The organism is Kitasatospora sp. NPDC051705, assembly GCF_044453265.1.
GTDB lineage: Bacteria > Actinomycetota > Actinomycetes > Streptomycetales > Streptomycetaceae > Kitasatospora.
Genome location: NZ_JBITCO010000008.1, coordinates 218,900 through 274,343 on the forward strand (window position 1 = coordinate 218,900; position 55,444 = coordinate 274,343).

Here is a 55,444-nt window from a genome sequence, read left to right on the forward strand (position 1 = left end):
CCTTGGATTTGTCGAACATCCAGAAGTCCTGAGCGGATTGGAGGGGGTTCTCCTTGTCGGTGACGTCAAGGATTCGAATGTCTTCGCCGGCTCTGAGGTGATGCCGGTAGTAGTACTCGAATTCAAACCGAAGATAGTCGGAGAGTGGGCGTTTGACGATGTGGACGCGGCCGACGCGCTTACCTGCAGCCGTCCACTCTGCCACCTCATCCATCCACCCTGACTGGTAGTCGTCGGGAGAGTTTTCGCCGGACAGGAACCGGGAGAGTTTCTCGGCTTCCTGCGGCATGGTGTACGTGGGAAGCGTTTCGAGCCGCCACGCTTCCGACTGCATGGAATCGAAGCACTGGTTCCAGGTGTCACCAGCCAAGAGCACGAAATGCCTCCCTCAGGACACTCTCCGAAATCTCAACGAGGCCCTCCCCGTTGGGCGGGGTGAAGGCGAGAGAAAGGTCGCCCTGGATCACGAACGACCCCGTATCCGTCTGGTAGACGTTGGGGCAGTCCTTCTCTCCGCACTCGCCGCTTCCGTTGCCCGTGAGGCGGGTGAGAGCTGCGCGTCCAGACATGTCAAGCCTCCCTTTTTCGAGCCGGTTTGACTAACCGGTAGCCACGCTAGAGGCATGGAGGCGGGCCGTCCACGCATCGGCGTGACTATGCACGTCATTGACTAAGGATCTTGGTTTGGCATCTGTGGGACGTGCACGTTGCCGTGCGACTGTGTGCGGTCCCACGCGGGCAGGTCTGACCTCCCCGCCCAGCGTGAACGCTGGGCGGGGAGGGACTTCAAGGCAGGTGGGTGGTGACGCCAAGCTCCTCCCTCACTGGCTGCCGTGACGCTCCCACCAGTCGGCGAACGGCTCGGCTTGGCGCAGAGCTGTGTCTCGCCAGTGGATCCACTGCTTCACGTCAGGTTCCTCGTCTGCCCCGATGAACCTGCCCTCGCCGTCGTAGGCCATGGAAAATGCTGTCGACTCGTCGAACATCCAGAAGTCGGGGCAACCGTCGATGGGGTTCGACCTCCCTGTGACGTCCAGGATGAAGAACTCCTCGCCAGCGGCGGCGTTCGCTCGGTACCCCCAGCCCAGTTCGAACTGGAGGTACGGTGTGAGTGGCCGGGTCAGTGCGTGGACTCGGTACATCCGGCGGCCGGCGTCAGTGTTCCTCCTGACCTTCGCCAGCCATTCGCTGTTGTAGCCGGAGGGCTGAGGCTCCCCAGCGAGGAATGCCCGATAGGCATCGACGTTGCCGGAGTTGCCGTAGTCGTCCAGGGTCTCCAGTCGAAATGCCTCCTGTTGGAAGCTTTCGAAGAGTGCGCCGAAGGCGTCACGAGAGATGGTCATGATCAACCCTTCTTGGTGGCTCAGTGGGTCGCCGTGTAGTCCCCGAAGGGGACGGCGTGGGTGAGGGCGATGTCTCGATACCGCTGGTACTCGGGAAGGCGGTCGGCGGGGAGGAGTTCGGCGCCGGTGAACGTGCCGGTGTCGGTGTAGTGCATCCGGTAGACCCGGGTGTCGTCGAACAGCCAGAAGTCGTGGTCGGGGAGGCCGGACACCTGCTGGTGGCCGTGTCGATGATGCCGATCGACTCGCCGGCCTTGAGGTTTCCGGGGTAGGCCGCCAGCTCGTACCGGAGGTAGTCCGACAGGGGAGACCGGAGGACGTGCACCCGGGCCACCCGCTTGCCCAGATCCGTCATCGAGCGGACCCACGGGTTGTCGGCACAGTCGGGCGGCAGCCCTTTGCCCGCGAGGAAGTCGGCGAACTCCTCGCGTTCTTCGTCCACGTCGTAGACGGCCAGTGTTTCGAGCCGGAAGGCCGTTCGTTCGAAGGTCTCGAAGAGGAGGCCGAAGTCTTGACCCTTGAGCACGGAAGTGAACCTCCAGAGGGGGCGACTCGTCGATGCGCAGCCTGTCCCGCTCGAAGCTGCGGGGTCAAGGACGCGGATTTGCGAGGGACGTAAGGCCGTTCGACCACCCCGGGCTGGTGTGAGCACCAGCCCGGGGCGGCCGAGTTCAGGGGTGGTGGGTGGTGATGGTGATGGGGTGGGCGGTCCAGCGGGTCAGCTCGCCGACGTAGAGGGTGGTGCTCCACCGGCCGCCGCGGGCGAGGCAGTAGGCGACGCCCTCGCCGCCGCCCGGGCCGATGCAGAGCCGGACGAAGTCCCGGTGGGCCTCGCGGACGGGCAGCTTGCGCACCCGCTCCCACAGCACGGGCAGTGCGTGGTCGAGGCTCGGGAAGACGGTGGGCAGCATGATGCCGACGATTCCGGCCCGGACAGCACTCATGCGGCGGCCTGCTCGGGGGAGATCTGGCACCAGACGACCTTGCCGATCCCGCCCCGGCGCGGGCAGCAGCCCCAGCTCTGCGCCAACTCGTGGACGAGGAGCAGGCCGCGGCCGGCCTCCTCGGAGTCGGCCGCCTCGCGGAGTTCCGGCTTCTCGCTGTCGGCGTCATGCACCTCGATGCGGAGGAGGCCGTCGGCAAGCGTGAAGCGGACCTGGATCAGGCGGTCGCGCGGCGTGCGGGCGTGCTGGACGGCGTTGGTGACCAGCTCGCTGACCAGCAACTCCCCGGTGGGGAGCAGGCGTTCGCCGCAGGGGTGGGGGAGCAGGAACTCGCGGAGCTCCTGCCGGGCGGCTCGGGGAGACGTGCGGTGCCGGGGCAGCCAGCAGGTCTGCTCGGCGGGGGAGAGGGGAGCGGCTTCAGGCATGGCGGGGCCACCTCTGGAGTGTGCAGGTGAGAGCGGCTGAAGGGGGCATGGGGATGCCCGGGATGAGTCCGCGGCGGTCACTCTGGGTGGCATGGCGGACTACAGCAAGTAGCATGCGGTGGAAATGAGTCAATGCGCAACTTGCCCGATGGAAATTTTCCAAGATCTTTTTCCGGGGCGTATGATCTGGGCCTAACCGGTGTGATGGAGCATCAGATGAGCCAAGCGCGACCCACAGTGCGCCGCAGGCGATTGGCGGCTGCTTTGGTCAGGCTGCGAGAGGAAGCCGGCAAGTCGCCCGAAGCGGCGGCGGAGCGTATCGGTTGTCACCGTTCGAAGATCAGCCGGATAGAGAACGCGCGGCTGGGCATCTCGCTCGGCGAGCTGCGAGATCTGCTGACCTTCTACGGTGTGGAAGACCACGGCCGTGTCGAGGAGTTGGTCGCTCTTGCTCGTCGGGGCCGAGAGCCCGGGTGGGTGCAGCGGGCGAGCTTGGCTCGGCCGTCCTACTCGGACTTCATCGATTACGAGGAGACGGCTGACTACATCAGGTCGTTCGAGAACATGCTGATCTCTGGCCTGCTGCAGACTCCCGACTACGCTCGCGCGGTGATGCAGGCCAAACCGTCCGGGCTGGCCGCCGAACAAGTGGATGCCTTGGTGACTGCTCGGATGGAGCGACAGGAGGTGCTCACCAGGCCGAACCCGCCGCGCTTGTGCGTGATCGAGGGCGAATCGGCGTTGCGCGTTCAGGTGGGTGGCGCGAAGGTGATGGCTGGGCAACTCGACAAGCTGGTCGAGATGGCTGGGCATCCCTATGTGGAGCTCCAGGTCTTGCCGGACCGCGCCGGTGCCCATGCTGGTTTGATGGGCTCATTCGTGATGTTCAGTTTCCCGTCTCCCGACTACTCGGACGTAGTCTGCGTCGAGCACCGGACAGGGACGCTCTACATGGAGACGCCAGCCGAGATCGATGAGTACACATTGATCTTCGACTCGCTCCGCTCAATCGCCTTGAGTCCGGCTGACAGTCTCGACATGATCGCTCGGGTACGACAGGGGTTCTGAACTCCGGGCAAGAGATGGGTGAGTTATGACCGGCGAGTGGCACAAGAGCACCTACAGCGGGCAGGGCGGGAACTGCATCGAGGCACAGGCCAGGTCGATGACGACAGCGGTCCGGGACTCCAAGGACCCTGGCGGTCCCGTGCTGCTGTTTCCGGCTGAGGCCTGGGCCTCGTTCCTCGTGGGGGTCAAGTCCGGGGAGTTCTCGGCCGACTGATCCAACACGGAGGTGCCCCGCACGGGCTGTGGCCGTGCGGGGCACCTCTCCGTCCGTCTACCGGGCTACTTCCTAGAAGTCGTCGTCGAAGGAGACCGAGCCCTCGACGGCGACCTGGTACGCCGACACCCGGCGCTCGAAGAAGTTGGTCAGCTCCTGGACGTTCTGCAGCTCCATGAAGCCGAACGGGTTGCTGGACCCGTAGCGGATCGGGAGCCCGAGACGGGCGAGGCGCTGGTCCGCCACCGCCTGCAGGTACTCGCGCATCGAGGCGGTGTTCATGCCGGGCAGGCCGTCACCGCACAGGTCCTGGGCGAACTGGAGCTCGGCCTCGACGGCCTCCTCCAGCATCTCCGTGACCTGCTTCGCCATCTGCTCGTCGAAGAGGTCCGGCTCCTCCTCGCGCACGGTGTCCACCACCGAGAACGCGAAGTCCATGTGCATGGACTCGTCGCGGAACACCCAGTTGGTACCCGTCGCGAGACCGTGCAGCAGACCCCGGCTCCGGAACCAGTACACGTAGGCGAACGCGCCGTAGAAGAACAGCCCCTCGACACACGCCGCGAAGCAGATCAGGTTGAGCAGGAACGCCCGCCTGTCCTCCTTGCTCTGCAGCGAGTCGATGTGGTCGACCGCGTTCATGTACTTGAAGCAGAACTGGGCCTTCTGGTGGATGGAGGGGATGTTCTCCACCGCGGCGAAGGCCGCGTTGCGGTCCTCCGGGTCCGGAAGGTAGGTGTCCAGCAGCGTCAGGTAGAACTGGACGTGCACGGCCTCCTCGAACAGCTGACGGCTCAGGTAGAGCCGCGCCTCGGGGGAGTTGATGTGCTTGTACAGGCTCAGCACGACGTTGTTCGCGACGATCGAGTCACCGGTCGCGAAGAAGGCGACCAGCCGGCCGATCATGTGCCGCTCGCCCTCGCTCAGCTTGGCGAGGTCGGCGACGTCGGAGTGCAGGTCCACCTCCTCGACCGTCCAGGTGTTCTTGATCGCGTCCCGGTACCGGTCGTAGAACGACGGGTAGCGCATCGGGCGCAGGGTCAGCTCGAACCCGGGGTCGAGCAGCATCTTCTCGCGGTCGTCGGACATCACTGGCAGGCCTCGCAGGACTCGGGGTTCTCCAGGGAGCAGGCCAGCGCGGCCTCCTCCTCCGGGGTGAGGGTCGGCGTGTTCACCGGGACGGGCGCGGCGGCACGGGCGGTGCCGGAGGCGGCCTGGGCGATCCGGGTGGCCGGGCGCGAGCGCAGGTAGTAGGTGGTCTTCAGACCGACCTTCCACGCGTACGCGTACATCGAGCTGAGCTTGCCGATGGTCGGCGCGGCCATGAACAGGTTCAGCGACTGGCTCTGGTCGAGGTACGGCATGCGGGCCGCGGCCAGGTCGATCAGCGCGCGCTGCGGCAGCTCCCACGCGGTGCGGTACAGCGACCGCACCTCGGCGGGCAGCCAGCCGAGCTCCTGGACGGAGCCGTTGGCGTCGCGCAGGGCGTCGCGGGTCGTCTGGTCCCAGACGCCGAGCTCCTTGAGCTCGCGCACCAGGTACGGGTTGACCTGCAGGAACTCGCCGCTGAGCGTCTCGCGCTTGAACAGGTTGGACACCTGCGGCTCGATGCACTCGTACACGCCGGCGATCGAGGCGATGGTCGCGGTCGGGGCGATGGCCAGCAGCAGCGAGTTGCGCAGGCCGGTCTCGGCGATCCGGGCGCGCAGCGCGCTCCAGCGGTCGGCCCAGTGCGGCTGCACGTCGAAGTGGTCGATGTGCAGCTCGCCGCGGGCGGCGCGGGTCTCGCCGTACGCCTCGTGGCGGCCGAGCTGCTCGGCCAGGTCGGCGGAGCGCTCGTAGGCGGTGAGCATGATGCGCTCGGCGATCAGCGTGGACAGCCGCGCCGCCTCGGCCGAGTCGAAGTCGATCCGCAGCTTGAAGAAGACGTCCTGCAGGCCCATCACGCCGAGGCCGACCGGCCGCCAGCGGGAGTTGGAGGTGCCGGCCTCGACGGTCGGGTAGAAGTTGATGTCCACCACGCGGTCGAGGAAGGTGACGGCGGTGCGCACGGTGGCGTCCAGCCGCTCCCAGTCCATCGCGCCGAGCAGGTCCTCCGCCGACGCGCCCTCGGCGACGTGCGCGCCGAGGTTGACCGAGCCGAGGTTGCAGACGGCGGTCTCGGAGTCGTCCGTGACCTCCAGGATCTCGGTGCACAGGTTGGAGGAGTGCACCGTGCGGCCGGGCAGCGCGGTCTGGTTGGCGGCGCGGTTGGAGGCGTCCTTGAAGGTCATCCAGCCGTTGCCGGTCTGCGCCAGGGTGCGCATCATCCGGGCGTACAGGGTCTGCGCGGGGATGGTGCGCACGGCCTTGCCGGCCTGCTCGGCCTTGCGGTAGGCCTCGTCGAAGTCGGAGCCCCACAGGTCGACCAGCTCGGGGACGTCGGCGGGGGAGAACAGCGACCAGTCCTGGTTGGCGTTCACGCGGCGCATGAACTCGTCCGGGATCCAGTGCGCCAGGTTGAGGTTGTGGGTGCGGCGCGCCTCCTCGCCGGTGTTGTCGCGCAGCTCGAGGAACTCCTCGATGTCGGCGTGCCAGGTCTCCAGGTAGACGCAGGCGGCGCCCTTGCGACGGCCGCCCTGGTTGACCGCGGCGACGGAGGAGTCGAGGGTGCGCAGGAACGGGACGATGCCGTTGGACTTGCCGTTGGTGCCGCGGATCAGGCTGCCGCGGGAGCGGATGCGCGAGTACGACAGGCCGATGCCGCCGGCGTGCTTGGAGAGGCGGGCGATCTGCGCGTAGCGGCTGTAGATCGAGTCCAGGTTGTCCAGCGGCGAGTCGAGCAGGTAGCAGCTCGACATCTGCGGGTGGCGGGTGCCGGAGTTGAACAGGGTCGGCGAGGAGGTCAGGTACTCCAGCCGGCTCATCAGGCGGTACAGCTCGGCCACCTCGCGCACGGACTGCTCGGTGTCGCCGACCGCCAGGCCACAGGCGACGCGGAGCAGGAAGTGCTGCGGGGTCTCGACGACCTTGCGGGTGATCGGGTGGCGCAGCAGGTAGCGGGACTGCACGGTGCGCAGGCCGAAGTACTCGAAGCGGTCGTCGCCCTGTCGGTCGATCAGCGCGTCGAGCGCGGCGGCGTGCTTGGCGACGAAGGCGGCGGTGGCGTCGCCGATCAGGCCCTCGGCGTGGCCGACGGCGATCGAGGCGGCGAACGAGGTCGCGCCCTGGCTGTCGGCCTCGTCGACGATCTCCAGTGCGAGCAGGCGGGCGGCCAGCTTCGAGTACTGGGGGTCCTCGGCGATCATCGACGCGGCGGCGTCCACGGCCAGCCCGCGCAGCTCGGCGAAGTCCGAGCCGGCGTGGCGGCCGCGCAGCGCGGCGGCGGCGACATGGCCGGGGTCCACCTGGGGGAGATCGACACTACGGTCGGTGAGCAGCCGCAGCAGCGCGCCGCCGGGGTCGGAGACCGTCGGGGCGGCGGGGGCGGAACCGGAGCCCTGGGTGGGCAGGGTGGCTGAGGCAGCGGTGGTCAAGGCGCTCTCTCCTGGCGGCGATCGGCGGCGGTGATCGGGTCCGGGCCGAACGGGGCAGGGGAGCACGGCGCGTACGCAGGAGTGCGTCGCGCGACGGTGGCGTCCCCGGCCCGCCCGCGAGGCCCGGAAGGTACTGCTCGTGCTGGCGCGGCCTCTGCGGGAGGGCCGTGGCGCACGCCGTCGGCAGGTACTCGGACTCGCGGGCGCGGCTTGTCGAGCCGCCCGCACACCGCTGCGGGGCAGTCCCGGACTCGCACCGGGTTCCCCTGCTTTGACAGCAGGAGTGAGCATACATCTAGTGGCGGCTGACTGCGGCGGCACCATATGTTGTGGCCGACGTGTCGTGGGCCACGGTGGGCCCGGCGGCCGTTCAGTGCTTCAGATAGACCTTGTAGGTGCTCGAATCGCCCGTCGGAGAGGTGAACTGGGCGATCAACCGGTAGTGCCCGCCGCTCGCCAGCGCCGTCGCCAGGACGCGGTCCGTGGCGGCCGGGGCGGTGCTGTCCAGGACCACGACGGTGAAGTAGCCGTCCTTGATCGCGGCGGCGCTGCCCTCGTCGCCGTGATGCTCGACACCCGCCGCGTCCCGGTAGTCCGTCCCGGAGCGGGCCGACGTCCACTGCTCGGGCCGGCTGACGGCGCCGAGGTAGTACTCGGGCAGCCCGTCGACCTCGGTCAGGTAGTGGCCCTGCGGCGTGGCGTGCACCCGCAGGACGGCGAGCAGCCGGCCGGAGTCGGGCCCGTTCTGGTAACGCAGCGCTGACTGCTCCAGACCGAGCGCGAGCAGGGCGACCCAGACCAGGATGCCCAGCTGCGGGTGGCGGAAGTGCGCGCCGACCAGCCGGGTGAGGCCGACCCCGGCGAGCGGGGCGGCGAGCAGCATCCCGAAGCCCAGGTGCCGGAACAGCGCCCCCGAGGTGCCCAGCGCCAGGTGGACCGCCGGGACCAGCAGGGCGGTGCAGGTCAGGGCGGTGCCCAGCAGGGCGCGCTGGGCGCGGGTGGTGGTGACGCCGTCGTTCTCCGGCGACTCGAGCAGCTGCTCGCGGCGGGCGTACGCGATCGTGCCGGCCACCGCGAGGACGGTGAACAGGCCGCCCCACTGGACGGTGTTCAGCAGGATCTCGCCGCCCGGACGGGAACCCTGCCCGTGGGCCGGGGACCACCCGGCGACCTTGCCGAGCAGTCCGAACGGCAGCAGGGCGCCCACCGTGCCGGCGGCGAGCAGCAGGGACCGCAGGGCGGCCGGGCCGAGCCGTCGCCGCGGCCAGGTGGTGGCCGCCGCCAGCGCGACCAGCGCGGGCAGCGTGAACACCGCGGAGTACGCGACGGCGCAGGCCAGGGCGGCGACCGGCGCGGCGAGCAGGACGAGGGCCACCGGGCGGCGCGCGGTGAACACCGTGACCCAGGCCGCCAGGGCGACCAGCAGGACGGCGAGCGCCTCGGGCGCGGCGTAGAAGCCGACGACGACGGTCGACTGCACCACCGCGTAGCCGGCGATCGAGCAGATCGCCACCCGCTCGTTGAAGAGCCGGCGGGTCAGCGAGTACAGCAGCACCGTGGTGAGCAGGGCGAAGCAGAGGCTGAGCACCCGGGCGCCGAAGATGCCGTTGGCGTCGGCGGCGGCGCCGGCCAACGGCAGGTACAGCTGGGGCGTGCCGGGTATTCGCTCGGCCAGGTGGGTGGTCACGGGGGTGCCGTGCAGCAGGTGGTCGAGCTGCTGGCGGCCGGCCACCATGGCGGCGGCCTCGTCGGGGTGCGCGGCGGCGAGCAGGCGCAGCGAGAGCAGGGCCTGGATGACGAGGACGGCGGCGAGCACGCCGCGGGCGATCCAGCGGCGCCGGGGGCTGGGGGCCGGGTCCCAGCCGATCGCGGGGACCTGCGGGATGGTGTACGGCGCCAGCTCGACGGCCTGGTCGTCCACCGGGCCGGGGGCGCCGGTCGGGGCCACCTGCGGCGGCGCGTCGGACGCATCGGGTCCCGGAACATCGGGCCCGGGAACGTCGGGTGCCGGAACGTCGGGCCCGGGAAGGTCGGGCCCGGGAACGTCGGGTGCCGGAACGTCGGGCCCGGGAAGGTCGGGCCCGGGAACGGCCGGCCCGGACGGATCGGTCCCCGGGCCGCCGGTCCCGGAAACCCCGGGCCCGGGGACGCCGGACGCAGGGACCCCGGACGCAGGAACGCCGGGCCCGGCACCGTCGCCTCCCGCCGCACCCGGCCCGGGCGAGCGGTCGGCGCGGCGGAACAGGTCGGTCCCGGCCGCGGGCGCCGAGGGGGCGGCGTCCGCCGTGGTCGGCGGGTGCCCGCCGCCGTCACGGGTGTCCGCGTCGAGGGCGGCCCGTGCGGCCCGCAGGGCGTGGGCGGCCCGGGCGGCGCGCGCGGCCCGTGCGGCGGCCGGGGCGGGTACGGCCTCGTCCGGCACCGGTACGGGCAGGTGTGCGGGCACCGGCGCCTGTGCGGGCCCGGCGGCCGCGTCGTCCGGGGCGGGGGCGAACTCTGACTCTGCGCTCATCATGGGTTCCGGATGTCGAAGCCGAAGCGGGGGTCGGACACGCGCCGCCTGAAGGCCGCGAGGGTCTCCGGGACGGCCTCGACGCGCCAGTCGGCCCGTTTGACGATGTTGAACCAGACGAAGCCGAGGATGTCGTCGTGCGCCGCGACCCCGGAGAACAGCTGGTCGATGTCCGCGAGCTGGCGTTTGCCCTGTTCCGAGGCGGTCTCGCAGATGAAGAACGGCTTCTGGCTGAAGCCGCGGATCTCGGCCATGGTCGGCCCGTACAGGAGGTCGAAGTTCTTCGGCCCGGTGCGGGTGAAGTACCCGGTCATGCCGGCCCAGTCGACGTAGGCGTCGCCCGGGTAGTAGGGCGCGAGCCGGGTGTTGGGCGCCGGGTCGGTGATGTTCGGGTTCCAGACCCAGATGACGTTGGTCGCCCCGGCCCGGTCGAAGAGGTCGTGCACGTGCCGCCAGGCGGCCACGAACTCCTGGGCGCTGGCGGCCTGCCGGCCCCACGGGTACCAGTTGCCGTTCATCTCGTGCGCGATGCTGATCGCGATCGGCTGGTCGAGCTTGGCCACGGACTTGGCGACGCCCCGGACGTAGTCGTCGGTGTCGCCGGCGGCGATCGAGGCCAGCGAGTGGTTGTACGGCTCCCAGGCCATGTACGGCAGGGCCCCGGCCGCGTAGATGCGCTTGGCGCCCTGGGTGTCGAAGCCGCCCTCCCAGTGGGCGTAGAACTCCAGGACGTTGGGCTGCTTGCCGATCGTGGAGGTGTAGACGGGCAGCGCGTCCATCGTCTCGGGGACGCCGGGCAGTGCGGCGCCGAGGTACTTGTGGTCCGGCTTGAGCAGCGGTGTGACGTCGTACGGCACGCCGGCCGGGACGGCCTTCGGCTTGGCGGCGGCGCTCGGGGTGCCGGTGGCCGTGCCGGGGGCACCCGTGGCGCCCGGGGTGGCGGGGGCGGCGGCCGCGGGCTGGTCGGGCTCGACGGCCTCCTGCATCGCGAAGCCGGGGTCCTCGGGGCCGCAGGCGGCGGTGGCGAGCAGCAGCGCGCCGGCGAGCAGGGCGAGTGCCGGCCGCCGGCGGTACCGGTCCGGCCGCCGGGGGTGGCCGGGCCGTCGGGGGTGGGCGGGCATGGTGATCACACGGCTTCCGTCGGTCGCGGCTGGACGAGGACCCGGCCGACGATGGTGGCGTAGAACAGACCGGACGCGAGGACGAGCGTGAAGTTCAGCGGGCCCATCGTGAGCATCCGCCAGATGCCGAGGCCCACCCAGAGGACGGCCGTCCCGCCGCTCCAGACGATCATGCCGATCCAGAAGCGGCGGGTCTTGTTCCGCTTGGCGCCGGTGGAGCCGGTCGGCTGCCAGGCCATCCGGTTGCGCCGCAGGATGTCCCAGATGGCGAAGACGTGCGCCCAGCCGTACATCATCCGGGCGGCCCAGGCCTCCAGCCGGTACGGGTTGCGGTGCCAGAGCGGGAAGACGACCGTCGCGTAGAGCAGGCCGGGCAGCACCAGCAGGGTGTTCTGCCAGCGGATCAGGTCGGGTCTCGCCAGCAGCAGCACGATCGGGATGAGCGGGGAGACCAGGGTGAACAGTGCCGTGTGGATGTAGTAGAAGAACCCGGACAGGTAGCAGGCCCGGGTGACCGGCCGCAGTCTGGTCGTCCAGAACTTGCGGCTGCCCAGCAGGCTCATCGACCCGGTGCACCAGCGGTACTGCTGGTTGAAGAAGCCGCCGACGTTGTCCGGGCAGACGCCGGTCGCCAGGGCGACGGGCACGTACTGCAGGTCCCAGCCGAGCCGGCGCAGGTCGAAGCCGGTGTGCACGTCCTCGGAGTGCCCGATCAGCGTGGTGCCGCCGTTCTCCTCCAGGGCGGCCCGCCGGTAGACGGCGCAACTGCCCACGCAGATGGCGCCGTCGTTGCGCTGCCGGGACACCTGCACGGTGCGGTAGAACAGCTCCTGGACGGCGCCGGCGCCGCGCTCGATCCAGTTCTGGCTGTCCAGGATGCGGAAGAACTGCGGGGACTGGATGATGCCGAGGCGGGGGTTGGCCGCCATGTACGGGAGCATCTCGGTCAGCAGGTCCGGCCTGGGCGCGAAGTCGGCGTCCAGGATGAGGATGTACTCGCTGTCGGAGTTGCGGAAGCCGAACTGCAGGTTCCCGGCCTTCTTGAACCAGCCCAGCTTGTTGCGGGTGCCGTACACGAACTCGAAGTCGACGGCCATCTGGGCGAGTTGCGGGCTGTTGCTGTCGTCGAGCACGTAGGGCGTGACCTCGCCCGGGTACTGGTCGCGCAGCCGGGCGACGTGGGTCCAGGTGTTGTGCAGGACCTCGATCGGCTCGCCGGCCACCGGCAGGAAGACGTCCACGGTCGGGTACCGCTCCGGGGACCAGTCCCGCACCAGCGCGCGGTGCGCCGCGAGGTCGAAGGTCTCGTTGAAGCCGTGCACCCAGCGGGATATCAGGTAGTAGACGATCGTGAAGGCCAGCGGCGGCACGAACAGGAAGAACCACGGCGTCGCGCCGAGCAGGCCGATCTCACTGGCCACCATGCACGCGAAACTGACCAGGGAGAAGCAGGTCAGGATCCACAGCCGGCTGCGGGCGTAGGAGTACTTCTCGGTGTTGTCCGGCGGCTGCGGCAGCAGGCCCCACTGGGTGCGGGCGGCCGGGTCCCGGCGCGCGCGGCGCCGCGATCCGGGTGCCTGGCGGCTGCCCGCGAGTCGGGTGCCCTCGGTGACAGTCACGTGGCTCTTCTCCCCCGGAGGCCGTAATCGATGTGAACCTGACCCGCCCGCCGGCCGTTGTCCGACGGGCCGAGCGGGGGACGGAGGGATCGTACGGGACCGGCCGCGCCGGGGCCGATCCCCCCTCGTCCGGCGGCCGTCCGGAACCGATTCCGGGCTCCGGTCGTGATCTGGACCGAGTGCGGGCGGAGCACATGTGTACGGTTTCCGCCCAGCGATCGAGGACGGTACGGGGAAGAGTGATGAGCATCGTGGACGGTATGGCCGGCCGGCCGGCGCGGGGGCTGCGGGCGGTCGTCGCGGTGTGCGCGGCCGCCGCACTCCTGGCCGGCTGCGGCGGCGGGGCCCGGGTGGCGGCGCAGCCGTCGGCCGGACCGCAGTCGTCCGCGCCCGCGCAGCCGGGCCTGTGCTCGACCGCGCAGCTCCCCTTCCCCAAGCTGCCGGTCGACGGCGGGACGAAGATCCTCGAACCCAACCCGTGGAACACCGCCGGGACGGTCTGTCTGGACGCCTCCGGGGAAACCGGTTTCACGGTCACCCAGGTGCGCGACTTCGTCCCGCGCAACCCGCTGGCCCCGGGCGCCTACCCGAACATCTCCACCGCGCCCGGCGCGAGCGGACTGCCCGTCCCGGTCAGCGCGCTCGGCGACGCCACGGCCGACTGGGACGCCAACGGCCGGGTGAGCGGCTCCTTCAACCTGTCCTTCGACCTCTGGTACGGCTCCAGCCCGGACAACTGCCTGCCGGGGGAGAGCGCGGAGGTGATGGTCTGGCTGGACGCCACCGACAACGTCCGCCCGGCCGGCAGACAGGTGACGGACGCCCAGAGCATCGGCGACACCGCCTACAACGTGTTCGAGGCGCCGATCACCGGCCCGCACAGCGTCATCAGCTACGTGCGCACCGCCCCCACGCACACCACCCGCGGCCTCAACCTGCGGCTGTTCACGGCCGACGCGATGGCGCGGGGGTACGTGCCGAAGGGCTCCTACCTGTGCCGGGTGCAGGCCGGCTTCGAGATCTGGACCGGCGGCACCGGCCTGCGCAGCGAGTCCTTCGCCTTCCACAACCGGGTCGGCCTGCCGGCCGGCGAGATCCCGGCGGGGGCTCCCGGGACCTGCCTGCGGCACGGCGGCGGCGGGCCGGCGGGCAGCCCGGTGACCGTCGGGGCCTGCGGGGACCAGGCGGTGTCGACCAACTGGACGGTCGGCAACGACGGTTCGGTGCGCGGCGGGGCGGCCTGCCTGGTGCCGGGCGACCGCGGCGGCGTGACGATGGCCGAGTGCACCGGAGGGTCCGGGCAGCGCTGGGTGGCCGGGGCCGGCCAGCGCCTGCAGCACCAGGACTCGGGGCTGTGCCTGTCGACCGCGGGGGGCGTTCTCACGGACGGCACGACGGCCGCCCTCAGGCCCTGCGCCGACGCGGTGTCACAGCGCTGGCGGCTGCCGTACAACGGGCAGGCCTAGCGATCGGCGCGGGGCCGGGTGCCGGGCCGGGCCCGCGCACCCCCCATGGGCGGGAAGGGGCCGATGCCCTAGCATTCCCCACCATGAGCGATCGACCGGTACCGAGTGGCGAGCCGGGGCAGCCCGCCGGAACGCCACCGCAGCAGGCACCGGCCGGAGGGGCCCAGGCCCCCGGTCTGCCGCCGCAGTCCCCGAGTGGTGCGTTCGGGCCCGCCGACGGGTTCGGGCCGCCGGATGGTGCGCCCCAGTACCAGCCGCAACCGCAGCCGCCGCAGGTGACGCCGCGTCCGGTCTCCCAGCCGGTGCCGCTGGTCCCGCAGCCGGGCCAGGCCGGCCCGCAGCCCGTGCAGCCGCAGCCGGTGCAGCCGGGGCCGGTCCAGCCCGGCCCGGTGGCGCCCGCCGCCGTCCAGCCGGGGCCGGCGGCCGCGCAGCCCGGCCCGCAGCCGGTGCAGCCGATACCCGTGCAGGCCGCTCCGCAGCCGGTGCAGCCGATACCCGGGCAGGCCGGCCCGCAGGCGGTGCAGCCGATACCCGGGCAGGCCGGCCCGCAGGCGGTGCAGCCGATACCCGGGCAGGCTGGCCCGCAGGCGGTGCAGCCGATACCCGTGCAGGCCGGCCCGGCCGGTCCGGCGTGGCCGCAGCAGACCGGCTTCCCGCCGGCGCAGCCGACCGCCGGCAGCACGCCGGACTGGGAGGCGCTGGCGGCGCGGAACGAGAAGGACGCCAAGCGCCGCCGCCGGGTCAAGCTGATCGGTGCGGTGACGGCCGTCGTGGTGGTGGCCGCGGCCGGCGCCGGCTACGTGCTGCTCACCAAGGGCTCCAAGGACGGCAACGGCCCGACGGCCTCCGGGCCGAGCACCGCCGCGGTGAGCACGTCGGCCTCCGCGTCGGCCTCCGGATCGGCCGCGCCGACCGCGTCGGCGAGCGGCCCGGTCAAGGGCATCGACAGCCCGCCGACCGTCGGCAGCCTCCCGGCGACCAAGGGCGCCGTCGCGCTGGGCCTGGGCTCCGACGCCAAGACGGGCTCGGCACCCGGCTACTCCGGGCAGGTCCTCAAGCTGCCCAGCGGCCAGAACTCCTTCGCCCAGAGCGCCTCCCAGGTCGTCGACGTCAGCAACAGCTTCACCGTCTCCGCCCGGGTCCTCGTCGACGTCCCGAACGGCAACCGCAGCGCGGTCAGCCAGGGTGACGGCCAGTACTACTCGTACTCGCTGGGCCGGGCCAACAACAACGGGCACGACCTCTGGTACTTCAAGGTCCAGGTGCCCGGCGGCGGTTCGGCGGTGGCCTGGTCCAAGGGCGACGCCACCGTCAACCAGTGGGTCGTGCTGACCGGGGTGTACGACGACCCCTCCGGCCAGATCACCCTGTACGTCAACGGCGCCCCGCAGGCCTCCGCGAAGTCCCCCGGTGTGCCGCCCAGCGGCGCCAACACCCTGCAGATCGGGCGGCTGAGCTCCAACTCGCAGTGGAGCGACCCGTGGCACGGCGCCGTCGCCGACGTCCAGACCTGGGGTCAGACGCTGCCCGAGGCCGACATCGTCAAGGTCGTCGCCGGCCCGAGCTCGCCGCCGGCCACCCCGCCGGCGGCGGCCTGGCTCACCGGCTGAGCCCCCGGCCGCCGACCGCCGGGCCGAGCGGGCCCGGCACCTCCCGGCAGCCGCCCGGAACCGCCCCCGCGGCGGCGCCGGCGGCGGCTGCCGCGCGCCCCGGAACCCGCCGCGCCCCGCGCGCGGACCGGGCACGACAGTCCCAGACCGAGGAGCAGTACTGATGAGCGCGGACGGCCGCTGGATCCGGCCCGAGTCCACCCGGCGGCCCGTCCTGGTGCCCGCGGGGGCCCGGCCGGCCCCGGGCACCGGCCCGGTCGGGCGCGGGACCGCCGCACCGGCGCAGCCGTCCCCGGCCGACCGCCGGCGCCGCAGGCCCGCCGCACCCCGGGTGCCGCACCCCCCGCGCCCCGCGCTGCGGGCGGACTGGCTGCCGCTGCTGGCCGTCCTGCTGGTCCAGGGCGCGCTGTCGTACCACCTGATCCTCAGCAACACCGCCTTCATCGACGAGGGCACCTACATCTACGCGGGCTACCAGGAGATCGCGAACCTGACGCACGGCACCCCGGTGGCGACGTACGAGACCTTCTTCTCCGGCTCCCCGCTGATCTACCCGGTCGTCGTCGCGCTGGCCGACATGGCCGGCGGGCTGACCGGCACCCGGCTGCTCAGCCTGGCCTTCATGCTCTCCGCCACCGTGGCCGTCCACCTGACCACCCGGCGGCTGCACGGCTCGCTCGCGGCCTGCGGCGCCGCGGCGGCCTTCGCCGCGCTCGGACCCACCCAGTTCCTGGGCGGGCTGGCCACGTACGACGCGATGGCCCTGGCGGTGCTCGCCTGGGCCGGCTACCTCGCGGTGCGCTCGGCTACCGGCGGCGGGTACCCGAGCCTGGTGGGCTCGGGCCTGCTGCTGGCGCTGGCCGGCTGCACCAAGTACGCGGCGCTGCTGTGGGTCCCGGTGGTGGTCGGGGCGGCGGTGCTGGCCGGCCCGGGCGGGTCGCTGCGCGCCTGGACGCGCTGGCGGCGGGGCGTGCTGGTCCTGTCCGCCTTCGTGGTGGCGGTCGCCGCGGCGGCCCTGCTGGCCGGTGAGCGCTACGTCGACGGCTTCAACCACACCACGCTGCAACGAGCCCCGGGCCACGACGCCTACTCCTACGTGGCCGGGGAGGCCGCCCGGTGGGTCGGCCCGCTGCTGGTGGTGGCCCTGGTCGGAGTGGTGGTGCAGCTGGTGGTGGCGCGGCGGCGCGGCGGCGACGGCTGGCCGGCGTTCTGGCTGGCGGCGCTGCTGCTGGTGGCGGGACTGCTCGCCCCGGTGAACCAGATCCGCATCCACACCTGGCTGTCGCTGCAGAAGCACGTCGACTTCGGCGCCTGGTTCGCCTGCATCGTGGCGGGCGCGGTGCTGGCCCGGGCGGTGCTCTGGCTGCGGCGGCGCCTCCACCTGGTGGCGGGGGTCGTGGCGGCCGCCCTGGTGGTCGGCCCGCTGGCCTGGGAGGGGTCGGCCCAGGGCCGGGAGATGTACGGCGAGTGGTCGAACTCGGAGTCCTTCGTCGCCGCGCTGGCGCCGTACATCGCCAAGGGCGACGCCCGGTACCTGGTGGAGAACTACAACGTCCCCGCGTACTACCTGCGCGAGCAGGCGGACTGGCAGCAGTGGCACGACCTGGTGGCGGTGTTCCGCCGGGACCCGGACACCGGCCAGCAGCAGTCCGGCGTGGCCGCCATCCAGGCCGGGATCACGGCGCACGAATGGCAGGTGGTGGTCCTGGACTTCACCCAGACCGGTGCCACCGACAAGGCGATCCAGCCCACCCTGAAGGCCGCCGGGTACCGGGTGGTCACCGTGGTGAAGAGCGGGGAGCACGGCCGGTACACGATCTACGTGGCGCCGGGGTACGACAAGCAGACCGGGGCGGACAAGAAGGCGGCGGACCCGAAGACCGCCGATCCGAAGACCGCGGACCCGAAGACCGCTGACCCGAAGCCGAGTTCGGACCCGAAGCCGACGCCGACGCCCGACAGGAAGGGGTGACCGGGCCGCCGGAGCCCCGCCGCGGCCGCGCCGCTCAGAACGCGATCGTGTAGACCATCAGGTCCATCCCCGGGTACGGGGCCCAGTCGCGTTCGGGGGTCCGGAGGAAGCCGGTGCGCTCGTAGACGCGGTGGGCGGCGGTCATCTCCGGACGGGTGGAGAACGCCATGCCCGCCAGGCCGAGTTCACGGCTGCGGGCGAGGGCGGCGCGGACCAGGGCCTCGCCGACGCCCCGGCCGCGGGCGGCCGCCGCGGTGGCGAGCATCCGGATCTCGCCCTCGCGCGGGGTGGCGATGTCCGCCCACTCGGTGCCGCCGACGGCGAAGGTCACGCAGCCGAGGACTCGCCCCCCGGCCACGTCGACCGCGACGAGGAGCTCGGCCTCCCGGGCGCGCCGGGGGGCGTCGCGCAGCAGGTCGACGTAGCCGCTCTCGGGCGAGGTGTAGCCGTCGCCGACGAAGGCCTCGACGGTGATGCGACCGGCGTCGTCGAGGTCCTCCGGGAGGGCCTGGCGGATGAGGATGTCCATCCGGCCAGTGTGCCGGAGCCGTGCGGGGTGGTGATCTCGGGGGTGGAACGGACCGGGAGGGTGGCGGGGTCCGCGGAGGGGCGCAGCGAGGCGGCCGGCATCGTGCCGTACAGCCGGTCCGCCCGGTGGTGGTCGGCCGGGTAGCCGCCCGGGCGGTGCCAGTTGTCGCGGCCGGTGGCGGCGCCGCGGGCGACGTCCCGGCCGATCAGCAGGCCGAGCAGGCCGAACCCGCCGACGGCCCCGGCCAGGCCCAGTGCGCTCGCGAGAGTGTCGGTGTCCATGGGGTCCACTCTGGTCGGGCCGTCCGGCGATCACGAGTGGCAGGAACGCCCGATTGCCTCGAAATCCTGCCACCGCCGTTTCCGCGTCCCTCCGGCGGTGCGTCCCTCCGGCGGTGCGTCTCTCCCCGGTGCGCCCGGCCCTGCGCGCACCGGCCGTCCGGGGCCGGACCCGGCCTTCCCCGGGTGGTGCCCGTCGGGGCATCCTGGTCGGCATGCTGAAGAACGTGGTCGCGGTGGTGCTGGAGGAGATCCACCCCTTCGAACTCGGCGTCGCCTGCGAGGTCTTCGGCCTCGACCGCACCGCCGAGGGCCTGCCCGGGTACGACTTCGCGATCGCCGGGGTCCGCCCCGGGCCGCACGCGACCCACGCCGGCTTCGCGGTGGACGTCCCGCACGGCCCGGAACGGCTGGCCGGCGCGGACCTGGTGGTGGTCACCGCGTCGGCGATCCGCCGGGAGTACCCGGAGCCGCTGCTGGACGGGCTCCGCTCGGTGGTGGAGTCCGGCGGCCGGGTGCTGTCGATCTGCAGCGGTGCCTTCGTGCTGGGAGCCGCCGGGCTGCTGGACGGCCGCCGCTCCACCACCCACTGGCGGTACAGCGAGGACCTGGCCCGGCGCTTCCCGCGGACCACGGTCGAACCGGACGTGCTGTACGTGGACGACGACCCGGTGATCACCTCCGCCGGGACGGCGGCCGGCATCGACGCCTGCCTGCACCTGGTGCGCAAGGCGCAGGGCGCCGAGGTGGCCCGGGGGATCGCCCGCCGGATGGTGGTGGCACCGCACCGGGAGGGCGGCCAGGCCCAGTTCGTCTGCCGGCCGCTGCCCGGGGGCGACGGGGACTCGCTGGCCCCGCTGCTCGACTGGATGCGCCACCACCTGGAGCGGGACTGCACCGTCGAACAGCTGGCCGCCCGGGCCCACATGTCCCCGCGCACCTTCGCCCGCCGCTTCCAGCAGGAGACCGGCACCACCCCGCACCGCTGGCTGACCGGGCAGCGGGTGCTGCTCGCCCAGCGGCTGCTGGAGTCCACCACCGAGCCGGTGGACGCGATCGCCGTGCGCTGCGGCTTCGGCAACGCGGCCACCCTGCGGCACCACTTCGCGCGCCGGCTGGGCACCACGCCGCTCGCCTACCGGCGCTGCTTCGCCGGGCCGGGGGAGTGGGAGGACTGACCTCGCCCGGGCCCCGGCCCCGGCCCGCGACCCGGGCGGCCGGTCAGTCGGCCGCCAGGTGGTCGACGGTGTTCCAGCGGTCCGGGCGCAGCCGCCCGTCCTGGGCGCGCCAGAGGCTGGTGGAGCAGTTGTGCACCGGCCCGAGGGCGGTGAGCTGGTCCTCGGTGAGCCGGTCCACCGCGTAGCGCAGCATCAGCACCGTGCAGTCGTGCGCGACCAGCAGGACGGGCCGTCCGGCGTCCTCCTCGCAGACGTCCCGCAGCAGGCTGCGCACCCGCAGCGCGACGTCGGCCCAGGACTCGCCGCCGGGCGGGCGGTAGTACAGCTCGCCCATCTTGCGCCGGCGGGCGGCCTCCTCGGGGTGCTTGGCCTCGATCGCGGCCCGCGGCAGCATCTCCAGGACGCCGAGCTCGCGGTCGCGCAGCCGCTCGTCGTAGCGCACGGGGAGCGAGACCGGGACGGCGCCGAGGCCGGCGGCCTGGGCGAGCGCGATCCGGGCGGTCTCGGTGGTGCGCACGTAGGGCGAGCACCAGACGCTGCGCGGGCGGTCGGCGCTGGGCAGGGCGGCCCACCAGCGGCCGAGCGCCTGTGCCTGCTGCTGGCCGTGCAGCGACAGGGGGATGTCGGCGTCCCGGCAGCTGATCGGGACGCTGAGCGCTCCGGCGGCCTCGGCGAGCTGGAACTCGACGTTGGCGGTGGACTCGCCGTGCCGGGTGGCGATCAGCACGGACGGCAGCCGGGTGGCCGCCGCGGGGCGGTGGGCGGAGAGGTGGTGCGGGCTCTGGGCTGACTGGTGCTGGCCGTTGAGGGTGGTGCCGAGTTCTGCCATGGCGGCGTGCTCCCCGTGGGTCGATCAGTTGCCGGCCGGTTGCCGGTCCGGTCTGGTGGTGCCCTGCGAAGGCGGCTGTTCATACATATGATCGCGCCGCCTTCTCCAGTGTTCACGGAGAGGGCGGCGCGGTCACAGGGCGCGTGCGGCGCGAATCAGTGCGCCGCTACGGGCTCCGGCGCGTTCTTCAGCTCGTCGTCGCCGGCCTCGGCGCCGTAGTCCGAGGGACTGGTCTCGTCCGGGCCCACGGGCGCCTTGACGGCCCGCAGCACCAGGGTGAGTGCCACCGCGACGGCCAGGTTCAGCGCGAAGGCGGTCAGCCCGATGTAGCCGATCTCGCCGATGCCGGGGATCTCGGCCGCGTTGCCGCCGAAGTGCTTGGTGGCCGGGCTGGCGATCCCGTACGCCTTCCAGGTGCCGTAGGCCATGCCGGCCGCCCAGCCGGCGAACAGCGCCCAGTGGTGGAACCAGCGGGTGAAGAGGCCCCCGACGATGGCCACGAAGGTCTGCAGGATCCACAGGCCGCCGAGCAGCTGCAGGTTGATCGCCGCCTGCTTGTCCATGCCGAGGACGAACACCAGGGCGCCGACCTTCACCAGCAGCGAGACCAGCTTGGCGATCCGGGTCTCGTCCGCCGGGGTGGCGGTGGGCTTCAGCCACTCCTTGTAGACGTTGCGGGTGAACAGGTTGGCCGAGGCGATGGACATGATGGCGGCCGGCACCAGGGCGCCGATCCCGATCGCGGCGAAGGCCACGCCGGTGAACCAGTCCGGGAACATGTCGGCGAACAGCTGCGGCACCGAGAGCTGGGAGTTGAACTTCTTGTCGCCCTTGCCGACGCCGGCCGCGATCGCCATGAAGCCGAGCAGCGCCAGCAGGCCCAGCATCAGCGAGTACGCGGGCATGATCGCCATGTTGCGCCGCACGGTGTTGCGGGACTTGGACGCCAGTACGCCCGTCACCGAGTGCGGGTACATGAACAGCGCCATCGCCGAGCCCAGCGCCAGCGTCGCGTACGTCCACTGCTTGTTGTCCGGGACGGTCAGCGAGCCGGCCGCCTTGGGGGCGCTGAACTTCTGCGCCGCGGCGTCGAAGATGTGCCCGTAGCCGCCGAGCCGGATCGGGATGTAGATCACCGCGACGATGATCACGATGTAGATCAGGGCGTCCTTGACGAAGGCGATCAGCGCCGGGGCGCGCAGCCCGGACGAGTAGGTGTAGGCGGCCAGCACGCCGAAGGCGATGAACAGCGGCAGGTCCTTGACGAACCAGTTGGCGTTCTCGCCGCCGCCGACGCCCAGCACGTCGAGCACCGCCTGGATGCCGACGAGCTGCAGCGCGATGTACGGCATGGTGGCCAGGATGCCGGTCAGCGCGACGACCAGGGAAAGCGGCCGGGAGCCGTACCGGCCGCGCACGAAGTCGGCCGGGGTGACGTACCCGTGCACCCGGGAGACCGACCAGAGCCGGGGCAGGAAGAGGAAGACCAGCGGGTAGGCGATGATCGTGTACGGCACCGCGAAGAAGCCCGCCGCGCCGGTCGCGTAGACCGCGGCGGGGACGGCGACGAAGGTGTAGGCGGTGTAGAGGTCCCCGCCGAGCAGGAACCAGGTGACCCAGGTCCCGAAGCTGCGGCCGCCCAGGCCCCACTCGTCCAGGTGCGCCGCGTCGTCGGCCCGGCGCCAGCGCGAGGCGAGGAAGCCCATCACGGTGACCAGGGCGAAGAACAGCACGAAGACCACGAGGGCCGTCACGTTGACGTCCTTCATCGCGCGCCACCCGCCTTCCGCACGGCCTTGCGGGCCTTCTCGTCCCGGTTGATCAGCAGGTACGCCGCGACGGTGAACACCGCCGAGACCGGCACCCAGAGCAGCTGGTACCAGTAGAAGAACGGCATCCCGCCGACGCCCGGGTCGGTCTTGTCGTAGGAGGACACCCAGAGCATCGCGACGATCGGCACGAGCAGGGCGAGCGCGGCCAGCACCCGTTCGGGCGTCACGGCCGGCACCGGGGCGCCGGGTGGCTCGGGCATGACAGGTTCGGTGGCATCGAGGTCAGACGGCATCTTCGGCTCCGCTCCGGAGGGTTCTCCCCGTCGGCGCCGCAGCCCCGGGGACGCCGCACACCCCCGTGAGCCCGCCGAGCAGCACCATCGGTGATCAGCAGTCAGTACGGCTGCGCAATCTAGAGCATGACGTGATCCATGTCACCGGGGTTGCCGGAACTTCCCGCCATCCGGACGGCGCGAACCCGCATTCGGCCGGAAACGGGCAGTCGGAAGCGCGAAAGGGCACCGGCGCGCGGGTCGCGCGCGCCGGTGCCCGTGGTGCGAAGGGGGAGCGCGGTTACTCCGGGCGCTTCAGGCGGGTGATGAACTTGTACCGGTCGCCGCGGTAGATCGAGCGGACCCACTCCACCGGGGCGCCGTCGGCGTCGAAGGAGTGCCGGGAGAGCTGGAGCATCGGCAGGCCGAGGTCGGAGCCGAGCAGGCCGGCCTCGCGCGGGTCGGCCAGGGTGGTCTCGATGGTCTCCTCGGCCTCGGCCACGGTGACCCCGTACACCTCGCGCAGCGCCGCGTACAGCGAGTTGTGCTTGGCGAGGTTGCGGCGCAGCGCGGGGAAGCGCTTGGCGGAGAGGTGGGCGACCTCGATGGCCATCGGGTCGCCGTTGGCCAGGCGCAGGCGCTCGATCCGCAGCACCCGGCCGCCGGGCTTGATGTCCAGCAGCGGGGCGAGCCGGTCGTCGGCGGTGATGTAGCCGATCTCGATCAGCCGCGAGGTGGGCTCCAGGCCCTGGGCCCGCATGTCCTCGGTGTAGGAGGTGAGCTGGAGGGCCTGGGCGACCTTGGGCTTGGCGACGAAGGTGCCCTTGCCCTGGATGCGCTCCAGGCGGCCCTCGACGACCAGCTCCTGCAGGGCCTGGCGGACGGTGGTGCGCGAGGTGTCGAACTGGGCGGCCAGCGCGCGCTCCGGCGGGACGGGGGTGCCGGCCGGCTGGGTCTCGGTGAGCTGGAGGAGGTGGCGCTTCAGTCCGTAGTACTTGGGGACGCGCGCGGTCGGGTCGGTGCCGGCGTGCGCCGGGAGGTTCTTCACCTCGGGGTCGTTGACCTGGGCGGTGGATCCCCCGTCGCTGCTCATCGGACCTGTTCTCCCGCTTCTCGCGGGGCCTTTGCGGGCCCCGCCACATAGTTAACGGGTCACATCGTTGCATGTATGGCTACGGAACGAATACCTCATCACGCGATGAACGATGTGCGGTGTCGGCTTGATAACGGGTGGTCCGGATCGGTCGGAAGGCCGTTGACAGGCCCATTGGTCTAGGCCAAGCTCCAGGCATCTGGTCTACACCACTAGGCCGGACACTACGAATCCCCCCACCCGTTCGAAGGGGTCCGCGGCACCTTTCCCCCCGCTTTGTGTGGGTCTGCCGCTGCCGCCCGACGGGGGTAACCCAGGCATCCCTCAGGAGGATGGCGTGAAGCGTCAGCTCATCGCGGCGGTCGGCGTCGCAGCAATGGTCGTCGGCCTGGCGGCTTGTGGCTCGGACGGCAAGAAGGGCGGCGACAGCGCCGGTTCGAGCTCGTCGGCCGCGGCGGGTGCCAAGAACTACAGCGGCAAGACGCTGAAGGTGTGGCTGATGACCGGCTCCGCCCCGAAGGGCTGGACCGACGCGGTCAAGACCGAGTTCGAGACCACCTACCCGGGCTCCAAGGTCGACTTCCAGATCCAGGAGTGGGACGGGATCGGCCAGAAGATCACCGCCGCGCTGTCCGAGGGCTCGGTCGACGTCCTCGAGCTCGGCAACACCCAGACCGCGGGCTACGCGGCCTCGGGCGGTCTGCTCGACCTCACCAAGGACAAGGCCGCCCTGGGCGGGGCCGACTGGGCCGCCAACCAGAACGAGGCCGCCGTCCTCGAGGGCAAGCAGTACGCCGCCCCGTGGTGGGTCTCCAACCGCGTGGTCGCCTACAACAAGGACCTGTGGGCCAAGGCCGGCCTCTCCGCCGCCCCGAAGACCCTGGACGAGTTCTACGCCGACCTGGACAAGCTGAAGGCCACCGACGGCGTCGCCGACCCGATCTACCTGCCCGGCCAGGAGTGGTACACCTACTTCGGCCTGCTCACCGGTGAGGGCGGCAAGATCGCCAAGAAGGACGGCGACAAGTGGGTCGGCGGCCTGTCGTCCCCCGAGGCGCAGAAGGCCTTCGAGACCTACAAGAAGCTGCAGGGCTACTCGGTCTCCGGTCCGAAGGACAAGGACGAGGCCACCCCGCAGCAGAAGGACGTCTTCGGCAAGGGCAACGTCGGCGCCATGATCGCCCTCGGCTGGGAGCTCCCCGCCGAGAAGGACATGCCCAAGGACAAGATCGGCTTCTTCCCGCTCCCGGGCAAGACCGCCGACAAGCCCTCCGGCGTCTTCCTCGGCGGCTCGAACCTGGCGGTCGCCAACGCCAGCAAGAACTCCGACATGGCCAAGGACTTCCTGAAGGTCGCCCTCAACGACAAGAACGAGGGCCTGGTCGCCGCGGCCGGGAACATCCCGAACAAGGCCTCGCTGAACGGCCAGATCACCGGTGACTTCGCGAAGGCCGCCCAGACGGCCGCCGCGGTCGGCGCCATCACCCCGAACACCCCGAACTGGGCCAGCGTCGAGGACAAGCCGAACCCGATCAAGGAGTTCCTGACCGCCGTGCTGCAGGGCGGCGACTACGCGGCCACGGCCAAGAAGTACGACGACGAGATCGCCAAGCGGCTCAACCAGAAGCAGTAAGCACTGAGCGGCGTCGCTCACCGGCCCCCGGCGGGGGGCCGGTGGGCGGCGCCTGTCCGTCGTGGTTCGGGTTGTGAGGAAGTGAGAACGATGGCTGTGCATTCGGAGCGGGTGCAGACACGGTCCCCGGAGCCAGGGACGACCGCCGTGGCCGGGATCGGGACGGGTGCCGCGGGCGCCGGCGGCGGCGGCACCCCGCGGAAGGGTGCCAGACCCGCGGACGGACCGGGGCTCGGTGCGCGCCTGGCGCCGTACCTGTTGCTGCTGCCGGCCACCGTGGCGACCCTCGCCCTGCTGGGCTGGCCGCTGCTCAAGACGGTCCTGCTGTCGTTCCAGAACCTCAACCGGCGCCAGCTGGTCCAGCACCTCACCGAGTGGAACGGCTTCGACAACTACAAGGAGCAGCTGACCGACCCGGACTTCTGGGCGGTCACCGGGCGCACCGTCGCCTTCACCCTGGTGAACGTCGTCCTGATCATGGGCGGCGGCACCCTGATCGGCCTGCTGCTCAACCGCCTCGGCAAGCGGATGCGGCTGGTCCTGTCGATCGGGCTGCTGATGGCCTGGGCGATGCCCGTGGTCGCCGCGACCACCGTCTACACCTGGCTGTTCGACCAGCAGTGGGGCGTCGTCAACTGGTTCCTGGACAAGCTCGGCTGGCACTCGATGGCCGACTACAACTGGATGAGCGACCAGTACTCGACCTTCTTCGTGGTCATCCTGCTGATCGTCTGGCAGTCCATCCCGTTCGTGGCGTTCAACATGTACGCCGGCCTGACGACCATCCCCAAGGAGCTCTACGAGGCCGCCCGGATGGACGGCGCCGGCCCGTTCAAGATCTTCGGTTCGGTGGTCTTCCCGAGCCTGAAGCCGTTCTTCCTGGCCACGACCTTCCTCGAGGTCATCTGGGTGTTCAAGGCCTTCACCCAGGTGTACGCGATCAACGGCGGCGGCCCCGAGAACCTGACCCGGACGCTGCCCGTGCACGCCTTCCTGGAGGGTTCCTCCGGCCAGCACTACGGGGTCGGCTCCGCGATCGCGGTGCTCACCATCCTGATGCTGGGCGTGCTGATGGCGTACTACTTCCGGATCATGATCAAGCAGGAGGACGAGCTGTGAGGCGCTCGCTCATCGGACGTACCTGGCCGAACGTGATCGCGGTCGTCCTCTTCGTCTTCTTCATCTTCCCGGTCTACTGGATGGTCGCGACGGCCTTCAAGCAGGACCGCGACATCATCAGCAAGACCCCGGTCTTCATCCCGTTCGACGGGACCCTCGACCACTTCACCACGGCGGTCGACGCGCCCAACTTCTGGACGTACGTGGGCAACAGCTTCATCGCGACGGTCGGCGCGGTGCTGATGTCGCTGGTGATCGCGACGCTCGCGGCCTTCGCCATCGCCCGGATGAGGTTCCGCGGCCGCAAGGCCTTCGTGCTGGTCGTGATGGTCGCGCAGATGGCGCCGTGGGAGGTCATGACCATCGCGGTCTACATGATCTCGCGCGACAACGAGATGCTGAACAGCCTCGTCCCGCTCACCGTCTTCTACATGATGATGGTGCTGCCCTTCACCATCTGGACGCTGCGCAGCTTCATCGCCGCGGTGCCGAAGGAGCTGGAGGAGTCCGCCATGGTGGACGGCTGCACCCGCTCCCAGGCCTTCGTGAAGGTGATCTTCCCGCTGCTGGCCCCCGGTCTGATGTCGACCTCGCTGTTCGGCTTCATCACCGCGTGGAACGAGTTCCCGCTCGTCCTGATCCTCAACAAGGAGGAGGGCAAGACCCTCCCGCTCTGGCTCTCCTCCTTCAAGACGGCGTTCGGCAACGACTGGGGCGCCACGATGGCCGCGTCGACGATGTTCGCCATCCCCGTGCTGATCCTGTTCGTCTTCCTGCAGCGCAAGGCGGTCGGCGGACTGACCGACGGCGCCGTGAAGGGCTGAGAAACGTGAGCATCCTCGTCCCCGCCGTCCCGGACAGCGACCAGCTGCACCGCGACGCCATGACCGTCCTGCAGCCCGGCTTCGTCGGCACCGAGCCGCCGAAGTGGGTGCGCCGCCACCTCGCCGCCGGGCTCGGCTCGGTGGCCCTGTTCGACCGCAACGTGGTCGACCTCGACCAGCTCGCCGAGCTCACCTCGGCGCTGCGGGCGGAGAACCCCGACCTCCTCATCGCCATCGACGAGGAGAGCGGGGACGTCACCCGCCTGGAGGCCGGCTCCGGCTCCTCGTGGCCCGGCAACCTCGCGCTCGGCGCGATCGACGACCCGGCGCTGACCCGGGACGTCGCCCGCGAGCTCGGCCGGGCGCTGGCCGCGGCCGGCGTCAACTACAACTGGGCGCCCACCGCGGACGTCAACTCCAACCCGCGCAACCCGGTGATCGGCGTCCGCTCCTTCGGCGCCGACCCGGAGCTGTGCGCCCGGCACACCGCCGCCTGGGTGGAGGGCCTGCAGTCGGCCGGCGTGGCCGCCTGCTCCAAGCACTTCCCCGGCCACGGCGACACCGCGGTCGACTCGCACCACGGCCTGCCGGTCATCGACGTCGACCTGGACGTGCTGCGGGCCCGTGACCTGATCCCGTTCCAGGCGGCGATCGCGGCCGGCACCAAGGCCGTGATGACCGCGCACATCATGATCCCGGCGCTCGACCCCGAGCTGCCGGCCACCCTGAGCCCGACCGTGCTGCGCGAACTGCTGCGCGCGGCCCCGGCCGACGGCGGCCTCGGCTACCAGGGCCTGATCGTCAGCGACGCCATCGAGATGGGCGCCATCGCCGACACCTTCGGGATGGGCCGGGGCACCGTGCTGGCGCTGGCGGCCGGCGCGGACGCGATCTGCGTCGGCGGCGGGCTGGCCGACGAGGAGACCGTGCTGATGCTGCGCGACGCCATCGTGGCGGGCGTGCGGTCCGGCGCGCTGGCCGAGGACCGGCTGGCGGACGCCGCCGCCCGGGTCCGCGCGCTGGGCACCTGGGGCCGGATCTCGGCCCAGGGCGAGCGGCCGGAGCCGGACCTCGCGGTGGGCCTGCGGGCCGCCCGCCGGGCGCTGAAGGTGGTCCGCGCGCCGGGCCGCGAGGTGCTGCCGGTGACGGAACGGCCGTTCGTGGCCTCGTTCTCGGACGAGCCGAACATCGCGGTCGGCGACGTCACCCCGTGGGGCGTGGCCGGCATGCTGGCCGACCGCTTCCCCGGCACCCGCACCCGGGAGGTATCGGCCGTCGACGCCGGCCCAGGGCGGCTGGACGCGCTGGTCGCCGAGCTGGTGGCGGGCGCCGAGGGCCGCCGGCTGGTGCTGGTGGTCCGGGACGCGCACCGGCACGGCTGGATGTCCGCCGCGCTGGGCCGCCTGGTCGCGGCCCGGCCGGACGCCATGGTGGTCGAGATGGGGCTGCCGCAGTCCGAGCCGGTCGGTGCGCTGCACATCGCCACCCACGGCGCCGCCCGAGTGTGCGGGCTGGCGGCCGTCGAGGTGCTCACCGGGCAGCCGGGGGCGATCGGCTGAGAACACGTCAGGACGTCACCCGGCCGTGCCGGGGCGTCCGCCCACGGGCCCGTCATGCGCATGTCGCATGGCGGGCCCGTCCCGTTTCCCCCCGCTTCCACCCGCGGACTCCCCGGGTGACGGTGTTCCCTCAAGCAGGCCTTAAATCCGTCTTAAGTCCCACTTAGGGTGACGACCCGGCGACGGATCGCCACGCGGTACAACGGCTCTGCAACGGCCTTGGCGGAAGGGCCATTTGGCCGTTGACACCGCCATTGGTCTAGGCCAGAGTCCAGTCATCCGGTTCGAATTTCAACCTCACCGGATGTGGTATCGGCCCTCCCCGAAGCTCCTCGCCCTGCCCGGATCCTCCGCTGCGGGCGCCATCACGCTGCCGGCGGGCAACACGGCTCTAACACCCTCGGAGGATGGCGTGACGAAGCGTCAGCTCATGTCCACGTTCGGCATCATGGCACTGGCGGTCGGGCTGACGGCCTGCTCCTCGTCCGGTTCCCCGTCGGCGGACGGCGAGGGCGCCTCCACCGGCGCGAAGACCGCGAGCGGCACCGTCACCGTCTGGCTGATGGACGACGCCCAGAAGAACTGGCCGGACCTCGTCCAGCGGGTCAACGACGAGTTCGCGGCGCGGTACCCGAACGTCACCCTCAAACTCTCGTACCAGGGCTGGGCGGACAAGGTCTCGAAGTTCGACAAGGCGCTCGCCGACGGCAGCGCCCCCGACGTCGTCGAACTGGGCAACACCGAGACCATGAAGTACGTGCTCTCCGGCGCCCTGGCGGCCGTCGACCGGACCACCTTCGACAACTCCGACAGCTGGATCAAGGCGCTCGCCAACACCTGCACCTACCAGGACAAGCTCTGGTGCGTGCCGTACTACGCCGGCGCCCGGGTCGCCATCTACAACTCCGCCGCCTTCCAGCAGGCCACCGGCAGCGCGGAGTTCCCCAAGACCGAGACCGAGCTGACGGCCGCGCTGGACAAGGTCGCCGACCGGAACAAGGCCGACCGGACCTTCTCCCCGCTCTACCTGCCCGGCCCGTACTGGTACGCCGCGATGAGCTACGTGGCGGCGTTCGGCGGCAGCATCGCCAAGTTCGACAGCTCCGGCAACTGGCACGGCACGCTGCACGACGCCAAGTCCCAGCAGGGCATCAGCCACTTCATCGACCTGGTCCGCAAGTACAACAAGGGCGACCTGTCGGTGAACGAGCAGAACCAGTTCGAGTCGATGGCCCGCGGGCACGCGGCGTCCTTCTACGGCAACGGCTTCGAGTCGGCCAGCGTGTTCGCGCCGGTCACCGGCGACCCGAGCCTCAAGGACGCGGTCAAGGTGGCCACCATGCCCGGCCCGGACGGCAAGCCGCTGCCCACCTTCATCGGCGGCTCGGACCTCGCGGTCACCGCCAAGTCCGCGCAGGTCGCGCTCGCCACCGACTGGGTGCGGATGTTCACCAGCACCAAGTCCCAGCAGGCGCTGGCCGACAAGGACATCCTGCCGAACAACCTCACCCAGCTGAACCCGCTGAAGAACAAGCCCACCACCGCGGCCGCGGCCAACGCGGTGCCGGACGCCTGGTTCACGCCGCTGGCCCCGGGGTGGGGCGCGGTCGAGAAGCAGAAGATCCTGCCCGACATGCTGACCTCGATCCTCAAGGGCAAGTCGGTGGACCAGGCCACCAAGGACGCCGACGCCGCGATCGACCAGCTGATCAACAACCCCTCCTGACGCCCCGGCCGCCGTCCGGGCGCCCCTCCACCCGCCCCGGGGGAGGGGCGCTCGCGCGTGCCCGGCGGGGGCGGCCACCGTAGGATTGCCGCAGGAATCACCACCGCAGCGAGTGTGCGGACTCGCCGCCGTAGAGGGTCCCCGTCGGGCGACTGCCCGGTCGGGGTCGAACCATCTCATCGGAGGCACATCCAGATGTCCGACACGCAGACTGTCCCCGGCCGGATCATGGCGGCGGAGATGGCCGAGCAGCCGGCCGTCCTCCAGCGCATCCTCGACGAGGGCGCCCCGAAGATCCGCGAGATCGCGGCCGAGATCGCCGCGCGCAACCCGCGCTTCGTCCTGCTGACCGCGCGCGGCACGTCCGACAACGCGGCCCTGTACGCCAAGTACCTGATCGAGATCCTGCTCGGCAAGCCGGCCGGCCTCACCTCGATGTCCACCACCACCGCGTACGGTGCCCGGCCCGACCTCACCGACGTGCTGGTGATCACCGTCAGCCAGTCCGGCGGCTCGCCGGACCTGGTGGCCTCCACCAAGGCCGCCCGCGAGGCCGGCGCGATCACGCTGGCGGTCACCAACAACGCCGCCTCGCCGCTCGCCGAGGTGTCCGAGTTCCACATCGACGTGCTGGCCGGCCCGGAGAAGGCGCTGCCCGCCACCAAGACCTACACCGCCGAGCTGCTGGCGCTCTACCTGCTGGTCGAGGGGCTGCGCGGCGGCGACTCCTCGGCCGCCAAGGAGCTGCCCGCGCTGGCCGCCGGCGTGCTGGCCCGGCAGGCCGAGGTGAAGGCGCTGGCCGAGCGCTACCGCTTCGCCCAGCGCCTGGTCATCACCTCACGCGGCTACGGCTACCCGACCGCCCGCGAGGCGGCGCTGAAGCTGATGGAGACCACCTACATCCCGGCCTCCCCGTTCTCCGGCGCCGACCTGCTGCACGGCCCGCTGGCCATGGTGGACAACGTCTCGCCGGTCATCGCGATCGTCCCGGACGGCAAGGGCGGCGAGGCCCTGCAGCCGGTGCTGGACCGCCTGCGCGGCCGCGGCGCGGACCTCGTCGTGATCGGCCAGCGGCCGCAGGTGGACGCCGCCTCCGCGGGTTTCGCGCTGCCCTCCGGGGTGCCGGAGGAGGTCCAGCCGATCCTGGAGATCCTGCCGCTGCAGCTGCTGGCGTACGAGGTCACCATCGCCCGCGGCCAGGACCCGGACGCCCCGCGCGCCCTGGCCAAGGTCACCGAGACGCACTGACCGGCGCCGGCCGGCACCGGCCGTACTGACCGGCGCCGAACGGCTCGGGCCCCGTCCACAGCCTGTGGACGGGGCCCGAGCCGTTCGAGCGGCGGAGCGGGGCTCCGGCGGGGGAGTCCCGGGGCGGCCGCCGCACCCGGGGGCGGCCGGAAAGCACTACGGGCCACGGCGCCGACACGGGACCCTCAACCCGTGCGGCACCGCAGCCCGGAGCTGTCGTCGGTCGCCGGGGTCGATCGAGAACTGTGCGGGGTCCTCGCTCGGCGGCGTCCGACCGAGGAAAGGCCTCGCGCGGTCAGGGCAGTTGCGCGGTGGGCCTCTCCTTGGTGCTCATTCATTGTGGACTAGACCAATCTCGGTTGTCCAGGCCTCCCCGAAAATTGGTCTGGACAACTCGGGTCGACCGGTTCCGCCGCAGGCCGGCCGCGCGATCCGCCCCCGGTCCGCCTCCCGGTCCGCCGCGCCCCGCCCGCACCCGCGGCGATACGCTCGCCATGTGCCCTCGCTGAACGAACTCGTCCGCCGCCACACCACCCTCACCGGGGCCGACGTGGAATGGCTCCACATGCTGGTCTCGGAGTGGCAGCTGCTCTCCGACCTCTCCTTCGCCGACCTCGTCCTGTGGATCCCCACCTGGGACGGCATCCGCTACGTCTCGGTGGCGCAGATGCGGCCCAACACCGGGCCCACCTCCTACCAGGACGACATGGTCGGCCACCTCGTCCCGCGCGGCCGCCGCCCGCTCCTGGACGCCGCCTTCGACGAGGGCCGGATCGTGCGCGAGGGCGACCCCGAGTGGCGCGAGGAGGTGCCGGTGCGGGTGGAGTCCATCCCGGTCCGGCGCGAGGGCAAGGTGCTCGGGGTGATCGCCCGCAACACCAACCTGCTCACCGTCCGCACCCCCAGCCGGCTGGAGCTCACCTACCTCCAGAGCGCCTCCGACCTGGCCCAGATGATCGCGGCCGGCGCCTTCCCGTTCCCCGGCATCGAGCAGGCCGACATGGACGCCGCGCCGCGGGTCGGCGACGGCCTGATCCGCCTGGACGCGGACGGCATCGTCACCTACGCCAGCCCCAACGCCCTCTCCGCCTACCACCGCCTGGGGCTGACCACCGACCTCGTCGGCAGCCACCTCGGCCGGGCCACCGCCGACCTCGTCCCGCCCTCCCGGGCGGCCGTGCACGAGGCGCTGGTGAAGCTGGCGAGCGGCTGGGCGCCGCGGCAGACCGAGGTGGAGGCGCAGGGCGGAGTGGTGACGGTGCGGGCGATCCCGCTCAAGCCGAAGGGCACCCTCACCGGCTCGCTGGTGCTCTGCCGGGACGTCACCGAGCTGCGGCGCCGCGACCGCGAGCTGATGACCAAGGACGCCACCATCCGGGAGATCCACCACCGGGTGAAGAACAACCTGCAGACCGTCGCGGCGCTGCTGCGCCTGCAGTCCCGCCGGATGGAGTCGGAGGCCGGCCGGGCCGCGCTGGACGAGGCGGTGCGCCGGGTCGGCTCGATCGCGATCGTGCACGAGACGCTCTCCCAGGCGCTGGACGAGCAGGTGGCCTTCGACGAGATCGCCGACCGGGTGCTGGCGATGGCGATGGAGCTGTCCCAGGACGGACGGGTCGCCACCCGCCGCAGCGGCAGCTTCGGCATCCTGTCCGCGGAGGTCGCCACCCCGTTGTCGATGGTGCTGACCGAGCTGCTGCAGAACGCGCTGGAGCACGCCTTCGGCCCGACCGCCTCCGGGAACCTGGAGGTGAGCGCACTGCGCGGACGGGCCCCGGCGACGGGGATGGGCTGGTCGGACAGCTGGAACGGCGGGGCCCGGCCGGAGGAGTACCTGCTGATCACCGTGCAGGACGACGGCCGCGGCATGCCCGAGGGGTTCGATCCGAAGACGGCCGGCAACCTCGGCCTGCAGATCGTCCGCACGCTGGCGACCGGCGAGCTGGGCGGCACCTTCGACATGGTGGCCGGACCGAACGGCGGCACCAAGGTGATCCTGGAGATCCCGGTCCGCTGACCGGCTGTCCCGGCCTCCGCGTTCCAACTGCCGCGTTCCAACTGCCGCGTTCCGGCTGCCGCGTCCGGCCGGCGCACTCGGGCCGATGTGCTCCGGCCGGCAGGTTCAGGCCGCCACGGGTCGGTGCGTCGAGGAGCGCGGCGGGGGCGTGCATCCGGCCCGGGCGCCGGGTCCGCACCCCACGCGCCCCGGGACGGCGCACCCGTCCGGGCGCGGAAACAGAAACGAGGCCCTGTCGACCGGGGGGGGTGGGTCGACAGGGCCTCTCAACCCGTTCCGGCCGTCGGGGGGAGTCGGCCGGAACGGGGGCTCTGGGTAGCGACACCTCGCCGGTGCGTTGCACACGGTGAGCGCCACAGCTCCACAATATTGCTCTAAGTGAACAGTATCAAGTGTCTGGGGCGGTCCGGTGTCGCGGGACCTCGCGGGGCAAGGTCCTTTGTGCGGAAGGCTTCACCAGGAGGTGCAGGGAAGCCTTTGATCATGTGTCGATCGGTGCTGCGGTTACCGCTGGTACTACGGCGTGTGATCAGGCGGTGCGGGCGCGGTTGCGGGCGGCACGGCGCTTCATCGCGCGACGCTCGTCCTCGCTCATGCCGCCCCAGACGCCGGCGTCCTGGCCGGTCTCAAGAGCCCACTGCAGGCACTGCTCCATGACCGGACAGCGGCGGCACACGGCCTTGGCTTCCTCGATCTGCAGCAGAGCAGGACCGGTGTTCCCGATCGGGAAGAACAGCTCCGGGTCCTCTTCGCGGCAGACAGCGCGGTGGCGCCAGTCCATGGTCGTCCAACTCCTCCTGCCGGCGGGGGTCACCCGATCGGCATAATCGATGGCTTGTGAATGTGAACGCTTTCACGAATCCCGCAACAGCAAAAGAGACCAAAGGCCCGCCGGGGCCCGGGTGGTCTGTGCTGGGGAGGGATTCGGCGATTCGAGGGACGCCCCGCGGTCGACACCCGCCAGGATCTGAGGTTGCCGTCGCTGCGATGTGTCCCGAACGCCATGTAGAGGTTCGCAAACCTCGGGCCCGGATACAACCCCCTTCAGGGAGGAATTTTTGATTCTTCGGTGTCGCCTAGCTCACAGCCAGTACTTCTATGGAGTGAAGGGGGCTTGTGCGTTCGAGAAGAAGGGTGAACCCCCCTTCCGGTCACACAATCACACGCAGTGCCCGCCGAACGCCTGTGAAACTGACGCGCCTCCTGTCTCCAAGATGGTCGCCGTCGACCTGGAACGGGGCGGGTTCCTCTGAAACCAAGGTGAAGTGTCTGACGTCGTGATAGGAGACGACGTGCTTGCCGGTGGGGCCCACCGGCGGTGCGCCGTCGCTCGAAGGCGCGTACGACCGCAGGATCTGACGGATCGTTCGAGCCGTACCGAACGCCGTCATCCGGGTGATGCCGAAGACGTCGAGATCCGTGTCGAAGGAGGCGAGCGGTGAGGGGTACACCGGTCGGTTGCCCAGGAACGTCCACGGGGAGGTGTTGCTGACTATGGCCAGCACCAGGCCCGGCACGCCCTGGTGGCCCGGGAGTTCCAGGGTCACCGGGCCGGAACGGCGCTGCTCACGCTGGGTGACGTAGTGCCGGAGCGCCTGCCCGACGTAGAGCGCGTGGGTGGACTTGCGCCCCGCCCTCCGCTGCTCCTCCACCCGGCCCACCACCCCCGCGTCGAAGCCGAGGCCGGCGGTGAAGGTGAACCAGCGGTCCGGCAGCCCCTCGGTCATCGCCTTGCCCAGGCCGATCGGCCGCTCGCTGCCCTGGTCCAGCGCGTTCAGCAGGGCGCCGGTGGCCTCCACCGGGTCGTTCGGCAGCCCCAGTGCCCGGGCGAACACGTTGGTCGAACCGCCCGGCACCACGGCCAGTCGCGGGACCTTCTCGCCCGGGCCGTGCGCCAGCAGCCCGTTCACCACCTCGTTGACGGTGCCGTCACCGCCGAGCGCGACCACCAGGTCGACCGTGCCGTCCTCCGTCGCCTCGCGGGCCAGGTCGCGCGCGTGGCCCCGGTACTGCGTCTCCGCGACCTCCAGCTTGAGGTCGCTGCGCAGCGCGTGGATCAGCACGTCCCTGGTCCGGCCACTGGTGGTGGTGGCCTTGTGGTTCACGACCAGGAGAGCGCGCATGGGGAAAGCCTACGGGTCGGTACGGGCCGACCGGCGGCTACCCTGCTGGAGTGACCGCAGAATCCTCCGCACCCGTACCCTCGGCGGGCCCGGCCCGCCCCGCGCCGCTGACCGTGGGCGCCGCCATCACCGCCCTGGAGGGCGCCGCGCTGGCCGTCGTCGGCGTCTGGGACATGGTCTCGGCGCTGTCCGGGCAGTCCAAGCAGCTGGCCCTGAACGAGTTCGGCGGCCTGGTCATCGTGCTGCTCGGGGTGCTGCCGATACTGGCCGCCCGGGCGCTGCTCAAGGAGCGCCGCTGGGGCCGCAGCCCCGCGGTGCTGACCAACTCGATCTGCCTGCCGGTCGGCTACTACATGCTGCAGAGCGGTGGCGCGATGATCGCCGTCGGCGTGCTGGTGGGTCTGCTCGGTCTGGTCGGCATCGGCTCGCTGCTGAACCCGAAGGCGACGGCGGCCCTGTACGCGCCGCACGAGGGCTGAGCGTCAGGGCCGTCACGGCCGTCACGGCCGTCGGGGGGTCGGCCGCCGTCTCCGGCGGCCGACCGTCCTACTCCTCCACGAGGAGCTTCTCCCGCAGCTGCGCCAGGGTCCGGGCCAGCAGCCGGGACACGTGCATCTGGGAGATCCCCACCTCGGCGGCGATCTGCGACTGCGTCATGTTCCGGAAGAACCGCAGCACCAGGATCTTCTGCTCCCGGGGCGGCAGTTGGGCCAGCAGCGGCTTGAGCGACTCGCGGTACTCGACGCCCTCCAGGGCCTCGTCGGTGGCGCCCAGGGTGTCCGCCACGGCCGGCGACTCGTCGTCGCTGTCCGGGACGTCCAGGGACAGCGTGGAGTACGCGTTGGCGGACTCCAGACCCTCCAGGACGTCCTCCTCGGAGATGCCCAGGTGCTCGGCGAGCTCGTGCACCGTGGGGGAGCGGCCGTGCCGCTGGGAGAGCTCGCTGGTCGCCGTGGTGAGCGACAGCCGCAGCTCCTGCAGCCGGCGCGGCACCCGGACCGCCCAGCCCTTGTCGCGGAAGTGCCGCTTGATCTCGCCGACGATGGTCGGCGTCGCGTAGGTGGAGAACTCGACCCCGCGCTCGTGGTCGAAGCGGTCCACCGACTTGATCAGGCCGATGGTGGCGACCTGGGTGAGGTCGTCCAGCGGCTCGCCCCGGTTGCGGAACCGCCGGGCCAGGTGCTCGACCAGCGGGATGTGCATCCGCACCAGCTGGTTGCGCAGCTCGACGCGCTCCGGGGAGCCCTCGGGCAGCGCCGACAGCCGGACGAACAGCGCGCGGGCCGCCTCCCGGTCCGGCGCGCCCGTGCGGTGCGGGCCCTGGGTGGGCACCGCGCCCCGCAGGTCCCCCGCCTCGTCCGCCGGCTCGGGCGGGGTCGGCGAGGCGGGCGTCGGATCAGACGTCGGCTCGGTCGGGTGGCTCATCCGGTGGGCGTCCTTCGGGTGCGCATCGTCGTTGGCGGCGAGGCCGGGAACGCTCGCCTGGGTCGGTACGGCAGGGCCCGCCGTCGCGAGGCCGGTACGGTCCAGATCACTCACGGCCATTCCCCCGTTCCGTTCCGGGAGCACCGGGGCCCGTTGGCCCCGGCATCTTCTCGTTGGTCGTACCGCTGGGGGGCGGTACCGGGCGCCGCCCGCCCGGCCCCGGATCGGGGGCGGACGGACGGCCCTTCGCGCGGTGCTGCTCGACGCCCGTCTAGTGGGCGGCGGGGCCGCCGCGCTTCTTGTGCAGGCTGATCGACACGGTCTTGTCCTCGGCGACCGAGGAGTCCACCTCGCCGGCCAGTGCGGAGAGCACCGTCCAGGCGAAGGTGTCGCGTTCGGGCGCCTTGCCGTCCGTGGTCGGGGCGGCGACCGTCACCTTCAGCGAGTCGCCGACCAGCCGGAACTCGCAGGACAGGACGGAACCGGGCACCGCCTGCTGGAGCAGGATGGCGCAGGCCTCGTCGACCGCGATCCGAAGGTCCTCGATCTCGTCGAGGGTGAAGTCGAGCCGCGCCGCCAGGCCGGCCGTCGCTGTTCGCAGGACCGAGAGGTAGGCCCCTGCCGCGGGCAGCCGGACCTCCACGAAGTCCTGCACTCCGGGCTCGCCGTCGATCTGGGACACCCTCACCTCCTGGGTGACGCGCTGTGCTTCCGGGCCGGTGGCCGCGGCACTGTCTGTTGCTTGGCTCAACTGCTTCGCCCCAACTGTCCAGAGGGGTGGTGCGGTACGTACCGGTCATACCCCTCGCAGGGCGGCCGGACGCCGCGTATCCGCCTGAGACCTTACCGCTTTCCGCACGCCGTCCGGGGCTCGGGAGTCACTCATGGTAAGCCATCGCGACGCAGGGTGGCAGGGGTTCGGGCGGACCGTTCAGCGGCTCCCGGCGGCGGTGAGCGCCTCGCCGGTGAGCCGGAAGATGCTCCAGTCGTCCATCGGGACGGCGCCGAGCGACTTGTAGAAGTTGATCGAGGGCTCGTTCCAGTCGAGGACCGACCACTCCATCCGCGCGTAGCCGCGCTCGACGGCGATCCGCGCCAGCTCCAGCAGCAGGGCCTTGCCGTGGCCGCCGCCGCGGGCCTCCGGGCGGACGTAGAGGTCCTCCAGGTAGATCCCGTGGGTGCCGCGCCAGGTCGAGAAGTTGAGGAACCAGACGGCGAAGCCGACCGGCTCGCCGGTGGCCTCGTCCTCGGCGACCAGGCCGAAGAGCGCGGGACTGGCACCGAACAGAGCGTCGTGCAGCTGCTCCTCGGTGGCCACCGCCGCGTGCGGTTCCTTCTCGTACTCGGCGAGTTCGCGGACCATGGCGTGGATGACGGGGACGTCGGTGGCGACGGCGGTGCGGATCATGCCGACGAGCCTACTGGGCGGGCCCGGTCTCGTCCCAGGCCTGGATCGAGGTCTGGTCGACGATCCTGCCGTCCCGCAGGTCGGCCATGGAGGTCATCAGCACCCGCACGCCGTCGGGGTAGCGGCAGGACTCCATGAAGGCGACGTGCTCGCCCTGGACCACCACCTGTTCGAGGGTGTGGGTGGGCTCGCGGCTGTAGACCTCGTTCAGCATGGCGGCGATCTCGTCCCGCCCGTGCATCACCAGGGGGTGGCTGGGCTGGGTCTTGCGGTCGACCACGCGCAGTTCCGCGTCGTCCGCGTACAGGGCCAGCAGGGCCGCGGGGTCGCTGCGCTCGATGCCCTCGCGCAGCGCACGGGTGTCGAAGGCGGACGGCGCCGCCGTGGTGGTCATGATCTCGCTCCTCCGGTCGGGTCCGTCGGCTCGCACCTCCGAGCGTACGCCCGGCGGGCCGGGCCGGCGGGCCCGCCGGGGGAGCGGGATCCGGGCCGCCGGTCAGCGGGCGGGGACGGTGCGCAGGTAGGCGGCCAGTGCGGTGATCGCGGCCGGGTTGCGCGGGCTCTCCACCAGGTCGACGTAGTCCAGGACGAAGATCCGGTCGTTCCGGACCGCCGAGACGCCGGCGAGCGGCGGGAAGGACTTCAGGAAGGCGCGCTTGGCCTCGGCGCCGGTCTCCCCGTAGTTGTTGATCACGATCACCTCGGGATCGCGCTCGACGACGCTCTCCCATCCGACGGTGGTCCAGCTGTCGGCGAGGTCGCCCGTCACGTTGGTCCCGCCGGCCCTGGCGATGATCTCCTGGGGCGCGGCGAACCTCCCGGCGGTGTACGGCTTGTCCTTCCCGCTGTCGTACAGGAAGACGGACGGCCGGTGCGCGGGCTCAGGCACGGCGGCCACCTGCGCCCGGAAGTCGGCGATCAGCCGGTCGGCGCGGTCCCGGACGTCGAAGACCTCGCCCAGGTTGGCCAGGTCGGTGTAGAGCGCGTCCAGCGGGGACATCACCCCGCGCTCGGGGCCCCGGCCGCTGCGGCAGGACTCGCTGAGCACGTACGAGCCGATGCCGAGGTCCTTCAGCGCCTGCGGGGTGAAGCCGCTCCCCTCGTCGAAGCCGTAGTGCCAGCCCGCGAAGACCAGGTCGGCCCGGGCGTCCAGCACGATCTCCTTGGTGATCTCCTTCCTGGAGAGCCACGCGGTCCGCTGGTAGCCGTCCTTCCAGGCGACCTGGTCGACCCGGCCCTTGTCGTCGGGCATCACGTAGCCGGCCATCCGGTCGGCGAGGCCGAGGGCGAGCATCAGCTCGGTGATGCCGACGTCGTTGGTGACCGCCCGGGCGGGCTTGCGGTCGAAGGTGAGCGCGGTGCCGCAGTTCTGCACGGTCACCGGGTAGTGGGCGGAGCCGGCGGCGGCGTCGCCGGGGGCGATCTCCGCGCCGCAGGCGGTGAGTCCGAGGGCGAGCAGGGCGGCGGAGGCAACGGCCTTGGTGCGCAAGCGGGTTCCTAGCGGGTGGGGTGGACACGGTCGAAGAGCAGCTGGAGGGCGCCGGTCACCGGGTGCCGGACGGGGGTGGCCCGGACGCCGAACACCTCGGCCAGCAGGTCGGGCCGGAGCACCTCGGCGGGCGGCCCGGAGGCGACGATCCGGCCGGCCCGCAGCACGTACAGCAGGTCGCAGTGGCCGGCCGCCAGGTTGAGGTCGTGCAGGGCGGTGAGCACCGTCGGCCCGGCCTCCCGGACCAGCGCCAGCACGTCCAACTGGTGGGCGATGTCCAGGTGGTTGGTGGGTTCGTCGAGCACCAGCAGCCGCGGGTCCTGGACCAGCGCGCGGGCGATCAGCACCCGCTGCTTCTCGCCGCCGGACAGGCTCGGGAAGCCCCGTCCGGCCAGGTGCTCGGCGCCGACCCGGCGCAGCGCCCGCGCGCAGCGCGCGCGGTCGTCCGGGCCCGGCCCGCCCAGCCCGCTCCGGTGCGGCAGCCGGCCCATCGCGACCACCTCGGCGACGGTGAAGTCGAACTCGGCGGAGTGCTCCTGCGGCAGCGCGGCCACCCGCCGGGCGGCCTCGCGGGCGGGGAGCGCGTGCAGCTCGGCGCCGTCCAGCAGGACGGCCCCGGCGGCGGGCCGCAGCGCCCGGTAGACGCAGCGCAGCAGGGTCGACTTGCCGCTGCCGTTCGGCCCCACCAGACCGACCACCTGCCCGGCGGCGGCCTTCAGCACGACGTCGTGGACCAGCCGGGCACCGGCCAGGTCGACCGAGACCCGGTCGAGGGAGAGGTCCATCAGCGCCCCCCGAGGGCGTGGCCGCGGCGGCGCATCAGGAACAGGAAGCAGGGCACGCCGAGCACCGCGGTGCCGACCCCGACGGGCAGTTCGGCGGGCGCCAGCAGGGTCCGCGAGACGATGTCCACCCAGACCAGCAGTAGCGCACCCGCCACCGGCGCGACCAGCAGCACCCGGCGGTGGCCGGCCCCGACCAGCATCCGGGCCAGGTGCGGGACCATCAGCCCGACGAAGCCGATCGCCCCGCTGACCGCGACCACCGTGCCGGTGACGGCGGCGGTCACCACGAACAGCTCGCGGCGCAGCCGGTCCGGGTCCACGCCGAGCGAGGCGGCCGTCTCGTCACCCATGGCGAGCGCGTCCAGCCGGCCCGCGGAGCAGTGCAGGTGGACCAGGCCGGCGAGCACGGTGGCGGCGACGATCGGGACGGATCCCCAGGTGGCGCCGCCGAGGTTGCCGAGCAGCCACATCATGGCGTCCCGGGCGGCCTCGCCGCGGGCGGCGGCGAAGACCATCAGCGCGGTGGCGGCGGAGAAGCCGTAGGAGAGCGCGGTGCCGGTGAGCACCAGGCGCAGCGGGGTGAGTCCGTGGGCGGTCCGGGCGGCCAGGTAGACCAGCACCATGGCGAGCAGCGCGGTGCCGAAGGCGGAGGCCGAGATCGCCCACACCCCGAGCGAGGCGAAGGCGCCCAGCAGCAGGACGGCGTTGGCGCCGACGGCCGCGCCGGAGGAGATCCCGAGCACGAACGGATCGGCCAGCGCGTTGCGCACCAGAGCCTGCACGGCGACCCCGGTGGCGGCGAGCCCGGCGCCGACCACCGCGGCCAGCACGGTGCGCGGCAGCCGGATCTCCCAGACGATGGCGTACGCGGCGGCCTCGTCGGCCTCCAGTCGACCGCCCGTCAGCCCGGCGGCGAGCAGCCGCAGCACCCGGGCAGGGCCGAGGCCGGCGGCGCCCAGCGCGACCCCGCAGACCAGCGAGAGCAGCAGGGCGACGGCCAGGCCGAGGGCGAGGGGCGGGGCGGGTATCCGCCGGGCGGGCGGCGCGGCCGCGGCGCCGCTCACGTGCCGGCCCCGCCGGGCCGCACACGGGCGTGGGCCCGCGCGCACCTGTTGACGGTCCGTTCGCTGCGCTCGTTCACCGGGGTTGTGCGCCTTGCCTCGGGCCGCGGGCGCGCGGGGGCGGGCGCCGGGCGGGCGCGGGCCCGTGCGGCGCCGTCCCCTCGCAGTCCACGGCGAGTTGTCGGGAGGTCAGCGGCCGGGGGCGATCGGGCTGGCGCGGCCGTGCGGGCCGCGCTCACCGTTGCGGGTCAGCGCCGGACTCACACCGGACTTCCCCCTCGGACGCCCTGGCAGCATAACAGCCACTCAGGCTAGGCAACCCTTACCGGGGTGGGTCCCGGCCGGGTCGGCCGTGGACGCACGACCGCCCCCGTCCGGCGGTGCGGACGGGGGCGGTCGGGTGGCGACGCGTCAGGCTCAGGCCTGCTTGGTCTCCCAGAAGATCTTGTCGACCTCGGCGATCAGGTCCAGCAGGGCCTGGCCGGTGGCCGGGTCGGTGGACGCCTTGGCGGCCGAGGCGGCCTTCAGGGTGTCGTTGATCAGCGCGTGCAGCTGCGGGTACTTCTCGAAGTGCGGGGCCTTGAAGTAGTCGCTCCACAGCACCGAGATGTGGTGCTTGACGGCCTCGGCGCGCTGCTCCTTGATGATGACGGCGCGGGCGCGGAAGTGCGGGTCCTCGTTGGCCTGGTACTTCTCCTGGGTGGCCTTGACCGACTCGGCCTCGATCCGGGCCTGCGCCGGGTCGTACACGCCGCAGGGCAGGTCGCAGTGGGCGTGGGCGGTGGCGCGCGGTGCAAACAGACGAGAGAACATGGGAGTCCTTCCTTAGATCGTCTTCCCGCGCCCGAGATTACCCTTCCGCCCTGCGGGTTTCGCGATCGGGCGGTGGGCCTAGGGCAAAAGGCGGACCCGGAACCGGGGTAATCCGGACATCGAACGGGGTGACGATCCGTGCGGCAGACTGGGACCGTTCGGTCGGGAGGAGGAGTCGTGGCGCGGAGCGCGGAAGCCGGGGGCGGCGCCCGGGGCGGCGGCGCGCTGCCGTTCGGGCTGGTCGACGTGGCCGGGCCCTCGATGGTCCCGACCCTGCGCGAGGGCGACCAGCTGCTGGTGCGCTACGGCGCGCCGATCCGCCCGGGCGCGGTGGTGCTCTTCCGGCACCCCTTCCAGCAGGACCTGCTGGTGGTCAAGCGGGCCGCCGAGCGCCGCCCGGCGGGCTGGTGGCTGCTGTCCGACAACCGGCCGGTGGACAGCGACAGCCGCAGCTACGGCCCGGTGCCGGACGAGCTGGTGCTCGGCCGGGTGCTGCTGCGGTTGCGCCCGCGCCCGGCCTGGCTGGCGCCCGGCCGCCGGCTGGAGCGGCTGCTGCTCGGCGGCCGGCTGGCCGCCGTCCCGGGCCTGGCCCGCCGGCTGGGCCTCTGGGTGGAGGACGTCCACCCGCCGCAGCCGCGCTAGGGGGTGTTGCCCGGCGCCGCGGCCTCCGCCTCCTGGCGCTTGCGGGCCCGGTAGGCGGCGACGTTGGCGCGGGTCGCGCAGCGGTCCGAGCAGTAGCGGCGGGAGCGGTTGGTCGAGGTGTCCAGGTAGGCGTTGCGGCAGGGGGCGGCCTGGCAGATGCCGAGCCGGTCGGCGCCCAGCTCGGTCAGGTGCACGGCCAGGCCCATGCAGGCGACGGCGCTGAAGTGCGCGGTGGCGGTCGGCGAGTTGTCGGCGAGGTGCAGGTGCCAGCGGGGCCGGCCGGCGTCGTCCAGGTAGTCGTGCCCGGAGACCAGCGGGCTGACGGGGTACTCCATCAGCAGGCTGTTCAGCAGGTCGACGCCCCGGACCTCGTCGTTCTCGGCGGCGGCCTCGAAGACCCCGCGCAGTCTGGTCCGCACCGCCCGCAGCCGGGGCAGGTCGGACTCGTCGGCCAGCGCGGCGGCCCGCGAGGAGTCGGAGAACAGCTCGCGCACGGCCTCGACGGAGGTCAGCGAGTCGGTTCCGCGCTCGGGCTCCTCGGTGTTCACCAGCCGGACGGCGAGGTCGGCGTACGAGGCGAGCTCCACGGCGGTCCTTCCAGAAGTGTCGGTAACGGGCTGACTGCTTCCAGCCTATTACCCGAGTGGGGAAAACGTCGGCGCCCGGCAGGAGCAGCCTGCCGGGCGCCGACGGTAGGGATCTACAGGACCTTGGAGAGGAAGGCCCTGGTGCGTTCGTGCTGCGGGTCGGTGAGCACGTCGCGGGGGGTCCCGGACTCGACGACGACGCCGCCGTCCATGAACACCAGCGCGTCGCCGACCTCGCGGGCGAAGCCCATCTCGTGGGTGACGACGATCATCGTCATCCCCTCCTCGGCCAGCCCGCGCATGACGTCCAGCACCTCGCCGACCAGCTCCGGGTCGAGCGCGGAGGTGGGCTCGTCGAAGAGCATCAGCTTCGGCTTCATGGCCAGTGCGCGGGCGATCGCCACGCGCTGCTGCTGGCCGCCGGAGAGCTGCGACGGGTAGTTCTTCGCCTTGTCGGACAGGCCGACCCGCTCCAGCAGGGCCATCCCGCGCTCGCGGGCGTCGGCCTTGGACTCGCCCTTCACCTGGACCGGCGCCTCGATGACGTTCTCTATGGCGGTCATGTGCGGGAACAGGTTGAAGCGCTGGAACACCATGCCGATGTCGCGCCGCTTGAGCGCGACCTCGCGGTCCTTGAGCTCGTAGAGCTTGTCGCCCTTGCGCCGGTAGCCGACCAGCTCGCCGTCGACGGACAGCAGTCCGCCGTTGATCTTCTCCAGGTGGTTGATGCACCGGAGGAAGGTCGACTTGCCGGAGCCCGACGGGCCGATGAGGCAGAACACCTCGCGGGGCTTGACCTCCAGGTCGATGCCCTTGAGCACCTCGACCAGGCCGTACGACTTGCGCACGCCCTCGGCCTTGACCATCGGCTCGCCCGGTGCGGCGTCCTGCGGCTGCTTGGTCAGATCGGTCATGCGTGACCACCTCCCTCGAGCCCCGGGACGACGTCGTGCTCGGTCTTCGGCGCGGGCTTGCCGCGGAAGAGGCCGCGCACGCGCTGGAGCGGGGTCGGCGGCAGCGTCCTGCTGGTACCCCGAGCGTAGTACCGCTCGACGTAGTACTGCCCGACGGTCAGCACGGAGGTCAGGAAGAGGTACCAGAGGCTGACGGTGATCAGCAGCGGGATGGTCTGGAAGGTGCGCGAGTAGATGTTCTGCCCGGCCCGGAACAGCTCCTCCAGCGCGATGACGCTGACCAGCGAGGTGGTCTTGAGCATCGAGATGGTCTCGTTGCCGGTCGGCGGGATGATCACCCGCATGGCCTGCGGCAGGACGATCCGGCGCATGGTCGCGAACCGGCTCATGCCGAGCGCGTGGGCCGCCTCGGTCTGCCCCTCGTCCACCGACTGGATGCCGCCGCGGACGATCTCCGCCATGTACGCGGCCTCGTTGAGGCCCAGGCCGAGCAGCGCCGCGGTGAAGACCGGGATCAGCGTGTTGGTCGACTCGGACCAGAACTCCGGGCCGAACGGGATGCCGATCGACAGCTTGGGCCAGAGCGCGCCCATGAAGTTCCAGAAGACCAGCTGGACCAGGACGGGGGTGCCGCGGAAGACCCAGATGTAGAACCACGCGGTGCCGGACAGCAGGGGGTTCGGCGACAGCCGCATCACCGCGAGGATGATGCCGCCGGCGACGCCCATCACCATGGACAGCGCGGTCAGTTCGAGGGTGACGCCCAGGCCGTGCAGGATGCTGGAGTCGAAGAGGTAGGTGTTGACGACGTCCCACTGGAAGGCGGGATTGAAGATCAGGGCGTGGAGCATCATGGCCGCGAGGACCGCGACGACGACGGCTCCGGCCCACCGGCCGGGGTGGCGGACCGGGACGGCCTTGAAGGTTTCGGGCCGTCCCGGGTGCGCCGTCCCCTGATCGGAATGGTTCACAGTGGCCTCAGGGGGGTGGGGAACTGGCGGAGGGTCAGCTGGTGGCGCCGTTGATCTGGGACTGGGTGATCGCGCCCGCCTGGACGCCCCACTTCTCGAGGATCTGCTTGTAGGTGCCGTCGTCCATCAGCGACTGGACGGCGCCCTGGACGGGCTTGGCGAGCGCGGAGCCCTTGGTCAGGACGATGCCGTACGGGGCCTTGCCCTCGACGGTGCCGAGCTGCTCCAGCTGGCCGTTGGTCTGCTTGATGGCGTAGTCGACGACCGGGGAGTCGGCCAGCATGACCTGGTCGCGGCCGGAGACCACGGCCTGGGTCACGTCGGTCTGCAGGTCGAACTTGTCGCCGTCGTTGGGCACCGGGGGCTTGCCGGCCTTGACGCACGCCGGGTTGATGACGTCCTTGATCTGGTCGGCCTGGGTGGTGCCGGTCTGGACGGCGACCTTCTTGCCGCAGAGGTCGTTGGCGTCGATCTTGTCCGGGTTGCCCTTCTTGACCGCCGCGCTGGTGCCCGCCGAGAAGTAGGTCACCATGTCGACGGTGGCCTCACGGTCCTTGTTGTCCGTGAAGGAGCTCATGCCCAGCTGGAACTTGTTGGCCTGGATGCCCGGGATGATCGCGGTGAACGGGGAGTTCTGGACCTCGACCTGGAGACCGAGCTTCTGGCCGATGGCGTTGGCCAGGTCGACGTCCATGCCGATGACCTTGCCCGAGGCGTCCTGGAACTCGTTGGGCGCGTAGGAGGCGTCGGCCGCGACGACGATCTTGCCCGAGGACTTCACGTCGGCCGGCAGCTGGGAGACCAGGGTGGGGTCGGCGGTGACCGCCTTGACCGAGGCGGACGCGTTGGCGCCGCTGCTGCCGGCCGAGGAGGACGAGCCGCTGCTGCCGCAGCCGGTCAGGACGAGGGAGACGGTGGCGGCAACCGCGCCGGCGGCGAGGAGCCGGGTGCGCTGGGTACGGGCGGTCATGAGGGGGATCTCCTCCTGAGGGAGAGGTCGGGCGGAGCGCGCCGCGGGGGCGGCACACCTGGGCAGCAGGCCGTACGGCGCTGTACGGGTGTATGTCGCTGTACGTCGTCGTACGTGCAGGGCCGGGTCGTGCAGTGCCCGGGCGGGGGGTACCGCCCGGGGTGGTACGAAGAACTGCATCCGCCACCCTCCGCCGAGGTGGACGTTGACCGAACCGCCTCGACCAGTGGCCGGCTCGATCCGAGATGGGGGGAATCCTGCCATCTGAGGACGGTCAGGTGGCCCTCATTCAGATCAAAATCGGATAACGAGGGCTCACACCGTCCGCTATTCGGACCGATTCCGGGCCCCTGTCACCCTGCGTATAAGTATGCAGATCCCCCTGCTTCTGGCCCGGAGGCCCGCCGCCCGAGGCTCAGATGCCGCCGTTGACCACCGCGTTCTGCGCCGCACCGGCGCTGACGTTCCACTTCCCGAGGATCTTGTCGTAGTCGCCGCTGCGGATCAGCTGGTCGACGGCCTTGGCCATCACGTCCCGCAGCGCGGTGTCGTCCTTGCGCAGCGCGATCCCGTACGGGTTGGAGGTGGACTGCCCGCCGGTCACCTCGAAGCGGTTGCCGCCGTCGGTGGTCTTCGCCGCGTAGGCCGCCACCGGGAAGTCGTTCACGCCGGCCGCGGCCGCGCCGGAGGCCACCTCGGCCAGCGCCTTGGCGTCGCTGTCGAACTTGCGGGTGGTGAGCTGGCGCCCGGTCCGGGCGCAGACGGCCACCTGGCGGGTGATGATCTCGTCCTGCGTGGTGCCCTGCTGCAGCGCGACCGTCCGGCCGCACAGGTCGTCCAGGTTCCGGATCCCCTTCGGGTTGCCCTTCGGGACGATGATCGAGGTGCCCGCGATGAAGTAGTCCACGAAGTCGACGCCGGGGTTGACCTGCTTGCCGTTGTCGTCCAGGCCCTCGCGGCGCTTGCGGATGTCGCTGATCGCGGACATCGCCATGTCGAACTGCTTGGCCTGCAGTCCGGGCACCAGCTTGTCGAACGGGGTGTCGACGATCTCGATCCGCACGTCCAGGATCTTGCCGAGCGCGTTGGCTATGTCCGGGTCGAGGCCGTCCGGCTTGCCGTCCGAGCCGCGGAACTCGACCGGGGCGTAGTTGACGTCCATGCCGATCCGCAGCACCCCGGCGGAGCGCTGCGCCTTCGGCAGCTTGCCGCGGATGTCCTGGACCGGATCGCTCGCCGCGGCGGCCTGCCCGCCGTCGTCGCAGCCGGTCAGCAGCAGGGCTCCGGCGGTGGCCAGTGCGACGCAGGCGGCGACCTGGCGGCGGCGGGGGAGGGGGAGGTGGTGCATGAGGGGGCTCCTGTGGGAGTGACGTGCGGCCGCCACGGTGACTCGTGGGTGTACGCGAAATGGCGGACAAGCGATCCTGCCATCCCGCCCTGCCGGGCCCGGCGGCGGGTGTGTCAGAATTCGGTACCGGGTGACCCCCGAACGCTCGAACCAGACCGCCGAGTCCCGACAGGCTCGGGGTGTCCGGGAACGGAAGTCACGACGTGGCTCCGTATCCGGGACACCGGCTCCCCTTCGCGTCTGCGTTCACTCCTGCGGGTGCGCGTGCGCCATCGCCGTTGCCGCCGCCGGAGCCCGTCGCTTCCGACGCCGGGCCCCTGTGACGCGACAGCTCGGCGATGAACTGCACGTGACGAGGACGAAAAGGCATAGGTGCGATGCCTTTGTCCGACCTACGCTCGGCCGCAAGCACAACGCGGACAGACAAGACCCATAAACCCTCATCCGAGGGCGCCGCCCGACGCAGCGCCCCGACCCACCCCCCGGGTCCGCTTCGGCGTACCCGGTTTCCGGTTTCCGGAGGGGTCGTCCCGCCCGTCGGCCGCGCACCCTCGCCAGAACAATGACGAAGAGGTCATCGTGGCAGCGGAGATCATCAGCAGCAGCACCCAGGACACCGACGATCCGGTCGACGCGGTCTTCGCGCTCCACCGCGGCGGCAAGATGGAGATCCGGGCGACCGTCCCGGTGCGCGACGCGGACGACCTGTCCCTCGCCTACACCCCCGGTGTCGCCCGCGTCTGCACGGCCATCGCCGAGCAGCCGGAGCTGGTCAACGACTACACCTGGAAGTCCAACACCGTCGCCGTGGTCACCGACGGCACCGCGGTGCTGGGTCTGGGCGACATCGGCCCGGAGGCCTCCCTGCCCGTGATGGAGGGCAAGGCCATCCTGTTCAAGCAGTTCGGCGGCGTGGACGCGGTGCCGATCGCGCTCGCCTGCACCGAGGTCGACGAGATCGTCGAGACCGTGGTCCGGCTGGCGCCCTCCTTCGGCGGCGTCAACCTGGAGGACATCTCCGCCCCCCGCTGCTTCGAGATCGAGCGCCGCCTCCAGGACGCCCTGGACATCCCGATCTTCCACGACGACCAGCACGGCACCGCGATCGTCACCACCGCCGCCCTGTGGAACGCGGCCAAGGTGACCGGCCGCGAGATCGGCTCGCTGCGGGCCGTCATCTCCGGCGCGGGCGCGGCCGGCATCGCGATCGCCAAGATGCTGGTCGCGGCCGGCATCGGCGACGTCGCGGTCTGCGACCGCAAGGGCGTGGTGTACGAGGGCCGCGGCGACCTCACCGACGTCAAGGCCGAGATCGCCGAGCAGACCAACCGCACCGGGCAGAAGGGCTCGCTGGCCGACGCGCTGGCCGGCGCCGACGTGTTCATCGGCGTCTCCGGCGGCACCGTGCCGGAGGAGGTCGTCGCGACCATGGCCGAGGGCGCGTTCGTCTTCGCGATGGCCAACCCCAACCCGGAGATCCACCCCGAGGTGGCCCACAAGTACGCGGCGGTCGTCGCCACCGGGCGCAGCGACTTCCCGAACCAGATCAACAACGTGCTGGCCTTCCCCGGCATCTTCGCCGGCGCCCTGCAGGTGCGGGCCAGCCGGATCACCGAGGGCATGAAGCTGGCCGCCGCCAAGGCGCTGGCCGGTGTCGTCGCCGACGAGCTGACCCCGCAGAAGGTCATCCCCTCGCCGTTCGACGAGCGGGTCGCCCCGGCGGTCACCAAGGCCGTCGCCGAGGCCGCCCGCGCCGAGGGCGTGGCCCGGATCTGACGCGGCCGGGGGAGCGCACCGGTCCGCCGGGAGCGCTCCCCCGCCTCTTCGGGCGGGGCCGCCGAAGCCGGGACGCGCGTCACACCCGTGCGTGGTTCCCGGCCCCGGCCGTCGCCGCTATCGTCCGGGACATGTTTGCTGCCTACGCCGCACGTATCGACGCCGCCGACCCGCTGAGCGGACTGGAGTTGGGCGAACTCCCCGAGCCGCAGGCCCGCCCCGGCTGGAGCGTGGTCACGGTCAGGGCCGCCAGCCTGAACCACCACGACCTGTGGTCGCTGCGCGGCGTCGGCCTGCCCGCCGAGAAGCTGCCGATGATCCTCGGGTGCGACGCCGCCGGCGTCGACGAGCACGGCAACGAGGTGGTCCTGCACTCGGTGATCGGCCAGTCCGGCCACGGGGTGGGCCCCGACGAGCCCCGGTCCATCCTGACCGAGCGCTACCAGGGCACCTTCGCCCAGAAGGTGGCCGTCCCCACCTGGAACCTGCTGCCCAAGCCCGCCGGGCTGACCTTCGAGCAGGCCGCCTGCCTGCCCACCGCCTGGCTGACGGCGTACCGCATGCTGTTCACCAACGCCGGGGTCCGCCCGGGCGACACCGTCCTGGTGCAGGGCGCCGGCGGCGGGGTCTCGACCGCGCTGATCGCCCTCGGCAAGGCCGCGGGGCTGCGGGTCTGGGTCACCGGCCGGGACGAGGCCAAGCGCGGGCGCGCCGTGGAGCTCGGGGCCGACGCCGCCTTCGAGAGCGGCGCCCGGCTGCCCGAGCGGGTGGACGCGGTGATGGAGACGGTCGGCGCGGCGACCTGGTCGCACTCGGTGAAGTCGCTGCGGCCGGGCGGCACCATCGTCATCTCGGGTGCCACCTCCGGCGCCAACCCGAGCGCCACCGAGCTGAACCGGATCTTCTTCCTGGAGCTCAAGGTGGTCGGCTCGACGATGGGCACCAAGGAGGAGCTGGCCGGGCTGCTCTCGCTCTGCGCCACCACCGGCGTCCGGCCGGTGATCGACTCGGTGCTGCCGCTGGCCGAGGCCCGGGACGGCTTCGCGCGGCTCGCCAAGGGCGACGTCTTCGGCAAGATCGTGCTGACGCCCTGACGCCCTGACGCCCTGACGCCCTGACGCCCTGACTGGCCGGCCCACCGGCCGCCCGGCGTCCCGGTGGCCCGGACACGGCCCGGCCCGGCGCCCTCGGGAAGAGGGGCCGGGCCCGGGTCCGTCCGCGGCGGCCGAGCGGCCGGCTCAGCCGAGCAGCCGCTTCAGCCGCTCGCCGGCCGTGCCCAGCACCGAGCTCGCCTCGGCCAGCGCGTCGCCGTCCACGCCGCCGTCCCGGGCCGCGTCGCGGACCTGGTCGCGGAAGCGGTCGAGCAGTCGCTCCAGCTCGCGGGCCGGGTCGCCGGCCGGGTCGGTGCGCGCCCAGGACGGCAGGTCCTCGGGGGCGGTCGGAGCGGCGTCCTCGTCCAGGTCGATCCGGGTGACGGTGACCCGCTCGGCCGGCTCGTCGGCCGGGTGGCCCCAGCGGGCCGCGTCGGCCAGCCCGGACAGGCCCTTGGTCAGCTCGGACAGGCCCTCGGCCAGGCCGGTGGGCCAGTCGCCCTTGGCGGCGTGCTCGCGCACCTGCTGCTCGACCCGGCGCTTGATCCGCAGCGCCTCCTGCTGCGCGGCCGTCCGGGCGGCCTTGGACTGCTCGCGCAGCCGGCGGGCCTCCGCCTCCGCGGCCTTCGCCTTGGCCTTGGCGGCCTTCTCCTGCTCCCGGGCGCGCTTGGCCTGGTCCTTGGCCTGCCGCTTGAACTGGGCGAACTCCTCCTTGGCGCGCTGCCAGGCCTCGTTGTCGCCCCAGGGCCCGGCCCACGGGTCCCCGCCGTCGGTCTTCTCGGAGCGGTCCGGCCGGGGCGCCTGCTTGGCGGCCTGCCAGAGCTCCTCGCGCAGGTCCTTGGCGCTGTCCCGGACGTCCTCGCGGATCGCGCCGGCGGCGAGCTGGGCCACCGAGTCGCGGATCTCCAGCTCCAGTTCGTCCAGCTCGCCCTGGCGGGCCTCCAGCTCGGCGCGTCCCGCGTCGCTCAGCCGGTAGACCTTGCGGCCGCCCTCGGTGCTGTGGGCGACCAGGCCCTCCTGCTCCAGCTTGGCGAGCCGCGGGTAGACCGTCCCGGCGGAGGGGGCGTACAGGCCCTGGAAGCGCTCCTCCAGCAGGCGGATCACCTCGTAGCCGTGCCGGGGCGCCTCGTCCAGCAGCTTCAGCAGGTACAACCGGAGCCGGCCGTGGCCGAACACGGGGGTCATCTCAGGCCTCCTTGGTGAGGTCGGGCTTGCCGGGGCCGGCCGGGAGCTCCTTGGTGACGGCCGGCGCGTCGTCCTCCGGGTCGGGGCGGCGCAGCACGGTGACGGCACCGGAGACGGTGGTGACGGCGAGGCTGCCGCGGCCGTCGCCGAGCTGGCCGGACAGCCGCTTGGCGCCCCAGGTGCTGCTCACCTTGAGGCCGTCGAAGGTGCTGGAGAGGTCGCCGCTGGTGGAGCCGGCCTCGACCTTGGCGTCGGCCAGCGAGGGGATCCGGATCGCGACCGGGCCGGAGACGGTGGTGACCTTGACGTCGGCCGGGTTGGCGACGTCCAGGTCCAGGGTGACGGCGCCGGTGACCGAGTTGGCCTGCACCCGCTCGGCGGTGCCGGCGACGACGGTGAGCCGCCCGGAGACGGTGTTGACCTTGAGCTGGCCGGCCACCGACTGGGCGTCCACGTCGCCGGTGACGGTGTTGGCGTCGGTGCGGCCGGTCAGCCCGGCGAGGGTGGTGTCGCCGCTGGCGCTCTGCACCGAGACGTGCCCGGTGATCCCGGAGACGGTGACGCCGGCCGAGACGGTGCCGACCTTGACCTCGGCCTCGGCCGGGACGGTGAGGGTGACGCCGGCGATCCGCTTGCGCTTGAAGGAGCTGAAGAGGCCCTTGACCGCGTCGACGCTCTTCAGCCGCTCGCCGAACTCGCTCCAGCTGTTGATGTCCTGGTAGGTGACGGTGAGGACGCCGTCCACCAGCGTCACGTGCAGCGGCTCGCCCTGGAGCTCGGTGACCTCCAGGCGGGCCGGGCCCTCGGCGGCCACCACGTTCACCGTGCCGTCGATGATCCGCACGTGCAGCGCGCGGACCGCCTCGTCGAGGGTGATCCTCTCGGGTCCGTCGACCGTCCACTGGCTCATCTCTGCCGCCTCCCGTCGTGGATCGCGATGTATCGCGTTCTCTTCTAAAGACGATATATCGCGTTGCGGGGAAGTCAAGGGCGTCCGACCCCGGTCCCGCCCCCGAGACGACCCGGAGCCGCCCCCTAGGGCCCGCGGCCCGGGAGCCGCCGGCAGGGAGCCGCCGGGCGGACCCCGGGCGGGAACGCCGGAGGCCCGGGAGGCGGTTGCCTCCCGGGCCTCTCGGCTCCGGCCACCGGGTCGTCGCGTCAGCCGGTCAGTCGTCGTCCTCGTCGTCGAGCCGGGCCAGCCAGGTGGCCAGCCGCTCGACCGGGATCTCGAAGTCCGGGTTGAGGTCGACGAACTCGCGCAGGCGCTCGGCCAGCCACTCGAAGGTGACCTCCTCGTCGCCGCGCCGGTTCTGCAGCTCCTCGATGCCGCGGTCGGTGAAGTACACGGTTCGCTCCGGTCAGATGGGGATTGACCCGGTCAGGATAGTCCGGGTCAGCTGGCCCGCCAGGTGCTGACGGTGAGCTTGGCGGCTCCGGTGGTCGGGTCCGCGGTCTCGATCGCGGCGACGGCGATGTTCCGGGTGACCCGGTCGCGGACGCAGAGCAGGCGGCCGGGGGCGACCCGGTTGTAGGAGAGGTCGGTGTCCGGCCGGGAGTCGATCGCGGCGGCGCACTGCTCGGCGGTCACCGAGGACTCGGTGATCACCGCGAAGTCCGAACGGTTGTCGCCGTAGCTGGTGAAGGCGTTGGCCTTGCTGCTGCCGCCGCCGACGTTGGTGACCCCGAGCCCCCACTTCAGGTCGTTGGAGCGCGGCACCACGGTGCCCGAGTCCAGGTCGATCCGGTAGGCGTCGGAGGAGTAGTCGGCGCCGGGGATGGCCAGCGACTTCTTGTCGAGCATCGGGGTGTAGCCGGCCGGCCGGGCCGGGGCCGAGACGGTGCCCTGGGCGGACTTCGAGGGGGCGGCCGTCACCGGCGCGCTGGAGGCGGTGGCGCCCGACCCGGTGCTCGACCCGGTGCCCGCGGCGGCGCTCGGGGAGGTGCCGCCGGTGGTGGCCGGCTGGGGAGCGGGCTGGGCCGGGGGCTGCTGGGAGGCGGTCGCGGCGGAGTCCTTCTTCTTGCCGTCGTCCAGCTTCTTCATCAGCACCACGCCGCCCGCCGTGCCGCCGACCGCCATCACCAGGGCGACGGTGAGCAGCACCTTCCAGGACACCCCGCCCTTGCGCCGGGGTGCGGGCTCCGGCTCGGCGGCCGGCGGGTCCGTGAAGGCGGGCGCGGGCGGCGGGGTGTCGTGGCCCGCGGGCTCCTGGCGCAGCTGCACGGTGGGCGGCGCGGACAGCACCGGGGCGGTCGGCGTCTCGGTGGGCTGCTGCGGGGCGCCGTAAGCCCCGAGCGGGGGCGGCGCGAAGCCCGGCGGCGGGCCGGCCGGCTGCTGCGGCGAGGGCGGCGGGGTCAAGGTCAGCGCGGTCGCCGGGTGGGTCGGCGCGCCGAGCGGCGGCGGGGGCGCGGTGGGCGCCGCGGCCGGTGCGGGCGGCGGGGTGGCGGGCGCGGCCGGCAGCGGGGTGGGCGGGGTCTTCGGGAGGTCCGAGCGGCGGGTGATCTCGGTGTTGACCTGCCGCGGCAGCCAGTCGTCGCCGAACCGGAGCTGGCCGCCGACCTCCGGGTGGTTGCGGGCGACCTGGATGATCTCGGCGGGCGTCGGGCGGTCCTCCGGGGACTTCGCCAGGCAGCGCTGGACCAGCTCGCGCAGGTCCGCGGGGACGCCCGACAGGTCGGCCTCCTCGTGCACCACCCGGTAGAGCACCGCGGTGTCCGGGCCGTCGCCGAAGGGCGCGGTGCCGCCGGCCACGTACGCGGCCAGCGCGCCGAGCGCGAAGACGTCGGTGGCGGGGGTCACCGCGCGGCCCTGGGCCTGCTCGGGGGACATGAAGGCGGGGGAGCCGATCCGGTAGCCGGTACCGGTCAGCGCGGTGGCGTCGGCGGCCCGGGCGATGCCGAAGTCGATCACCCGCGGGCCGTCGCCGGCGACCAGCACGTTGGCGGGCTTGAGGTCGCGGTGGACCACCTCGACGC

51 protein-coding genes, 1 pseudogene and 2 riboswitches (2 of these 54 cut by a window edge) are annotated in these 55,444 nt (G+C 72.0%); of the genes and pseudogenes, 17 read left to right on the forward strand and 35 right to left on the reverse strand.

Annotated elements, in window-relative coordinates:
- From ACIA8Q_RS13830 to ACIA8Q_RS13855, 6 genes and pseudogenes are all read right to left on the reverse strand, one after another.
- Positions 1 to 376, reverse strand: the 5' portion of a protein-coding gene (locus tag ACIA8Q_RS13830; RefSeq protein WP_387907303.1) for a DUF6879 family protein. It extends 137 nt beyond the left edge of the window; the window shows 376 of its 513 coding nt (coding positions 1-376); it begins with the start codon at positions 374 to 376; its stop codon lies beyond the left edge, outside the window.
- Positions 360 to 569, reverse strand: coding sequence for a hypothetical protein (locus ACIA8Q_RS13835; RefSeq protein ID WP_396317213.1), 210 nt, complete (start codon positions 567 to 569; stop codon positions 360 to 362). Before ACIA8Q_RS13835 ends, ACIA8Q_RS13830 begins: the two co-directional genes overlap by 17 nt.
- 252 nt (positions 570 to 821) lie before the next feature.
- Positions 822 to 1,343, reverse strand: coding sequence for a DUF6879 family protein (locus ACIA8Q_RS13840; RefSeq protein ID WP_360204368.1), 522 nt, complete (start codon positions 1,341 to 1,343; stop codon positions 822 to 824).
- A 20-nt stretch (positions 1,344 to 1,363) separates the two neighbouring features.
- Positions 1,364 to 1,995, reverse strand: a pseudogene (locus ACIA8Q_RS13845) (DUF6879 family protein).
- A 19-nt stretch (positions 1,996 to 2,014) separates the two neighbouring features.
- Positions 2,015 to 2,287 carry a hypothetical protein gene (locus ACIA8Q_RS13850; RefSeq protein WP_360204373.1) on the reverse strand — a complete coding sequence of 91 codons (273 nt, stop codon included), beginning with the start codon at positions 2,285 to 2,287 and terminating at the stop codon, positions 2,015 to 2,017.
- On the reverse strand, positions 2,284 to 2,712 hold the full coding sequence (locus tag ACIA8Q_RS13855) for an ATP-binding protein (protein ID WP_363363467.1): 429 nt from the start codon (positions 2,710 to 2,712) through the stop codon (positions 2,284 to 2,286). Before ACIA8Q_RS13855 ends, ACIA8Q_RS13850 begins: the two co-directional genes overlap by 4 nt.
- Before the next feature lie 132 nt (positions 2,713 to 2,844).
- On the opposite strand from ACIA8Q_RS13855, the gene ACIA8Q_RS13860 reads away from it, so the two are divergent.
- Both ACIA8Q_RS13860 and ACIA8Q_RS13865 read left to right on the forward strand, forming a co-directional pair.
- Positions 2,845 to 3,780, forward strand: a complete 936-nt coding sequence (locus tag ACIA8Q_RS13860; protein ID WP_387907312.1) for a helix-turn-helix domain-containing protein — start codon at positions 2,845 to 2,847, stop codon at positions 3,778 to 3,780.
- 25 nt (positions 3,781 to 3,805) lie between these two features.
- Positions 3,806 to 3,994, forward strand: coding sequence for a DUF397 domain-containing protein (locus ACIA8Q_RS13865; RefSeq protein WP_360204381.1), 189 nt, complete (start codon positions 3,806 to 3,808; stop codon positions 3,992 to 3,994).
- Between the two features lie 72 nt (positions 3,995 to 4,066).
- On the opposite strand, the gene ACIA8Q_RS13870 is transcribed toward ACIA8Q_RS13865, so the two are convergent.
- The 5 genes from ACIA8Q_RS13870 to ACIA8Q_RS13890 form a co-directional block, all read right to left on the reverse strand.
- Positions 4,067 to 5,083 (reverse strand): ribonucleotide-diphosphate reductase subunit beta, encoded by a 1,017-nt coding sequence (locus ACIA8Q_RS13870; protein ID WP_360204383.1) that lies wholly within the window; start codon positions 5,081 to 5,083, stop codon positions 4,067 to 4,069.
- Entirely contained in the window at positions 5,083 to 7,485 is a 2,403-nt protein-coding gene (locus tag ACIA8Q_RS13875; RefSeq protein ID WP_396317223.1) for a ribonucleoside-diphosphate reductase subunit alpha, read from the reverse strand. Before ACIA8Q_RS13875 ends, ACIA8Q_RS13870 begins: the two co-directional genes overlap by 1 nt.
- 188 nt (positions 7,486 to 7,673) lie before the next feature.
- Positions 7,674 to 7,838, reverse strand: a riboswitch (cobalamin riboswitch).
- Between the two features lie 41 nt (positions 7,839 to 7,879).
- The gene (locus ACIA8Q_RS13880; protein WP_396317214.1) at positions 7,880 to 9,457 is read right to left on the reverse strand and encodes a glycosyltransferase family 39 protein; all 1,578 of its coding nucleotides are present in this window, start codon (positions 9,455 to 9,457) and stop codon (positions 7,880 to 7,882) included.
- A gap of 560 nt (positions 9,458 to 10,017) precedes the next feature.
- Positions 10,018 to 11,139: a glycoside hydrolase family 26 protein gene (locus ACIA8Q_RS13885; RefSeq protein ID WP_396317224.1), complete on the reverse strand. Its 1,122-nt coding sequence runs from the start codon at positions 11,137 to 11,139 to the stop codon at positions 10,018 to 10,020.
- A 5-nt stretch (positions 11,140 to 11,144) separates the two neighbouring features.
- Complete coding sequence (locus ACIA8Q_RS13890; RefSeq protein ID WP_360204848.1) at positions 11,145 to 12,563, reverse strand: glycosyltransferase family 2 protein; 1,419 nt, start codon at positions 12,561 to 12,563, stop codon at positions 11,145 to 11,147.
- Between the two features lie 437 nt (positions 12,564 to 13,000).
- Here ACIA8Q_RS13890 and ACIA8Q_RS13895 point away from each other — a divergent pair, with 437 nt between their 5' ends.
- From ACIA8Q_RS13895 to ACIA8Q_RS13905, 3 genes are all read left to right on the forward strand, one after another.
- Positions 13,001 to 14,224: a ricin-type beta-trefoil lectin domain protein gene (locus ACIA8Q_RS13895; protein WP_396317215.1), complete on the forward strand. Its 1,224-nt coding sequence runs from the start codon at positions 13,001 to 13,003 to the stop codon at positions 14,222 to 14,224.
- Between the two features lie 83 nt (positions 14,225 to 14,307).
- A complete protein-coding gene (locus ACIA8Q_RS13900; RefSeq protein ID WP_396317216.1) occupies positions 14,308 to 15,834 on the forward strand; it encodes a LamG-like jellyroll fold domain-containing protein in 1,527 nt (508 codons plus the stop codon).
- 163 nt (positions 15,835 to 15,997) lie between these two features.
- Positions 15,998 to 17,806, forward strand: a complete 1,809-nt coding sequence (locus tag ACIA8Q_RS13905; RefSeq protein WP_396317217.1) for an ArnT family glycosyltransferase — start codon at positions 15,998 to 16,000, stop codon at positions 17,804 to 17,806.
- Between the two features lie 34 nt (positions 17,807 to 17,840).
- Here the strand turns inward: ACIA8Q_RS13905 and ACIA8Q_RS13910 are convergent, their stop codons facing one another.
- Positions 17,841 to 18,335: a GNAT family N-acetyltransferase gene (locus ACIA8Q_RS13910; protein ID WP_360204397.1), complete on the reverse strand. Its 495-nt coding sequence runs from the start codon at positions 18,333 to 18,335 to the stop codon at positions 17,841 to 17,843.
- A 493-nt stretch (positions 18,336 to 18,828) separates the two neighbouring features.
- Between ACIA8Q_RS13910 and ACIA8Q_RS13915 the strand changes: the two genes are divergently transcribed.
- The gene (locus ACIA8Q_RS13915) at positions 18,829 to 19,791 is read left to right on the forward strand and encodes a helix-turn-helix domain-containing protein (RefSeq protein WP_396317218.1); all 963 of its coding nucleotides are present in this window, start codon (positions 18,829 to 18,831) and stop codon (positions 19,789 to 19,791) included.
- A 43-nt stretch (positions 19,792 to 19,834) separates the two neighbouring features.
- On the opposite strand, the gene ACIA8Q_RS13920 is transcribed toward ACIA8Q_RS13915, so the two are convergent.
- From ACIA8Q_RS13920 to ACIA8Q_RS13935, 4 genes are all read right to left on the reverse strand, one after another.
- Positions 19,835 to 20,620, reverse strand: a complete 786-nt coding sequence (locus ACIA8Q_RS13920; RefSeq protein WP_360204403.1) for a histidine phosphatase family protein — start codon at positions 20,618 to 20,620, stop codon at positions 19,835 to 19,837.
- Positions 20,621 to 20,775: 155 nt separating this feature from the next.
- The gene (gene mctP, locus ACIA8Q_RS13925) at positions 20,776 to 22,389 is read right to left on the reverse strand and encodes a monocarboxylate uptake permease MctP (RefSeq protein WP_360204405.1); all 1,614 of its coding nucleotides are present in this window, start codon (positions 22,387 to 22,389) and stop codon (positions 20,776 to 20,778) included.
- A complete protein-coding gene (locus ACIA8Q_RS13930) occupies positions 22,386 to 22,652 on the reverse strand; it encodes a DUF3311 domain-containing protein (RefSeq protein ID WP_360204407.1) in 267 nt (88 codons plus the stop codon). Before ACIA8Q_RS13930 ends, mctP begins: the two co-directional genes overlap by 4 nt.
- A 313-nt stretch (positions 22,653 to 22,965) precedes the next feature.
- Positions 22,966 to 23,757, reverse strand: a complete 792-nt coding sequence (locus ACIA8Q_RS13935; RefSeq protein ID WP_360204409.1) for a GntR family transcriptional regulator — start codon at positions 23,755 to 23,757, stop codon at positions 22,966 to 22,968.
- A gap of 337 nt (positions 23,758 to 24,094) precedes the next feature.
- On the opposite strand from ACIA8Q_RS13935, the gene ACIA8Q_RS13940 reads away from it, so the two are divergent.
- The 7 genes from ACIA8Q_RS13940 (at position 24,095) to ACIA8Q_RS13970 (ending at position 33,883) form a co-directional block, all read left to right on the forward strand.
- Entirely contained in the window at positions 24,095 to 25,390 is a 1,296-nt protein-coding gene (locus tag ACIA8Q_RS13940) for an extracellular solute-binding protein (RefSeq protein WP_360204412.1), read from the forward strand.
- 90 nt (positions 25,391 to 25,480) lie between these two features.
- Positions 25,481 to 26,509, forward strand: coding sequence for a sugar ABC transporter permease (locus ACIA8Q_RS13945; RefSeq protein WP_360204415.1), 1,029 nt, complete (start codon positions 25,481 to 25,483; stop codon positions 26,507 to 26,509).
- The gene (locus tag ACIA8Q_RS13950; RefSeq protein ID WP_396317219.1) at positions 26,506 to 27,333 is read left to right on the forward strand and encodes a carbohydrate ABC transporter permease; all 828 of its coding nucleotides are present in this window, start codon (positions 26,506 to 26,508) and stop codon (positions 27,331 to 27,333) included. Before ACIA8Q_RS13945 ends, ACIA8Q_RS13950 begins: the two co-directional genes overlap by 4 nt.
- A gap of 59 nt (positions 27,334 to 27,392) precedes the next feature.
- Positions 27,393 to 28,892 carry a glycoside hydrolase family 3 protein gene (locus tag ACIA8Q_RS13955; RefSeq protein ID WP_396317225.1) on the forward strand — a complete coding sequence of 500 codons (1,500 nt, stop codon included), beginning with the start codon at positions 27,393 to 27,395 and terminating at the stop codon, positions 28,890 to 28,892.
- Between the two features lie 430 nt (positions 28,893 to 29,322).
- On the forward strand, positions 29,323 to 30,618 hold the full coding sequence (locus ACIA8Q_RS13960; protein ID WP_360204854.1) for an extracellular solute-binding protein: 1,296 nt from the start codon (positions 29,323 to 29,325) through the stop codon (positions 30,616 to 30,618).
- A 195-nt stretch (positions 30,619 to 30,813) separates the two neighbouring features.
- On the forward strand, positions 30,814 to 31,866 hold the full coding sequence (locus ACIA8Q_RS13965; protein WP_360204419.1) for an SIS domain-containing protein: 1,053 nt from the start codon (positions 30,814 to 30,816) through the stop codon (positions 31,864 to 31,866).
- Positions 31,867 to 32,362: 496 nt separating this feature from the next.
- Positions 32,363 to 33,883 carry a PAS domain-containing sensor histidine kinase gene (locus tag ACIA8Q_RS13970; RefSeq protein WP_360204422.1) on the forward strand — a complete coding sequence of 507 codons (1,521 nt, stop codon included), beginning with the start codon at positions 32,363 to 32,365 and terminating at the stop codon, positions 33,881 to 33,883.
- Between the two features lie 529 nt (positions 33,884 to 34,412).
- Here the strand turns inward: ACIA8Q_RS13970 and ACIA8Q_RS13975 are convergent.
- On the reverse strand, positions 34,413 to 34,664 hold the full coding sequence (locus ACIA8Q_RS13975; RefSeq protein ID WP_014138019.1) for a WhiB family transcriptional regulator: 252 nt from the start codon (positions 34,662 to 34,664) through the stop codon (positions 34,413 to 34,415).
- Positions 34,665 to 35,034: 370 nt separating this feature from the next.
- Entirely contained in the window at positions 35,035 to 36,006 is a 972-nt protein-coding gene (locus tag ACIA8Q_RS13980) for a diacylglycerol kinase family protein (RefSeq protein ID WP_360204425.1), read from the reverse strand.
- Between the two features lie 50 nt (positions 36,007 to 36,056).
- Between ACIA8Q_RS13980 and ACIA8Q_RS13985 the strand changes: the two genes are divergently transcribed.
- Positions 36,057 to 36,485, forward strand: a complete 429-nt coding sequence (locus ACIA8Q_RS13985; RefSeq protein ID WP_360204428.1) for a hypothetical protein — start codon at positions 36,057 to 36,059, stop codon at positions 36,483 to 36,485.
- A gap of 67 nt (positions 36,486 to 36,552) precedes the next feature.
- On the opposite strand, the gene ACIA8Q_RS13990 is transcribed toward ACIA8Q_RS13985, so the two are convergent.
- From ACIA8Q_RS13990 to sodN, 8 genes are all read right to left on the reverse strand, one after another.
- On the reverse strand, positions 36,553 to 37,545 hold the full coding sequence (locus ACIA8Q_RS13990; protein WP_360204431.1) for an RNA polymerase sigma factor SigF: 993 nt from the start codon (positions 37,543 to 37,545) through the stop codon (positions 36,553 to 36,555).
- A 157-nt stretch (positions 37,546 to 37,702) separates the two neighbouring features.
- Complete coding sequence (locus ACIA8Q_RS13995; protein WP_360204433.1) at positions 37,703 to 38,113, reverse strand: anti-sigma regulatory factor; 411 nt, start codon at positions 38,111 to 38,113, stop codon at positions 37,703 to 37,705.
- Positions 38,114 to 38,362: 249 nt separating this feature from the next.
- Positions 38,363 to 38,839, reverse strand: coding sequence for a GNAT family N-acetyltransferase (locus ACIA8Q_RS14000; protein ID WP_360204436.1), 477 nt, complete (start codon positions 38,837 to 38,839; stop codon positions 38,363 to 38,365).
- Between the two features lie 10 nt (positions 38,840 to 38,849).
- A complete protein-coding gene (locus tag ACIA8Q_RS14005; protein WP_360204438.1) occupies positions 38,850 to 39,233 on the reverse strand; it encodes a nuclear transport factor 2 family protein in 384 nt (127 codons plus the stop codon).
- 102 nt (positions 39,234 to 39,335) lie between these two features.
- Complete coding sequence (locus ACIA8Q_RS14010; RefSeq protein ID WP_360204441.1) at positions 39,336 to 40,328, reverse strand: ABC transporter substrate-binding protein; 993 nt, start codon at positions 40,326 to 40,328, stop codon at positions 39,336 to 39,338.
- 8 nt (positions 40,329 to 40,336) lie between these two features.
- Positions 40,337 to 41,113: an ABC transporter ATP-binding protein gene (locus tag ACIA8Q_RS14015; protein ID WP_360204443.1), complete on the reverse strand. Its 777-nt coding sequence runs from the start codon at positions 41,111 to 41,113 to the stop codon at positions 40,337 to 40,339.
- Positions 41,113 to 42,177 carry an iron ABC transporter permease gene (locus ACIA8Q_RS14020; RefSeq protein ID WP_360204445.1) on the reverse strand — a complete coding sequence of 355 codons (1,065 nt, stop codon included), beginning with the start codon at positions 42,175 to 42,177 and terminating at the stop codon, positions 41,113 to 41,115. Before ACIA8Q_RS14020 ends, ACIA8Q_RS14015 begins: the two co-directional genes overlap by 1 nt.
- 176 nt (positions 42,178 to 42,353) lie before the next feature.
- Positions 42,354 to 42,493, reverse strand: a riboswitch (cobalamin riboswitch).
- A gap of 98 nt (positions 42,494 to 42,591) precedes the next feature.
- The gene (gene sodN, locus ACIA8Q_RS14025) at positions 42,592 to 42,987 is read right to left on the reverse strand and encodes a superoxide dismutase, Ni (RefSeq protein ID WP_360204447.1); all 396 of its coding nucleotides are present in this window, start codon (positions 42,985 to 42,987) and stop codon (positions 42,592 to 42,594) included.
- A gap of 261 nt (positions 42,988 to 43,248) precedes the next feature.
- On the opposite strand from sodN, the gene sodX reads away from it, so the two are divergent.
- The gene (gene sodX / locus ACIA8Q_RS14030) at positions 43,249 to 43,629 is read left to right on the forward strand and encodes a nickel-type superoxide dismutase maturation protease (RefSeq protein ID WP_396317226.1); all 381 of its coding nucleotides are present in this window, start codon (positions 43,249 to 43,251) and stop codon (positions 43,627 to 43,629) included.
- On the opposite strand, the gene ACIA8Q_RS14035 is transcribed toward sodX, so the two are convergent.
- From ACIA8Q_RS14035 to ACIA8Q_RS14055, 5 genes are all read right to left on the reverse strand, one after another.
- The gene (locus ACIA8Q_RS14035) at positions 43,626 to 44,216 is read right to left on the reverse strand and encodes a CGNR zinc finger domain-containing protein (RefSeq protein ID WP_360204451.1); all 591 of its coding nucleotides are present in this window, start codon (positions 44,214 to 44,216) and stop codon (positions 43,626 to 43,628) included. The genes sodX and ACIA8Q_RS14035 overlap by 4 nt on opposite strands.
- Positions 44,217 to 44,329: 113 nt before the next feature.
- Positions 44,330 to 45,082, reverse strand: coding sequence for an amino acid ABC transporter ATP-binding protein (locus ACIA8Q_RS14040; protein ID WP_360204856.1), 753 nt, complete (start codon positions 45,080 to 45,082; stop codon positions 44,330 to 44,332).
- Positions 45,083 to 45,126: 44 nt separating this feature from the next.
- Entirely contained in the window at positions 45,127 to 46,101 is a 975-nt protein-coding gene (locus ACIA8Q_RS14045) for an amino acid ABC transporter permease (RefSeq protein WP_360204454.1), read from the reverse strand.
- Between the two features lie 34 nt (positions 46,102 to 46,135).
- Positions 46,136 to 47,071 (reverse strand): ABC transporter substrate-binding protein, encoded by a 936-nt coding sequence (locus ACIA8Q_RS14050; RefSeq protein ID WP_360204457.1) that lies wholly within the window; start codon positions 47,069 to 47,071, stop codon positions 46,136 to 46,138.
- Between the two features lie 415 nt (positions 47,072 to 47,486).
- Entirely contained in the window at positions 47,487 to 48,419 is a 933-nt protein-coding gene (locus ACIA8Q_RS14055) for an ABC transporter substrate-binding protein (protein ID WP_360204461.1), read from the reverse strand.
- 579 nt (positions 48,420 to 48,998) lie between these two features.
- On the opposite strand from ACIA8Q_RS14055, the gene ACIA8Q_RS14060 reads away from it, so the two are divergent.
- Complete coding sequence (locus ACIA8Q_RS14060) at positions 48,999 to 50,195, forward strand: NADP-dependent malic enzyme (RefSeq protein WP_360204464.1); 1,197 nt, start codon at positions 48,999 to 49,001, stop codon at positions 50,193 to 50,195.
- Between the two features lie 131 nt (positions 50,196 to 50,326).
- Positions 50,327 to 51,289 carry a zinc-binding dehydrogenase gene (locus ACIA8Q_RS14065; RefSeq protein ID WP_360204467.1) on the forward strand — a complete coding sequence of 321 codons (963 nt, stop codon included), beginning with the start codon at positions 50,327 to 50,329 and terminating at the stop codon, positions 51,287 to 51,289.
- Positions 51,290 to 51,433: 144 nt separating this feature from the next.
- Here ACIA8Q_RS14065 and ACIA8Q_RS14070 read toward each other — a convergent pair whose 3' ends face one another.
- The 4 genes from ACIA8Q_RS14070 to ACIA8Q_RS14085 form a co-directional block, all read right to left on the reverse strand.
- Positions 51,434 to 52,471 (reverse strand): PadR family transcriptional regulator, encoded by a 1,038-nt coding sequence (locus ACIA8Q_RS14070; protein ID WP_360204469.1) that lies wholly within the window; start codon positions 52,469 to 52,471, stop codon positions 51,434 to 51,436.
- A 1-nt stretch (position 52,472) separates the two neighbouring features.
- On the reverse strand, positions 52,473 to 53,381 hold the full coding sequence (locus tag ACIA8Q_RS14075) for a DUF4097 family beta strand repeat-containing protein (RefSeq protein WP_360204472.1): 909 nt from the start codon (positions 53,379 to 53,381) through the stop codon (positions 52,473 to 52,475).
- 256 nt (positions 53,382 to 53,637) lie between these two features.
- Positions 53,638 to 53,817 (reverse strand): DUF6104 family protein, encoded by a 180-nt coding sequence (locus ACIA8Q_RS14080; RefSeq protein WP_360204474.1) that lies wholly within the window; start codon positions 53,815 to 53,817, stop codon positions 53,638 to 53,640.
- Between the two features lie 47 nt (positions 53,818 to 53,864).
- Positions 53,865 to 55,444, reverse strand: partial view of a serine/threonine-protein kinase gene (locus ACIA8Q_RS14085; protein ID WP_360204477.1) — the 3' portion only. It continues 436 nt past the right edge of the window; only the last 1,580 of its 2,016 coding nucleotides appear in the window; its start codon lies beyond the right edge, outside the window; the stop codon is at positions 53,865 to 53,867.

Bases quoted from the DNA above. Each gene is read 5' to 3' on its own strand.
- ACIA8Q_RS13835 (WP_396317213.1), bottom strand. From the start codon at position 569: ATGTCTGGACGCGCAGCTCTCACCCGCCTCACGGGCAACGGAAGCGGC.
- ACIA8Q_RS13840 (WP_360204368.1), bottom strand. From the start codon at position 1,343: ATGACCATCTCTCGTGACGCCTTCGGCGCACTCTTCGAAAGCTTCCAA.
- ACIA8Q_RS13850 (WP_360204373.1), bottom strand. From the start codon at position 2,287: ATGAGTGCTGTCCGGGCCGGAATCGTCGGCATCATGCTGCCCACCGTC.
- ACIA8Q_RS13855 (WP_363363467.1), bottom strand. From the start codon at position 2,712: ATGCCTGAAGCCGCTCCCCTCTCCCCCGCCGAGCAGACCTGCTGGCTG.
- ACIA8Q_RS13860 (WP_387907312.1), top strand. From the start codon at position 2,845: ATGCGCAACTTGCCCGATGGAAATTTTCCAAGATCTTTTTCCGGGGCG.
- ACIA8Q_RS13865 (WP_360204381.1), top strand. From the start codon at position 3,806: ATGACCGGCGAGTGGCACAAGAGCACCTACAGCGGGCAGGGCGGGAAC.
- ACIA8Q_RS13870 (WP_360204383.1), bottom strand. From the start codon at position 5,083: ATGTCCGACGACCGCGAGAAGATGCTGCTCGACCCCGGGTTCGAGCTG.
- ACIA8Q_RS13885 (WP_396317224.1), bottom strand. From the start codon at position 11,139: ATGCCCGCCCACCCCCGACGGCCCGGCCACCCCCGGCGGCCGGACCGG.
- ACIA8Q_RS13890 (WP_360204848.1), bottom strand. From the start codon at position 12,563: ATGGTGGCCAGTGAGATCGGCCTGCTCGGCGCGACGCCGTGGTTCTTC.
- ACIA8Q_RS13895 (WP_396317215.1), top strand. From the start codon at position 13,001: ATGAGCATCGTGGACGGTATGGCCGGCCGGCCGGCGCGGGGGCTGCGG.
- ACIA8Q_RS13900 (WP_396317216.1), top strand. From the start codon at position 14,308: ATGAGCGATCGACCGGTACCGAGTGGCGAGCCGGGGCAGCCCGCCGGA.
- ACIA8Q_RS13905 (WP_396317217.1), top strand. From the start codon at position 15,998: ATGAGCGCGGACGGCCGCTGGATCCGGCCCGAGTCCACCCGGCGGCCC.
- ACIA8Q_RS13910 (WP_360204397.1), bottom strand. From the start codon at position 18,335: ATGGACATCCTCATCCGCCAGGCCCTCCCGGAGGACCTCGACGACGCC.
- ACIA8Q_RS13915 (WP_396317218.1), top strand. From the start codon at position 18,829: ATGCTGAAGAACGTGGTCGCGGTGGTGCTGGAGGAGATCCACCCCTTC.
- ACIA8Q_RS13920 (WP_360204403.1), bottom strand. From the start codon at position 20,620: ATGGCAGAACTCGGCACCACCCTCAACGGCCAGCACCAGTCAGCCCAG.
- mctP (WP_360204405.1), bottom strand. From the start codon at position 22,389: ATGAAGGACGTCAACGTGACGGCCCTCGTGGTCTTCGTGCTGTTCTTC.
- ACIA8Q_RS13930 (WP_360204407.1), bottom strand. From the start codon at position 22,652: ATGCCCGAGCCACCCGGCGCCCCGGTGCCGGCCGTGACGCCCGAACGG.
- ACIA8Q_RS13935 (WP_360204409.1), bottom strand. From the start codon at position 23,757: ATGAGCAGCGACGGGGGATCCACCGCCCAGGTCAACGACCCCGAGGTG.
- ACIA8Q_RS13945 (WP_360204415.1), top strand. From the start codon at position 25,481: ATGGCTGTGCATTCGGAGCGGGTGCAGACACGGTCCCCGGAGCCAGGG.
- ACIA8Q_RS13955 (WP_396317225.1), top strand. From the start codon at position 27,393: ATGACCGTCCTGCAGCCCGGCTTCGTCGGCACCGAGCCGCCGAAGTGG.
- ACIA8Q_RS13960 (WP_360204854.1), top strand. From the start codon at position 29,323: ATGTCCACGTTCGGCATCATGGCACTGGCGGTCGGGCTGACGGCCTGC.
- ACIA8Q_RS13965 (WP_360204419.1), top strand. From the start codon at position 30,814: ATGTCCGACACGCAGACTGTCCCCGGCCGGATCATGGCGGCGGAGATG.
- ACIA8Q_RS13975 (WP_014138019.1), bottom strand. From the start codon at position 34,664: ATGGACTGGCGCCACCGCGCTGTCTGCCGCGAAGAGGACCCGGAGCTG.
- ACIA8Q_RS13980 (WP_360204425.1), bottom strand. From the start codon at position 36,006: ATGCGCGCTCTCCTGGTCGTGAACCACAAGGCCACCACCACCAGTGGC.
- ACIA8Q_RS14000 (WP_360204436.1), bottom strand. From the start codon at position 38,839: ATGATCCGCACCGCCGTCGCCACCGACGTCCCCGTCATCCACGCCATG.
- ACIA8Q_RS14005 (WP_360204438.1), bottom strand. From the start codon at position 39,233: ATGACCACCACGGCGGCGCCGTCCGCCTTCGACACCCGTGCGCTGCGC.
- ACIA8Q_RS14015 (WP_360204443.1), bottom strand. From the start codon at position 41,113: ATGGACCTCTCCCTCGACCGGGTCTCGGTCGACCTGGCCGGTGCCCGG.
- sodN (WP_360204447.1), bottom strand. From the start codon at position 42,987: ATGTTCTCTCGTCTGTTTGCACCGCGCGCCACCGCCCACGCCCACTGC.
- sodX (WP_396317226.1), top strand. From the start codon at position 43,249: ATGGTCCCGACCCTGCGCGAGGGCGACCAGCTGCTGGTGCGCTACGGC.
- ACIA8Q_RS14040 (WP_360204856.1), bottom strand. From the start codon at position 45,082: ATGGTCAAGGCCGAGGGCGTGCGCAAGTCGTACGGCCTGGTCGAGGTG.
- ACIA8Q_RS14050 (WP_360204457.1), bottom strand. From the start codon at position 47,071: ATGACCGCCCGTACCCAGCGCACCCGGCTCCTCGCCGCCGGCGCGGTT.
- ACIA8Q_RS14055 (WP_360204461.1), bottom strand. From the start codon at position 48,419: ATGCACCACCTCCCCCTCCCCCGCCGCCGCCAGGTCGCCGCCTGCGTC.
- ACIA8Q_RS14065 (WP_360204467.1), top strand. From the start codon at position 50,327: ATGTTTGCTGCCTACGCCGCACGTATCGACGCCGCCGACCCGCTGAGC.
- ACIA8Q_RS14070 (WP_360204469.1), bottom strand. From the start codon at position 52,471: ATGACCCCCGTGTTCGGCCACGGCCGGCTCCGGTTGTACCTGCTGAAG.
- ACIA8Q_RS14075 (WP_360204472.1), bottom strand. From the start codon at position 53,381: ATGAGCCAGTGGACGGTCGACGGACCCGAGAGGATCACCCTCGACGAG.